The 55384-nt window shown below is 67.9% G+C and carries 61 protein-coding genes and 1 pseudogene (2 of these 62 only partly in view); 31 read left to right on the top strand and 31 right to left on the bottom strand.

Translation table 11 applies throughout. The features are described from left to right. Nucleotides 1-337, top strand: partial view of a DUF2231 domain-containing protein gene (locus DI276_RS10720; protein ID WP_112263102.1) — the 3' portion only. The gene continues 50 nt to the left of window position 1, outside the view; only the last 337 of its 387 coding nucleotides appear in the window; its start codon lies off the left edge, out of view; its stop codon occupies nt 335-337. 100 nt (nt 338-437) lie between these two features. On the opposite strand, the gene DI276_RS10715 is transcribed toward DI276_RS10720, so the two are convergent. From DI276_RS10715 to DI276_RS10690, 6 genes are all read right to left on the bottom strand, one after another. Further along, on the bottom strand, nt 438-1436 hold the full coding sequence (locus DI276_RS10715; RefSeq protein WP_112263101.1) for a hypothetical protein: 999 nt from the start codon (nt 1434-1436) through the stop codon (nt 438-440). A gap of 85 nt (nt 1437-1521) precedes the next feature. Continuing rightward, entirely contained in the window at nt 1522-2310 is a 789-nt protein-coding gene (locus DI276_RS10710; RefSeq protein WP_112263358.1) for an alpha/beta fold hydrolase, read from the bottom strand. A gap of 58 nt (nt 2311-2368) precedes the next feature. After that, the gene (locus DI276_RS10705) at nt 2369-4615 is read right to left on the bottom strand and encodes a heavy metal translocating P-type ATPase (protein ID WP_112263100.1); all 2247 of its coding nucleotides are present in this window, start codon (nt 4613-4615) and stop codon (nt 2369-2371) included. A gap of 28 nt (nt 4616-4643) precedes the next feature. Further along, complete coding sequence (locus tag DI276_RS10700; protein ID WP_112263099.1) at nt 4644-5597, bottom strand: hypothetical protein; 954 nt, start codon at nt 5595-5597, stop codon at nt 4644-4646. Between the two features lie 11 nt (nt 5598-5608). Continuing rightward, a complete protein-coding gene (locus DI276_RS10695) occupies nt 5609-5818 on the bottom strand; it encodes a heavy-metal-associated domain-containing protein (protein WP_112263098.1) in 210 nt (69 codons plus the stop codon). A 34-nt stretch (nt 5819-5852) separates the two neighbouring features. Further along, a complete protein-coding gene (locus DI276_RS10690) occupies nt 5853-6134 on the bottom strand; it encodes a metal-sensitive transcriptional regulator (protein WP_090063762.1) in 282 nt (93 codons plus the stop codon). A gap of 229 nt (nt 6135-6363) precedes the next feature. Between DI276_RS10690 and DI276_RS10685 the strand changes: the two genes are divergently transcribed. Next, a complete protein-coding gene (locus DI276_RS10685; protein WP_112263357.1) occupies nt 6364-7875 on the top strand; it encodes a multicopper oxidase family protein in 1512 nt (503 codons plus the stop codon). 3 nt (nt 7876-7878) lie between these two features. On the opposite strand, the gene DI276_RS10680 is transcribed toward DI276_RS10685, so the two are convergent. Next, nucleotides 7879-8817 carry a DUF3152 domain-containing protein gene (locus DI276_RS10680; protein ID WP_157984630.1) on the bottom strand — a complete coding sequence of 313 codons (939 nt, stop codon included), beginning with the start codon at nt 8815-8817 and terminating at the stop codon, nt 7879-7881. Between the two features lie 370 nt (nt 8818-9187). On the opposite strand from DI276_RS10680, the gene DI276_RS10675 reads away from it, so the two are divergent. From DI276_RS10675 to DI276_RS49850, 4 genes are read left to right on the top strand one after another with little or no spacing between them, the layout of a single operon-like run. Further along, a complete protein-coding gene (locus tag DI276_RS10675; RefSeq protein ID WP_157984629.1) occupies nt 9188-9649 on the top strand; it encodes a TVP38/TMEM64 family protein in 462 nt (153 codons plus the stop codon). Nucleotides 9650-9687: 38 nt separating this feature from the next. Then, the gene (locus DI276_RS10670; protein WP_112263356.1) at nt 9688-10143 is read left to right on the top strand and encodes a hypothetical protein; all 456 of its coding nucleotides are present in this window, start codon (nt 9688-9690) and stop codon (nt 10141-10143) included. 59 nt (nt 10144-10202) lie between these two features. Further along, on the top strand, nt 10203-11384 hold the full coding sequence (locus tag DI276_RS10665; RefSeq protein ID WP_112263095.1) for a transglycosylase SLT domain-containing protein: 1182 nt from the start codon (nt 10203-10205) through the stop codon (nt 11382-11384). 45 nt (nt 11385-11429) lie between these two features. Beyond that, complete coding sequence (locus tag DI276_RS49850) at nt 11430-11987, top strand: hypothetical protein (RefSeq protein ID WP_232836573.1); 558 nt, start codon at nt 11430-11432, stop codon at nt 11985-11987. 9 nt (nt 11988-11996) lie between these two features. On the opposite strand, the gene DI276_RS10655 is transcribed toward DI276_RS49850, so the two are convergent. The 7 genes from DI276_RS10655 to DI276_RS10625 form a co-directional block, all read right to left on the bottom strand. Beyond that, nucleotides 11997-12935, bottom strand: coding sequence for a M56 family metallopeptidase (locus DI276_RS10655; protein WP_112263093.1), 939 nt, complete (start codon nt 12933-12935; stop codon nt 11997-11999). Next, nucleotides 12932-13297 carry a BlaI/MecI/CopY family transcriptional regulator gene (locus DI276_RS10650; protein WP_112263092.1) on the bottom strand — a complete coding sequence of 122 codons (366 nt, stop codon included), beginning with the start codon at nt 13295-13297 and terminating at the stop codon, nt 12932-12934. Before DI276_RS10650 ends, DI276_RS10655 begins: the two co-directional genes overlap by 4 nt. Nucleotides 13298-13483: 186 nt before the next feature. Beyond that, a complete protein-coding gene (locus DI276_RS10645) occupies nt 13484-14086 on the bottom strand; it encodes a DUF305 domain-containing protein (RefSeq protein ID WP_112263091.1) in 603 nt (200 codons plus the stop codon). 55 nt (nt 14087-14141) lie between these two features. After that, complete coding sequence (locus DI276_RS10640) at nt 14142-14516, bottom strand: DUF6153 family protein (protein WP_112263090.1); 375 nt, start codon at nt 14514-14516, stop codon at nt 14142-14144. Between the two features lie 26 nt (nt 14517-14542). After that, the gene (locus DI276_RS10635; RefSeq protein ID WP_232836572.1) at nt 14543-15796 is read right to left on the bottom strand and encodes an MFS transporter; all 1254 of its coding nucleotides are present in this window, start codon (nt 15794-15796) and stop codon (nt 14543-14545) included. Continuing rightward, a complete protein-coding gene (locus DI276_RS10630) occupies nt 15793-16914 on the bottom strand; it encodes a PLP-dependent cysteine synthase family protein (protein ID WP_112263088.1) in 1122 nt (373 codons plus the stop codon). The genes DI276_RS10635 and DI276_RS10630 overlap by 4 nt, the downstream gene beginning before the upstream one ends. Nucleotides 16915-17018: 104 nt before the next feature. Further along, nucleotides 17019-17447, bottom strand: coding sequence for a hypothetical protein (locus tag DI276_RS10625; RefSeq protein WP_157984627.1), 429 nt, complete (start codon nt 17445-17447; stop codon nt 17019-17021). Nucleotides 17448-17745: 298 nt separating this feature from the next. Between DI276_RS10625 and DI276_RS10620 the strand changes: the two genes are divergently transcribed. From DI276_RS10620 to DI276_RS10595, 6 genes are all read left to right on the top strand, one after another. Continuing rightward, entirely contained in the window at nt 17746-18753 is a 1008-nt protein-coding gene (locus DI276_RS10620) for an NlpC/P60 family protein (protein ID WP_232836571.1), read from the top strand. A 157-nt stretch (nt 18754-18910) separates the two neighbouring features. Further along, on the top strand, nt 18911-19495 hold the full coding sequence (locus DI276_RS10615; protein ID WP_332874634.1) for a M23 family metallopeptidase: 585 nt from the start codon (nt 18911-18913) through the stop codon (nt 19493-19495). Continuing rightward, nucleotides 19492-20340, top strand: coding sequence for a F510_1955 family glycosylhydrolase (locus tag DI276_RS10610; RefSeq protein WP_408610520.1), 849 nt, complete (start codon nt 19492-19494; stop codon nt 20338-20340). The genes DI276_RS10615 and DI276_RS10610 overlap by 4 nt, the downstream gene beginning before the upstream one ends. A gap of 268 nt (nt 20341-20608) precedes the next feature. Beyond that, nucleotides 20609-21094 (top strand): DUF4396 domain-containing protein, encoded by a 486-nt coding sequence (locus DI276_RS10605; protein WP_112263083.1) that lies wholly within the window; start codon nt 20609-20611, stop codon nt 21092-21094. A gap of 127 nt (nt 21095-21221) precedes the next feature. Continuing rightward, the gene (locus tag DI276_RS10600; RefSeq protein ID WP_112263082.1) at nt 21222-22655 is read left to right on the top strand and encodes an MFS transporter; all 1434 of its coding nucleotides are present in this window, start codon (nt 21222-21224) and stop codon (nt 22653-22655) included. Nucleotides 22656-22722: 67 nt separating this feature from the next. Then, nucleotides 22723-23250, top strand: coding sequence for a carboxymuconolactone decarboxylase family protein (locus tag DI276_RS10595; RefSeq protein ID WP_112263081.1), 528 nt, complete (start codon nt 22723-22725; stop codon nt 23248-23250). 307 nt (nt 23251-23557) lie between these two features. Here the strand turns inward: DI276_RS10595 and DI276_RS53370 are convergent, their stop codons facing one another. Beyond that, nucleotides 23558-23944 (bottom strand): transcriptional repressor, encoded by a 387-nt coding sequence (locus tag DI276_RS53370; protein WP_157984625.1) that lies wholly within the window; start codon nt 23942-23944, stop codon nt 23558-23560. A 91-nt stretch (nt 23945-24035) separates the two neighbouring features. Further along, the gene (locus tag DI276_RS10585; RefSeq protein ID WP_112263079.1) at nt 24036-24176 is read right to left on the bottom strand and encodes a TIGR03769 domain-containing protein; all 141 of its coding nucleotides are present in this window, start codon (nt 24174-24176) and stop codon (nt 24036-24038) included. Between the two features lie 362 nt (nt 24177-24538). On the opposite strand from DI276_RS10585, the gene DI276_RS10580 reads away from it, so the two are divergent. Together DI276_RS10580 and DI276_RS10575 are read left to right on the top strand one after the other, a co-directional pair. Further along, nucleotides 24539-25180 carry a VOC family protein gene (locus tag DI276_RS10580; RefSeq protein ID WP_112263078.1) on the top strand — a complete coding sequence of 214 codons (642 nt, stop codon included), beginning with the start codon at nt 24539-24541 and terminating at the stop codon, nt 25178-25180. A gap of 134 nt (nt 25181-25314) precedes the next feature. Beyond that, a complete protein-coding gene (locus DI276_RS10575; RefSeq protein WP_112263077.1) occupies nt 25315-27996 on the top strand; it encodes a tyrosinase family protein in 2682 nt (893 codons plus the stop codon). Here the strand turns inward: DI276_RS10575 and DI276_RS10570 are convergent. Both DI276_RS10570 and DI276_RS10565 read right to left on the bottom strand, forming a co-directional pair. Further along, nucleotides 27977-28165, bottom strand: coding sequence for a hypothetical protein (locus DI276_RS10570; RefSeq protein WP_112263076.1), 189 nt, complete (start codon nt 28163-28165; stop codon nt 27977-27979). The two genes, DI276_RS10575 and DI276_RS10570, sit on opposite strands and share 20 nt — an antisense overlap. Before the next feature lie 81 nt (nt 28166-28246). After that, nucleotides 28247-28816: a cadmium resistance transporter gene (locus tag DI276_RS10565; RefSeq protein ID WP_198680551.1), complete on the bottom strand. Its 570-nt coding sequence runs from the start codon at nt 28814-28816 to the stop codon at nt 28247-28249. A 458-nt stretch (nt 28817-29274) separates the two neighbouring features. Between DI276_RS10565 and DI276_RS10560 the strand changes: the two genes are divergently transcribed. Then, nucleotides 29275-29742 carry a hypothetical protein gene (locus DI276_RS10560; RefSeq protein WP_112263075.1) on the top strand — a complete coding sequence of 156 codons (468 nt, stop codon included), beginning with the start codon at nt 29275-29277 and terminating at the stop codon, nt 29740-29742. Between the two features lies 1 nt (nt 29743). Here the strand turns inward: DI276_RS10560 and DI276_RS10555 are convergent, their stop codons facing one another. The 4 genes and pseudogenes from DI276_RS10555 to DI276_RS10545 all read right to left on the bottom strand — a co-directional run bounded on the left by DI276_RS10555 (nt 29744) and on the right by DI276_RS10545 (nt 32540). After that, on the bottom strand, nt 29744-30379 hold the full coding sequence (locus DI276_RS10555) for a class I SAM-dependent methyltransferase (RefSeq protein ID WP_112263355.1): 636 nt from the start codon (nt 30377-30379) through the stop codon (nt 29744-29746). A gap of 78 nt (nt 30380-30457) precedes the next feature. Continuing rightward, nucleotides 30458-30880, bottom strand: a pseudogene (locus DI276_RS51915) (cation diffusion facilitator family transporter); the annotation flags it as partial. 11 nt (nt 30881-30891) lie between these two features. Further along, on the bottom strand, nt 30892-31137 hold the full coding sequence (locus DI276_RS53365; protein ID WP_408610519.1) for a cation transporter: 246 nt from the start codon (nt 31135-31137) through the stop codon (nt 30892-30894). 74 nt (nt 31138-31211) lie between these two features. Then, the gene (locus tag DI276_RS10545; RefSeq protein WP_157984624.1) at nt 31212-32540 is read right to left on the bottom strand and encodes a hypothetical protein; all 1329 of its coding nucleotides are present in this window, start codon (nt 32538-32540) and stop codon (nt 31212-31214) included. Between the two features lie 459 nt (nt 32541-32999). On the opposite strand from DI276_RS10545, the gene DI276_RS10540 reads away from it, so the two are divergent. From DI276_RS10540 to DI276_RS10530, 3 genes are all read left to right on the top strand, one after another. Further along, complete coding sequence (locus DI276_RS10540) at nt 33000-33311, top strand: hypothetical protein (protein WP_112263073.1); 312 nt, start codon at nt 33000-33002, stop codon at nt 33309-33311. Nucleotides 33312-33343: 32 nt separating this feature from the next. Further along, a complete protein-coding gene (locus DI276_RS10535; protein WP_112263072.1) occupies nt 33344-34591 on the top strand; it encodes a nucleotide sugar dehydrogenase in 1248 nt (415 codons plus the stop codon). A gap of 74 nt (nt 34592-34665) precedes the next feature. Next, nucleotides 34666-35202 (top strand): EF-hand domain-containing protein, encoded by a 537-nt coding sequence (locus DI276_RS10530; RefSeq protein ID WP_112263071.1) that lies wholly within the window; start codon nt 34666-34668, stop codon nt 35200-35202. A 49-nt stretch (nt 35203-35251) separates the two neighbouring features. Here the strand turns inward: DI276_RS10530 and DI276_RS10525 are convergent, their stop codons facing one another. The 6 genes from DI276_RS10525 to DI276_RS10500 are packed head-to-tail and all read right to left on the bottom strand — an operon-like array spanning nt 35252 to nt 40644. Continuing rightward, complete coding sequence (locus DI276_RS10525) at nt 35252-35653, bottom strand: DUF6917 domain-containing protein (protein WP_112263070.1); 402 nt, start codon at nt 35651-35653, stop codon at nt 35252-35254. Beyond that, a complete protein-coding gene (locus DI276_RS10520) occupies nt 35586-36527 on the bottom strand; it encodes a Gfo/Idh/MocA family protein (RefSeq protein WP_112263069.1) in 942 nt (313 codons plus the stop codon). The genes DI276_RS10525 and DI276_RS10520 overlap by 68 nt, the downstream gene beginning before the upstream one ends. Next, the gene (locus DI276_RS10515; protein ID WP_112263068.1) at nt 36524-37573 is read right to left on the bottom strand and encodes an Ldh family oxidoreductase; all 1050 of its coding nucleotides are present in this window, start codon (nt 37571-37573) and stop codon (nt 36524-36526) included. Before DI276_RS10515 ends, DI276_RS10520 begins: the two co-directional genes overlap by 4 nt. Then, the gene (locus DI276_RS10510; protein ID WP_198680550.1) at nt 37570-38790 is read right to left on the bottom strand and encodes a M20/M25/M40 family metallo-hydrolase; all 1221 of its coding nucleotides are present in this window, start codon (nt 38788-38790) and stop codon (nt 37570-37572) included. Before DI276_RS10510 ends, DI276_RS10515 begins: the two co-directional genes overlap by 4 nt. After that, nucleotides 38787-39623, bottom strand: a complete 837-nt coding sequence (locus tag DI276_RS10505) for a sugar phosphate isomerase/epimerase family protein (RefSeq protein WP_112263067.1) — start codon at nt 39621-39623, stop codon at nt 38787-38789. The genes DI276_RS10510 and DI276_RS10505 overlap by 4 nt, the downstream gene beginning before the upstream one ends. Continuing rightward, on the bottom strand, nt 39613-40644 hold the full coding sequence (locus tag DI276_RS10500; protein ID WP_112263066.1) for a Gfo/Idh/MocA family oxidoreductase: 1032 nt from the start codon (nt 40642-40644) through the stop codon (nt 39613-39615). Before DI276_RS10500 ends, DI276_RS10505 begins: the two co-directional genes overlap by 11 nt. Before the next feature lie 244 nt (nt 40645-40888). On the opposite strand from DI276_RS10500, the gene DI276_RS10495 reads away from it, so the two are divergent. The 11 genes from DI276_RS10495 to DI276_RS53360 all read left to right on the top strand — a co-directional run bounded on the left by DI276_RS10495 (nt 40889) and on the right by DI276_RS53360 (nt 52062). Further along, complete coding sequence (locus tag DI276_RS10495) at nt 40889-41950, top strand: DegT/DnrJ/EryC1/StrS family aminotransferase (protein WP_232836567.1); 1062 nt, start codon at nt 40889-40891, stop codon at nt 41948-41950. Beyond that, on the top strand, nt 41947-43068 hold the full coding sequence (locus DI276_RS10490) for a DegT/DnrJ/EryC1/StrS family aminotransferase (protein ID WP_112263064.1): 1122 nt from the start codon (nt 41947-41949) through the stop codon (nt 43066-43068). Before DI276_RS10495 ends, DI276_RS10490 begins: the two co-directional genes overlap by 4 nt. Continuing rightward, a complete protein-coding gene (locus DI276_RS10485; protein ID WP_232836566.1) occupies nt 43065-43709 on the top strand; it encodes a class I SAM-dependent methyltransferase in 645 nt (214 codons plus the stop codon). Before DI276_RS10490 ends, DI276_RS10485 begins: the two co-directional genes overlap by 4 nt. Continuing rightward, on the top strand, nt 43706-44629 hold the full coding sequence (locus DI276_RS10480) for a UbiA family prenyltransferase (protein ID WP_112263063.1): 924 nt from the start codon (nt 43706-43708) through the stop codon (nt 44627-44629). Before DI276_RS10485 ends, DI276_RS10480 begins: the two co-directional genes overlap by 4 nt. Next, the gene (locus DI276_RS10475; protein WP_112263062.1) at nt 44626-45891 is read left to right on the top strand and encodes a protoporphyrinogen/coproporphyrinogen oxidase; all 1266 of its coding nucleotides are present in this window, start codon (nt 44626-44628) and stop codon (nt 45889-45891) included. Before DI276_RS10480 ends, DI276_RS10475 begins: the two co-directional genes overlap by 4 nt. A gap of 11 nt (nt 45892-45902) precedes the next feature. Continuing rightward, nucleotides 45903-47378: a class I adenylate-forming enzyme family protein gene (locus tag DI276_RS10470; RefSeq protein ID WP_198680581.1), complete on the top strand. Its 1476-nt coding sequence runs from the start codon at nt 45903-45905 to the stop codon at nt 47376-47378. Beyond that, entirely contained in the window at nt 47369-48151 is a 783-nt protein-coding gene (locus DI276_RS10465; protein ID WP_198680549.1) for a class I SAM-dependent methyltransferase, read from the top strand. Before DI276_RS10470 ends, DI276_RS10465 begins: the two co-directional genes overlap by 10 nt. Beyond that, the gene (locus DI276_RS10460) at nt 48151-49530 is read left to right on the top strand and encodes a CoA transferase (protein WP_112263352.1); all 1380 of its coding nucleotides are present in this window, start codon (nt 48151-48153) and stop codon (nt 49528-49530) included. Before DI276_RS10465 ends, DI276_RS10460 begins: the two co-directional genes overlap by 1 nt. A 73-nt stretch (nt 49531-49603) precedes the next feature. Beyond that, nucleotides 49604-51061 carry a class I adenylate-forming enzyme family protein gene (locus tag DI276_RS10455; RefSeq protein WP_112263059.1) on the top strand — a complete coding sequence of 486 codons (1458 nt, stop codon included), beginning with the start codon at nt 49604-49606 and terminating at the stop codon, nt 51059-51061. Then, nucleotides 51058-51462 carry a carboxymuconolactone decarboxylase family protein gene (locus DI276_RS10450; RefSeq protein ID WP_198680548.1) on the top strand — a complete coding sequence of 135 codons (405 nt, stop codon included), beginning with the start codon at nt 51058-51060 and terminating at the stop codon, nt 51460-51462. Before DI276_RS10455 ends, DI276_RS10450 begins: the two co-directional genes overlap by 4 nt. A gap of 108 nt (nt 51463-51570) precedes the next feature. After that, nucleotides 51571-52062 (top strand): hypothetical protein, encoded by a 492-nt coding sequence (locus tag DI276_RS53360; RefSeq protein ID WP_408610528.1) that lies wholly within the window; start codon nt 51571-51573, stop codon nt 52060-52062. Here the strand turns inward: DI276_RS53360 and DI276_RS10440 are convergent. Beyond that, nucleotides 51999-52244 carry an isoamylase gene (locus tag DI276_RS10440; RefSeq protein WP_332874633.1) on the bottom strand — a complete coding sequence of 82 codons (246 nt, stop codon included), beginning with the start codon at nt 52242-52244 and terminating at the stop codon, nt 51999-52001. The genes DI276_RS53360 and DI276_RS10440 overlap by 64 nt on opposite strands. Before the next feature lie 786 nt (nt 52245-53030). Between DI276_RS10440 and DI276_RS10430 the strand changes: the two genes are divergently transcribed. Further along, nucleotides 53031-53318 (top strand): hypothetical protein, encoded by a 288-nt coding sequence (locus DI276_RS10430; protein ID WP_112263056.1) that lies wholly within the window; start codon nt 53031-53033, stop codon nt 53316-53318. Nucleotides 53319-53589: 271 nt separating this feature from the next. Here DI276_RS10430 and DI276_RS10425 read toward each other — a convergent pair whose 3' ends face one another. Continuing rightward, nucleotides 53590-54051 carry a hypothetical protein gene (locus DI276_RS10425; RefSeq protein ID WP_157984623.1) on the bottom strand — a complete coding sequence of 154 codons (462 nt, stop codon included), beginning with the start codon at nt 54049-54051 and terminating at the stop codon, nt 53590-53592. A gap of 434 nt (nt 54052-54485) precedes the next feature. Continuing rightward, a complete protein-coding gene (locus DI276_RS49845; RefSeq protein WP_157984622.1) occupies nt 54486-54899 on the bottom strand; it encodes a hypothetical protein in 414 nt (137 codons plus the stop codon). Here DI276_RS49845 and DI276_RS10415 point away from each other — a divergent pair. Next, a protein-coding gene (locus tag DI276_RS10415; protein ID WP_112263053.1) for a glutamate decarboxylase crosses the window boundary here: on the top strand, nt 54893-55384 show its start. It continues 540 nt past the right edge of the window; 492 of the gene's 1032 nt are visible here — the first part of the coding sequence; its start codon is at nt 54893-54895; the stop codon falls past the right edge of the window. The two genes, DI276_RS49845 and DI276_RS10415, sit on opposite strands and share 7 nt — an antisense overlap.

Raw genomic sequence — 55384 nt, 5'->3', positions numbered from 1 at the left:
CTTCGCCTCCCGCTCGGCCGTCGACCCGGCGCCAGATGTTCGAGCGGCCACCTCGCTGATCGGGTGGGGGCTGTTGGCCGCGGGTGTCGCCGCAGTGGCCGGGTTCCTCGACTCACTGCCGATTCCCGCGCACACCAAGACCTTTCGCTTGGCTCTCGTCCATTTCGGACTGATGACCGCAGCCTTCATCACCTTCCTCTCCGGCTATGTGCTGAGGAAGGCCGAGCCTCTCGACCAGCCCGTCGGGATGCAGGCGCTCGTGGTGTCGTTGATCGGCGCGTTGTTCCTCGTGGCGGGCGTGGTCAGCGGAGCGCTGCTGGCACATCGGCGCGTCTGAGCCGGCGATCGACCAGTCGGGACGCACAACCGCACTGATACCGGACGCCGATTGCGCGATGGCTGTCAGGGGCTGATCAATCTCTTTCCACAGTGGACTTTCACGGCACTGCCAGGTAGCTCAGCAGCAGGCCGGCCGCCCCGGCCAGGAGGATCGACCCGGCCCACAGCTCGACCGGCCACTCGATCCGGTCGGTCAGCGCCAGGGTGAGGAAGTACAGGGCGTAGAGCACGGCCGGAACGGTTCCGCCCACGACCCGCAGCGCGGCAGGCCGGTCGGAGCTCGGCCGCACCCGGCGGACGACCAGATCGCCGAACAGTCCGGCGAGCAGGACCGCCGGGACGAGTTGCTCGGTGCCGTGGACAACGCTGCCGGGCACGATGCTGAGCGCGTAGAGCAGTGTCACGGCGCCGAACGGCGGGCGCCATCTGCGGACGAGCAGCAGGATGGTGCCGATGGTGACCGTCGTCGTCACGAGAACGCCGGAAACACCGATCATTTGTCCGGCCTCGGCGGGAACCTCGGCACCGGAGGACAGCTGGGTCGCGGTGCGGCCGGTCGGCCACAGGTTGCTGAACACGCTGCCGAACTCCGCGAAGAACCCGATCAGCGACGACGTCAGGATCAGCGAGACGAGTGCCGGCAGTGGTGCTACCTCGTCGCGGGAGGTGAGCCACGCTGACCGGAGCGGGCCGGAGAAGATCAAGACGCCGCTGAACAGCAACAGCAGGTGCGTCGGGCTGAGCGCCGCCTCCAGGTCCACTTCGATGCCGAAGATCATGTGCCAGGTCATGTCCGCCGCGGCGCCGACCAGGAACAGCGCCACCCCCAGCAACGACGGCCCGTAACCCGGCGGGATCTCCAACGGACGGGTGGAACGCCAGGACCGGACGACAGGGGAGAGCAGGATCGCGGCCAGCACCGCGAAACCGGTGTAGAGAACGGCATGCCACGGTGTGAACGGCGATTCCAGCACAGAGCTCACGTTGTGGTGAGCCCATCCGTCGAGCATGATCCCGCCGAAGAGCAGTGCCGAGCCGCCGGCCACCGCCCAGTCGAAGCGGTTTGAGACATCCACGTGTTGCCCGGTCGCGTACATGTGCCGCTCCTTCCCTCGCTTTGACCGCAAGGGATGGCTTCGGTTACGTGCCTATCTCTTATGTTCCATAGTATTTGAGGTGGCTCTAACGAGCCAGGAAGTCGGTGATGCGGTTCGTCCAGGTCTGCACGTCCGGGACCGTGTGCGACACGTGCAGGGTCGATTCGGGCAGCAGTTCGTGGAGCCGTTCGGCGGTCGAGACGGGGTGCAGCGGGTCGGTGTCCCACGTGAGGATCAGAGCCGGGTGAGGCAGGGCTGCAATCTCCTCTGGCGCGGGGAGGTCCGACTCGCCGATGCCGCGCAGGATCGGGGCGAGCAGCTCGTCCGGGATGTCGGGCGTGAGGTCGAAGGCCGGGTAGTCGGCGAAGATCGGCAGAGGTTCCCTGCGCGCCCACTCCTGCCGCCAGTGCGCGGCGCCACGCGACTCGATGACCTCGGCGTTGTCGGTGTACCACTGCCGTGCCTGGTTGGGTCCTTCTTCCCATGCCACCGGCGGGATGATCAGCACGAGGCGGCGGAAGCGCTCTGGGGCGATGATGGCGGCGCGCAACGCGACGGCGCAGCCCAGCGAGGAGCCCATGAAGTCGATCGGCTCGTCGAGGCGCAGCTCGTCCAGCAGGGCGAACAGGTCCAGGGTGAAGTTCTCGAAGCGGTGGTCGTCCGCGATCGGGCGACCGGTCGAGTGGCCGTGGCCGCGTTGGTCGTAGGTCAGCAGCTGACGGCCGGCCGCGAGGGTGTCGAAGTCGAGGAGATGAAGTCGCCGCACGGCCGCGCGGCTGAGGAAGACGCCGTGCGCATAGCCGAGCACTGGTCCGGATCCGACGAGCTCGTACGCGATCTTCGCGCCCGCCCTGGTGACATACCTGTCCTGCATCACTGCCCCCTCAGTGTGGAAGTGGTCCGGCTCGCGGATGCGCGAGCCGGACCACGGATCAGACGGTCTGCTTGTTCGCGCTGCGGAAGCCCCGCAGACGCAGGCTGTTGCTCACCACGAACACCGAGGAGAACGCCATCGCGGCCCCGGCGATCATCGGGTTGAGCAGGCCGAGCGCGGCCAGCGGCAGTGCGGCCACGTTGTAGGCGAAGGCCCAGAACAGGTTGCCCTTGATGGTGCCGAGCGTCCGGCGCGACAGGCGGATCGCGTCGACCGCCGCACGCAGGTCACCACGCACGAGCGTGAGGTCGCTGGCCTCGATGGCGACGTCCGTGCCGGTGCCCATCGCGAGCCCGAGGTCGGCCTGGGCCAGCGCCGCAGCGTCGTTCACGCCGTCGCCGACCATCGCGACCACGCGGCCCTCGGCCTGCAGGCGCTTGACCACATCGACCTTGTCCTTGGGCAGCACCTCGGCGATGACCTCGTCGATCCCGACCTCGGCGGCCACGGCTTTGGCAACCGCTTCGTTGTCACCGGTCAACAGCACCGGCCGCAGTCCGAGACCACGCAGGCCCGCGATCGCCTCGGCCGAGGTGGGCTTGACCGTGTCGGCCACGACCAGCACCCCGCGCGCTTCGCCGTCCCATGCCACCAGCACGGCGGTGCGGCCCTTGTCCTCCGCTTCCTTCTGCGCGGTGGTGAGCTCTTCGCTGAGCCGGACGCTCCACTCTTCGAGCAGTCGAGCGCGGCCGACCAGGACGGCGTGCTCGCCGACGACTCCCTGCACGCCGAGGCCTTCCAGGTTCTGGAAGCCCTCGACCTCAGGCAGTTCGCCGACGCGTTCGGTGGCGCCGGTGGCGATCGCCCTGGCGATCGGGTGCTCGGAGGCGTGTTCCAGCGCACCGGCCAGGCGCAGTACCTCTTCCTCGCTCACGCCGTCTGCGGCGTGGACCTCGACCAGGCTCATCTGGCCGGTCGTCACGGTTCCGGTCTTGTCCAGCACGACGGTGTCGACCCGCCGAGTGGACTCCAAGACTTCCGGACCCTTGATCAGGATGCCCAGTTGTGCTCCACGGCCAGTGCCGACCAGCAACGCGGTGGGAGTGGCCAGACCGAGTGCGCATGGGCAAGCAATGATCAGCACCGCCACGGCCGCGGTGAACGCCGCCGAGGCACCCGTACCCGCGCCCAGCCAGAACGCCAGCGTTCCGACGGCGAGTGCGATCACGATGGGCACGAAGACCGCGGAGACCCGGTCGGCCAGGCGCTGGATCTCCGCCTTGCCGCTCTGCGCGTCCTCGACGAGCTTCGCCATCTGCGCGAGCTGAGTGTCCGCGCCGATGCGCGTCGCACGCACGACCAGCCGCCCGCCCGCGTTGACCGTGGCGCCGACGACCGCGTCACCGGTGGTGACCTCGACGGGCACCGACTCGCCGGTGAGCATGCTCGCGTCGATCGCCGAGCTGCCCTCCTCGATCACGCCATCGGTGGCGATCTTCTCGCCCGGTCGCACGACGAACCGGTCGCCGACCTTCAGGTCGTCGATGCTGATGCGCTGCTCGCGACCGTCACGCAGCACCGCGACGTCCTTCGCGCCGAGTTCCAGCAGGGCGCGCAGTGCCGCACCGGCGCGACGCTTGGACCGGGCCTCGAAGTAGCGGCCCGCGAGGATGAACGTGGTCACGCCCGCGGCGACTTCGAGATAGATGTTGCCCGCGCCGGACATCCGCTCGATCGTCAGCGAGAAGCCGTGCGTCATGCCCGGCGTGCCCGCGGTGCCGAGGAACAGCGCGTACAGCGACCACAGGAACGCCGCGCCGACGCCGATGGAGATCAGCGTGTCCATCGTGGCTGCGCCGTGCCGCAGGTTGGTCCACGCCGCCTTGTGGAACGGCCACGCACCCCACGCCACGACGGGTGCGGCAAGCGTGAGCGATAGCCACTGCCAGTAGGTGAACTGCAGTGCCGGGATCATGGCGAGCGCGATCACCGGCACGGTGAGCACCACCGAGGTGATCAACCGCTGCCGCAACGACCGCGTCGGATCTACTTCGACCTGTTCCGTGCTCTTGTCGGCCTGCGGGGGAGCGGGAAGCTCGGCCGTGTAGCCGGTGTTCTCGACGACCTTGACCAGGTCTTCGGCGGTCAGCGACTCGGGGAAGCTGACCCTGGCCTTCTCCGTGGCGTAGTTGACGCTGGCCTGGACGCCTTCGAGCTTGTTCAGCTTGCGCTCGATCCGCGCGGCGCAGGAGGCGCAGGTCATGCCGCCGATCGACAGCTCGATCTCACTTGTCGGTGAACTCATGGAGCGCGCCTCCTCAAGGGTGCCGGGCTCAGCCACCGTGACCGCCGTGGTCGTCGGCAGGCGGGGTGGCCGGAGCGGACGTGGCCGTGGACGTGGAAGGTGTGGACGGGGCGGGGGCGGCTCCGGTGGTGCCGAGGCTGAACTCGGCGGTGCGGACCTTGCCCTCGTGCTGGAAGTCCAGGAACAGGCGGTAGCGACCGGAGGTCGGGACCTCGACCATGAACTTCACCTCAGGGCCGGCGCCCGGTGCGTCCATCGGGTGGACGTGCAGGTAGGCGAGGTCGGCCGAGCGCAGTGCCACCAGGTGGCCGTTCGCGCCCAGGTACGGCTGCAGGTCCGTGGCCGGCTTGCCGCCCTTCGTCACGGTCGTGGTTACCATGGACTCCGCGCCGGGCTTGAGTTCCCCGTCGAGGCGCACCGTGTAACCGTCCACTGTGAATTCACGTGTGTCGGAGTCGTACTGCTTCGGCTCGTAAGTACCGGCGACCTGGATGTCCGTGCCGAGCGTGGTCTTGGTGCCGTTCTCCGGCTTGAAATCGGCGAAGACCCGGTAGCTGCCGGCGGTGGGCAGGGTCAGCGGAACAGACCACGTTCCGTCCGCGGCCATCTCCGGGTGCACGTGCTGGAAGCCGGAACCGTCCCGGCGCACCAGAACGAGGTGCAATCGCTTCTCGTGCTCCACGTCGAACTTCGTGACCGTGCCGCCGTCGGCGGTGCCGATCGTGAACTGGAACGGCTGCTGCTCGCCGGCGGTCGCCGTGGTGCGCAACGGCTTGAGCACGTAGCCGTTCTCCGCTACGGAGAGACCGGGCGGCAGCTTGTCGCCGGTGTTGCTGGAGGTGGACTGCGCGGCGCCGTGGTCCATCGCGGCGGGCGCAGGCGCGTCGCCGAGCGGTCCGACAGCGGCGCCGGCGGCCCATGCGCCGCCGAAGACGATCGCCAGCACGCCCGCGTAGGCGGTCACCTTCGTGGCGGTGTTCATCTCGGGTCCTTTCAGCTCGCGACGAGCGTGTAGCCGGCCTCGGTGACCGCGGCGCGGACGTCGTCCTCCGCCACCGGCTGGTCGCTGGTGACGGTCACCTGGCCGCTGGACAGCTCGACGTCGACCTTCTGCACGCCGCCGATCTGGCTGATCTCCTCGGTCACCGAACTGACGCAGTGACCGCAGGTCATGCCAGTGACGGTGTAGGTGGACTCGGCCATGGGGAACTCCTCGTGTGCTGGTGGAACTTCGGAATCAGGAGCGGACGAGACGGGCGATGGCGTTGCTGGCCTCGGCGATCTTTTCGTCCGCCTTGGTGCCGCCCTCGGTGATGGCCTCGCTGACGCAGTGCTTCAGGTGCTCGTCGAGCAGTCCCAGTGAGACAGCCTGGAGTGCGCGTGTCGCCGCGGAGATCTGGGTGAGCACGTCGATGCAGTAGTCGTCGTTCTCGATCATCCGCTGCAGACCGCGCACCTGGCCCTCGATGCGCTTCAGGCGCCGCAGGTGGGCCTCTTTGTTGTCGGTGTAGCCGTGCATCTACCGCTCCTGTCGATCGGTCCGTCGCGCGGCCGGTCGCAACTGACCGGGGGAACGACGGGCGCTTGCCGTCTTTTATACCTAAGGGGGGTATGGGTGTGCAAGGGTTGGTGGTGATACGGGGTAGGGGTATCAACTGTGACCCGAGGCACGTGCCGGAGGCGTTGTGATCGAAGCCCGTCGCCGAAGTGGCTACTATGCATCTTAGTAGATGATTTTGGAGGACGTCATGACTGCTCAGCCCGCATCCTTCGGCCGCCGGGACCTCTTCCGGCTCGGCTTCGGTCTCGCGGTTGCCGCAGGCGCCGCGGGCTGCGCGAGCAGCGGCGGGTCCTCCGGCGGTGGAAACCTCATCGGTCCCAAATCTCCGAAAGTGGAAGCCGCCGAGCGGGCCCGCCAGATCGCGGGTGCGCGCAAGACGTCGATCAAGCTCGCCGCGGTCCAGTCCGAGGTCGACCTGGGCGGCATCACGGCGAGCACCTGGTCGTACGGAGACCTCCCCGGCAAGGAGATCAGGATCAGGCGCGGTGACCTGTTGAACGTCGAGCTGCGCAACCAGTTGCCGCAGCCGACGAGCATCCATTGGCACGGCCTTGCGCTGCGCAACGACATGGACGGCGTGCCGGGCCTCACTCAGAGCGAGATCGTGCCGGGTGGGTCCTTCACCTACGAGTTCACCGCACCAGACCCCGGAACCTATTGGTTCCACCCGCATTCGGGGGTCCAACTCGACCGCGGCCTGTACGCGCCGTTGATCGTGGAGGACCCGGAGGACGGGGGGAACTACGACACCGAACTGGTCGTCGTGCTCGACGACTGGCTCGACGGACTCGGCCGGACGCCGGATGCCGTGTTCGACGAGCTGCGGGCCAACGGCATGCCCGGCATGGACCACGGCTCGATGCCCGGCATGCCCTCCATGCCCAAGTCCGAGTTGCTCGGGGGCGACGCCGGCGACGTCATCTATCCGCACGTGCTCGCCAACGGCAAGGTGTGGAAGGCCCCGCAGACCTTCGCCACCAAGCCGGGGCAGCGCATCCGGTTGAGGCTGATCAACGCTGCGGCCGACACGGTGTTCCGGCTCGGCGTGCCAGGCGTGCCGATGACCGTGACCCACGCGGACGGCTTCCCCGTGGTGCCGGTAGAGCTGGACGTCGTGCTGCTGGGCATGGGGGAGCGGCTCGACTGCGTCGTGACCGTGCCTGATCGGACGGTGCCCGTGCTCGCTCTCGCCGAGGGCCGCGGTTTGTTCGCTCAAGTGATGCTGTCGACCGGAGTGGCGGCGTCAGTGGGCAGCGAAGCGCTCGCTGCGGAACTGGCGAAGCTGGTCGTGCCGGAGATGAACGCACTCCGGGCGGCGGACAGCGTCGCTCTGCCGCTGCGCGAGCCGGACGTGACCCACGACCTCGTCCTGGAAGGCCCCGGCGACAAGTACACCTGGACGATCAACGGCAAGGCGTACGACCCGACCGACGGGCTGCCGATCCGCTCCGGGCAGGTGGTGCGGTTGCGGATGAAGAACAAGTCGCAGATGTTCCATCCCATGCACGTGCACGGCCACACGTTCCAGATGCGGGCGAACGGTAAGATCGGCCCTCGCCGCGACACCGCGATCGTGTTGCCCAATCGGGAACTGATCGTGGACTTCGATGCCGACAACCCCGGCCAATGGCTCACTCACTGCCACAACGTGTACCACGGCGAGGCGGGCATGATGGCAGTGCTGTCCTATGTGGAGTGACAGTCACTGTCCGGTGGGATAAGGCCAGGCGTTGGGCTTGCACACCTTGCCGTCCTTGCTCACCCGGTCAGTGCCCAACGCGGCCAGGTAGTCGTTGGAGATACCCCACGACTGCTGCATCATCACGGGTGCCAGCGCGCCGTTCTCCTGGCAGGCCTTGTGGTCGTAACCCAGGCCGTGGCCGACCTCGTGGTTGACCACGTACTGCTTGTACTCCACCAGGGCACCCTGGAACGAGACCGCACCCCGTACCCAGCGTGCGACGTTGATCGTCACGTTGTCCCCGTTGACGCACGAGCCCTCGAACGGGATCGCGAACCCGCACACGTCCCGCGTGGTCATCTGCGAGGTGAGCCTGATCCGCAGGTCCGGCTTGCCTGAGTCGACGCGCTGGAAGCCGTGCTTTCCATCGCCGATCCAGCTGCGCGGGTCGGCGAGGATCGTGCTGACGTCGGCGGCGAAGGTCTCGGGGCCGCCGACGAGCTGAACGCCGTCCTCGATCTCGACGGTGTAGGTGACCCTGCTGGGGCCGCCCACCGCGGGGCTGGTTCCGGGAACGACCGTCCACCGCTTCGCGCCTTGGACGGTGAAGTCTCCACCGGGCGGGAGTTCGGCGGATGCCTTCACCGCGTCGAAGACCTTCGGATCGGGATTCGGCGCGGGAGGTGTCCGGTTGGTGAGCGCGTGCCCGGCTTGGTCGTGCGCGACGACACTGGGCTGATCGAGGTCCTGGGTAGGAGCTGCCGTCTCGGAAGGCGGAGGCGTCAACGTGTCACGTACAGCCACGGCACTGAGTCCGAACAGGACGAGCACAGCGACGGCCGCCGCGATCCACTCCCGGACCGGACGTCGACGAGGGCGCCGGGCTGAACGGCCGCGGACCGGATCCAGCCTGGCGACCAGCGGCCTGCCGGCCGGTCGTTCGCGCAGCTGTTGCTTCATCGCGCAACAGCATGTCACAGCACCTACGAAGGTCCGTAGTAGGGAGAGAGGACGGTCACCGGAGAAGATCGCCGTCGAACATCGGCAGTGGTCGGCTGTCGCCCTGCCTCCTACTACACGTATTCGTAGGTTATGAGGTCCTCCGCTTACCATCGAACGCCCGAACCAGACGGAAGTGTGGGTTGTTCATGCGTGAGGTGCGTGCGATCGCACTTGTGGTGCTGGTTGTCGCCCTGGTCGTCGTTTCGTTCATGGTGGATCTGCCCGGCGGGACGAGATCCGTTCCTGGATCCGCGGGGCAGGTGCGTGGGCGCCGTTCGCGTTCCTGTTGTTGTGTGCTGGGGGAACCGCTGCGTTCTTCCCGAAACCCGTGCTCGCCACCGCCTCCGGCCTGCTGTTCGGCGTGCTGCCCGGAGCCGCCCTCGCCGTCGCCGGGTTCATCGCGGGCGCGGTGATCTCCTTCGGGATCGGCAGGTTGCAGGGGCGGGAGGCGGTGGCGCGGTGGCTCGGCGGCGGCCGCATGCGCACCCTGGACGATGTGTTCGCCAAGAACGGTTTGGCCGCGACCCTCGTGCTGCGGCTGTTGCCGGTGATCCCGTTCGCCGCGTCGAACTACGGCGCCGGTGTGACGGCTGTGCGTCCGGTGCTGTTCGTGCTGGGCACCGCTCTCGGGCTCGTGCCCACCACGCTGGTCGCCGCGTTGCTGGGCGATGCCGTGCTGGACTTCGGGTCGCCGCGCTCGATCGCAGCTCTGGCCGCCTGGTTGGTGCTCGGAGTCGCGGGAGTGTTGTGGGGCCGCAATCTTCTCCGTCGTGCCGGCGCCACCTCATAGGTTACTATTCTGAATAGTAGATAGTGGCGGGGGTGTCGATGGATGACGCTCAGGTGCAGACCTGGTCGTGGAGTTGGACTCGCGCGGTCACCGGTGCGGTGTTGAGCGCTGCCGTGGTCGGGGTGCCGACCGACGTCATCGACAACTCGATGTTCACGCGGATGACCCCGGTCCGGTGGTGGGAGCCGCCCGTGCTCCTGTTCACGGCGGTCCTCACGGCTGTGTGGGCGGGAATCCGGTCCTGTGGTCAGCAGGACGGCAGCGGGTCCGTCCGCGTCTGCGGTGGCTCGCTGCTCAGCGCGCTCGCGGTGGGATGTCCCGTGTGCAACAAGATCGTCATGGCGTTGCTGGGCGTGTCCGGGGCGCTCGGCGTCTGGGCTCCTCTGCAACCCTTGCTCGCCTTGGCGTCGCTGGCCGTGCTCGCAACGGCCGTGGCCGTGCGGTGGCGACGACGCGAGTGCACTGCCGTTGCGTGTTCACCCATAGGGGCCTAGTGGACCGGATGTACTACTCGTGATAGTAAGTCACGAGTTGTTGCCCGGCAGGAGGCTTCATGAGGGTGCCGCACGTTGTGCTTGCGGTGTGCGTGGTCGCCTTGGCGGCCTTCCTGACGATCCAACTCGTGTTCGTGTTGCCTTTCATGGTCCGCAACACCAACCAGGGTGCGGTCGCTGGAGCGGCGACGGGGCAGGTCACCTTCGACATCACCAAGATCCCGCCGCTGGCTCGGGAAATGGCTCCGATCATCACGTCGTTCGTCGCCGCGGACTGTCCGGAGCTCAACCCGTTGCGGGTCATCGCCGAAGTGCAGGCCGAGTCGGGCTGGCGGCCGACCGCGTGGAGCAACGACAGCAACGGTGGTGCGGCGGGACTGCTCCAGATCAACCAGGCGAACTGGAAGAACCTCGGCGGACAGCCGTGGACGAGCGTTCCACCTCCGTCCGGAGCGGACATCTACGATCCGTCCATCCACATGAGACTCGGGCTGAAGTTCCTGTGCAGCAACCTGCGCGGAATGACCGCGCACATCAAGCAGACGGGTAAACCACTCGATCCTCACGACGCGATGAGCGTGTGCCACATCGCCGGCTGCGGCCGGGTGTTGCTGAGCCGCACTGGTATTCCTCAGTCAGGCGAAGCGGGATGCGGTGATGAGTGCGTGTCCCTCATCCGCCGCTACCTCGACAACATCCGCAAGTACGAACGCGAGTGGGCCGCTGCCGAGACCGCACCAGCCGGTGATGGGGGACCGGTGCCAGGGGGTGCGGATCTCACCGGGCTGCCCGCTCCGGTGCCCTACACCGGGCCGCCGACGGGATGCGTCGTCGACGACCCCACGACAGCGGGATGTCTCACCGCGGCAACCGCCCACGCGTTGCAACAGATCCGCAGCGCCTTCGGGCCGCAGATCGCCTCGGTCACCTGCTACGGCGCGCGACCGGAGACACCGTTCAGCGACCATCCCACCGGCAAGGCCTGCGACGTGTTCCCGGACCGGTTCGGTGTGTTTCCCGCCGGCGAGCGGCTGGCAGCGGGCTGGCGGATGGCTTCCTGGGCGCGGGCCTACGCCGGCCCGCTGAAGATCCGTTACATCATCTGGCAGGGGCGCTACTGGGATCCGACCACCGGCGACCAGGGTGGGTGGGGCGAGAAGTACACCGGCGCGGGTGTGTACGACGTCACCAATCCCACTGGCGGTCACTACGACCACCTGCACATCAGCTTCACCGCGTGATCGAGGAGCACCGCGATGGCAGCCGGCAGTCCAAGAGGCGTTCTGTTGGCCGTACTGGCTGCGGGTGGTCTGCTGCTGGTGTCCGTGCTGATCGACAGGGACACCAACGGAGAACAGCCACCGGTGGCCACGTCTGCTCCACCGTCGTCGCAAGCTCCGCCGACGACCGAGGAGCCTGTCGGGCCTGCTGCTCGATCCGCGATAGGCGAAACACCACCGGCGCCGCTCTCGGAGACACCGTCAGCAGCGGCGGGTACGAACTTCGCCGATCCCCGGTCTGTGGCGAAGACCTACCTCGAGGCCGCGCACTCGGCTGAGCCGGACGAGCTCGGTCGCGCCAACCGCCGGGTGCTGCCGTACCTCGCGCCCGAGAACCCTGACAACCCGCGTGGCTCGCTGGTCGTCGAGGCGACCGGCAAGGCGGTCGTGATCAGCGTGGAGGTGGCTGCCGGCAACGAGGAGCAGTCGGCGGCGACCACGAAGGCGACGTGGCGATCAGGCGACGGCCGGCTCCGCGAAACGTTCGTCACGCTGCGCCGTCAAGCTGACGGGCGCTGGCTCGTCATGGCCGAGATGGCGCGGCTGCAGCCTGCCGACCGGTGAACGATCTGATCAGGCCGGGCAGGCGACGGTCACCACGGCGAACATCGCGCCCACAGCGACCAGGACGGGAAGCATCATCGCGGTGACGCCCGCCAGCCCGCAGGAGAACAGCTGACGCCGTCGGCTTGCCGGAGCAGGTCCGTCGAGCAGCCGCTCGACGCGCACGTCCATGGAGGTACCGCTCATCGCCAGGGCCGTGCCCGGCGCACCGTGGCGGGACACCTTGAGCAGGGCGCTGCGCACCGCGTCCGCGCCGCATTCGCGGACAGCCGCGGCGTCCGCGACCAGTTCCACCAGCTCACGCAGTACCCCAGGGGCCAGCTTGAACAGCGGCAGGAACGGGAATGCGCCGGCCATCGCCTCGCCGATCGCGACGATCAGGTGATGACGACCGGTCAGGTGGGCGCGTTCGTGCGCGAGCACGGCATCGACCTGAGGAGCGGTGAGCTGCTTGGTCAGGCCGTCCGTCGCGACGATGACACCAGGGCGCCCGGTGAGGCTGAACGCCAGCGGTTCATCGTGCTCGAGCCACAACATCTCGCCGTCGCGACGTGCGGCGATGCGCAGGACCGCGAGGTGGTCGGCACGTCTGCGTGCACGTCGTCGCGCGCTGCCCAACGCACCGACGACCAGGCGCACGCTGAGGCCGAGCAGCAGCAAGGCGCCCACGACGCCGCTGACTGCCTCGACGCTGGGCGGAGTGCCGTGCCGGACCGAGGACCAGCAGTTGTCCAGCGCGGCGAGCAGGGTCTCCCCGAACCCGTGGTTCGGGAGAAGGAGGAGAACAACGCCGCCGAGCGTGGTGAGAGCTACTGCCGCCGCCGACGTCAGCCACGCGACCACCGCGACCAGTGGATCGCCGCCGTTGACGACGCGGCGTGCCAGGACCGTGGGTGCGAACCAGCTCATCAGCGCCGCGCCGATCAGCAGCGAGACCGCGACCGTCATGAGGCGGAGGACCTCTTCTTCTTCGGTAGTGCTCGGCGCAGGAGCTCGGACTCGCGCTCCGTCGCCGACTGCGCGAAGTGCATCAGCACGGCTTCAGGATCTCCTGAGGAGACGAGTACATCTCGGACGGTGCGGGCAGCCGCCTCTGCACGACTCAGCGCAGGCTCGTACCGGTACGCCTTGCCTTCGAGCTCGCGAGTGACCCAGCCCTTGCGGTGCAGGTTGTCGAGCACGGTCATCACGGTGGTGTACGCGAGCTTCTTTCCCGTTTCGAGCCGGTCGAGCACCTCGCGCACCTTGAGCGGGTGCCCCTGCCACAGGACATTCATCACCGCGGCTTCCAACTCGCCAAGTCCGTGCATCGTTCCTCCTGGCAGAGAGGATACGGCAGGAACGGCCGGTTCTGACTACGATTCGCTATAGTAGGAAGCGGCTGGGGTCCCCATTCCAGCCTCCATCCTCGCCGAGGAAATTCCCCCAGACTCGGTGAGAACAGCGTTCAGGCCGGGGTTAAATCGCTCTGCCCCGGCCTGAACGTGTTGTTGCTTCTACTTCAACAGCCCCTGCATCTCGGTGATCTCAGCCTGCTGCGCGGCGATGATGTCCTGCGCGAGCTTCTTGCTCTCGGCGTTGCTGCCCTTCTCGATGTGGGTCTTGGCCATGGTGATCGCACCCTCGTGGTGCTTGATCATCATTTCCATCCACATCTTGTCGAACGCGGCGCCGGTGGCCTGCCCGAGCTTAGTCATCTCCTCGGCGGTCATCATGCCGTTGCCGCTGCCCATTGAGCCGTGGTCCATTCCGGGCATCGACGACCCCGTCGGGGAGGCACCCCACTTGGAGAGCCACGCCGTCATCGTCTTGATCTCCGGGTCCTGCGCACCTTCGATGCGCTTCGCGAGATCGGTGACCTTCGGGTTCGTGCTCTTGCCCGGCACCATCTTCGCCATGTCCAGCGCCTGCTGGTGGTGGGCGATCATCTCCTGCGCGAACTGCACGTCGTGATCGTTGTGGTCCGCCGCCTGCTGGCCGGAAGCCGGGGTCGAGGCAGCGGTCGAGTTGTGCTGCATGCCCCCCATGTCGTTGCTGCTGCTGCACCCGGTGACCAGCGCGACAGCCGCAAAGCCGGCAACGATCAGAGACTTCCTCATTGGTGGTTCTTCCTTCTGTGCTGGGGAAAGTGACTGCCTCTGGGGACCAGGCTGATCACAACCTCAACACGCACAGGGAACTGAGCAAGTCGCGACCGCCTCTGGGCGGCGGTCGGTCGGGAGCTCGTGGCCACGCCGCCGACGCGAGGATGCGACCTGCGATCGGGTGCGCCGTGCGCATCAGCAGCACCACGAGCATGAGCAGTGATACGACGGCGCAGAGCACGGCAACGCACAAGTGCAACATCTCGTGCATCGGCTGCGGTGCTGGATCCTCGGACGGCGGCGCGTGGTGCGCGCTCGTGGAAATGGACCCGTGTGTGGGCGACATGTCGTTGCTCACGTTGACGTGGTGCATCCCGACAACACCGAGGAACAGCGCGCACAGCAGGACCCACTGGGTCGTCCTGCCGTGCGTGCTCGGAGCCATGTAACTACCCTACCTAGTAGGTTGCATCACTGCTTTGTACGGGTCAGCGCTCCAACCGGTTCAACTGCCGGCACGCGGTTGAGCGCGTACAGGCACCAGGCGCAGAACACCCCGATCGCAGTCAGGCCCAGCCATGGCAGCGCAGGCACCCCGGCCGTCCGTGCGAGGTCGAGCGCGGTGCCGGTGAACAGGTTTCCCGCGAGGATGCCGACACCCACCACCGTGTTGTAGAGCCCGTAGTGGGTTGCGACCAGCCGATCACCGGACAACGCGACGATCGTGTCCATCTCGAACGGGAACACGACCATCGTGCCGAACGCGATCAGTGTCGCGGACAACAGCACTGGTACGAACACCAGCGGTGCGCTCGACGGTGTGGGCAGTGCCAACGGCAAGAAAGCGATTGCCAGGACCAGCATCCCGATCACCAGTGACCTGTCGGTGCCGTACCGCTGCCGGAACCACCCGGTGACCCGCAACTGCCCGGCGATGGCCATCACACCGGACACCGCGAACAATGCGGCGACCAGCACGGTGCCGCCGACACCGTCGCCCGCAACGCCGCGTGCCTGCAGCGGGAGGGCGAGGTAGATCTGGAAGGACAACACGTACGAGCCGGTCATCGCGGCCGCGAACAGGACGAACCTGCGGTTGCCGAACACGTTGCGCCAGTCCTGCAGCACGGTCCTCCCGGTGGGAGTCGTGGCCTTGGGTGCCGGCAGCGATCGGATCTGCAGCACGGTGAGCACCGCGAACACCACGGCGGCGACCGCGCAGGTGATCGAGAAGTCCACCCCGGTCAGCACCAGCCCGATGAGCGGGCCGACGAGGATTCCGGTCTGGTAGAAGACGTTGAAAAGGGCGAACGCCTCGACCCGCCTGGGCCCGGCGTCCTGTGCGACGTACGCGCGCACCGCCGGGTTGAACAGGGCGCCGGCGAAGCCTGTCGCCGCGGAGGCGATGACGAGCGCGGGCAGCGTGTCCACGAACCCGAGCAGCCCGAAGCCGACTGTCCTCAGTGCACACCCGGCGACGATCAGCGGCTTGTAGCCCAGCCGGTCCGCGAGCGTCCCGCCGAGGAGGAACATGCCCTGCTGCGAGAAGTTGCGCACGCCCAGCACCAGCCCGATCGCCCATCCGGCGAGCGCGAGCTCGCCGGACAGGTGCACGGCGAGGTAGGGCATCAGCATGTAGAAGCCGACGTTGATGCTGAACTGGTTGAGCAACAGCAGTTGCACCGGTCGGTCGAACGACCGGAACTGCTGGAACGTGTTCGTCACGACTGATGCCTCATCGGGTCGGAAACGTTGAGGCAGCGGGTCCATTCGGTGACCTCGCGGTCGCTCGTGGTGGCGATCTCCGCCGGTTCGGGTTGCGGCGTGGTCACGAGCAGGTTGTTCGCCGCGCAGTAGGTGTCGTTGTAGATCGTGTCGAAGTACCGGTGCGGACCGTCCGGGAAGACGGCGGCGATGCGCACGTCGGGATCGTGGGTGCGGGCGAGCCAGCTGGAGACCACCGCCACCGCGCCGACGCTCCACCCGCCACTGGCGTGGTGGTGAGCGGCGAGCTTGCGGCATGCCCACACGGACTCGGCCGGGTTGACCCAGTGCACCTCGTCGAACGCGGGGTAGTCGACGTTGCCCGGGAAGATGCTGGAGCCGAGCCCCCGCATCAGGCGTGGTCGCGCGGGCTGGCCGAAGATCGTCGAACCGATGGTGTCGACGCCGACCAGTCGCAGGTCGGGGAAGTACTCCCGCAGTACTCGTGATACTCCCGCGGAGTGTCCGCCGGTGCCGACGGAGCAGACGAGCACGTCGACGCGGCCGAGCTGCGCGACGAGTTCCAGTGCGAGTGACTCGTAGCCCGTCACGTTGTCGGGGTTGTTGTACTGGTCCGGGCAGTACGAGCCGGGCGTCTCCGCGAGGATCTGCGCGACGCGGTCGCGCCTGGCCTGCTGCCAGCCGCCGGTCGGATGCGGAGCCGGGACGAGATCGACGTGGGCGCCGTGTGCCTGCAGCATCTGCTGCACGATCGGCTCCATGCCGGGATCGGTGACCAGGGTCACCGGGTGGCCGTAGACGATGCCCGCGAGCGCGAGTCCGAGGCCGAGGGTACCGCTGGTTGACTCCACGATGGTGCCACCGGGTGCCAGCTCGCCGCGTTCACGCGCCTTGGCGATCATGTGCAACGCCGGACGGTCCTTCATGCCGCCGGGGTTGAAGCCTTCGAGCTTGGCCCAGAACCCGTGCGGGGACAGGCCGGACAGGTCGTCGATCCACTGGACCGGGGTGTTGCCGACGACCGATGCCGGGGTGTGGCAGAGCGGTGCGGACGACGACGTGAGCATGCGTGCGGGAGGAACGGCCAGCGTGCTGGGCTGGCCCTGGGTGACGAGCATGGTGTCCTCAAGGTTGTGCGCGTGATCCGGGGGTGATCGTGGGCAGCACGAACTGGCGAAACCGGTGCTGTTACCGGGATTTCGCCTGATCTGCTGCGCGCTGATCAGTTCCGCGCGACGCCGAGGAGAACCAGTAGCCAGCGGCCCGGCCTGGGTGGACCGCTTGCACGTGCCCAGAAAGCCGCGCCGAGTCCACTGGAGACGGTCGTGTTGCCGAGGCCGGCCGAAACGCCGTGGCTGGACGTTTGCGCGTCCCACGCCGTGTCGTCCGGACGATGCAGGGCACGGTCGAGCGCGGCCTTGCGGTGGACGGGTTCGCGGTCGTGATGACAATGGTCGGACGGCGACGGTTCGGCGGTGTGCGCGAGGCCGTGTCCGTGCGCTGAGTCAGTCGCGTGTTCGTGGCTCACTCCGGCCGAAGCATGGCCTTCCGCGGAGCAGAGCGCGCTCAGGACGAAGAACGACAGCACGGCAAGCACGACGGCCAACGCCGTCGATCGGACGCCACGGAGTGTCGTCGCCTGGATCCGCACGGTTACGAACATATCGCGATCGCGATACAGGAGTGAATCGCACAATCGTGTCCATTGTGGACGAATGATCACCTGTGATGCCGCGTTTTCCCTGGACGATCCACATGATGCGGCGATGTGTCCTCACGTTCGCTGTCAAACGTGAATACCCAAGTCGTATGGGGAATTACGGGCCGGTCGTGTTCCGGGTCACACGCCGAACCTACTAGTCCAGCTAGTAGACAACGCCGTGATGTTGCCGTAATTTGCGCCAAGGCATCGGGGGAGGCCTGTTCCCGACTACGGAGGTATGCGCGACGTGACGTCGCAACGACTCAAGCACGGCACGCGAGGTGCACTGGCGGCTGCGGCGGTTCTGGCGGTGGTCGGCAGCAGCTCGGGTTCGGCTGGTGCCCAGCCCGCAGCCGATCCGGTCAAGCAGTACGAGGAGCTCAGCGGGCAGGCGGAGAAGCTCAACGACGACGTCCTCAAGGCCCAGGAGAACTCGGAGGCCAAGAAAGCTGAGCTGACCAAGGCCGGCGCGGACCTGAACCAGGCCAAGCAGGCCGAGGAGCAGCTGCGTGGCCAGGTCGATGTCATCACCGAGGCGACTTTCCAGGGCGCACGGTTCAACGGGCTTTCGGCGATGCTCGTCAGCGACTCCCAGCAGGACTTCCTCAACCGCATGTCCGCACTGGAAATGCTGGCGGCAGACAACGCGGAGGCGATGGGCAAGCTGTCGGTCGCGGTGGCGCAGGCGAACGACGTTCAGCAGCGTGCCGAGAAGGCAGCCGGAGAGGCGGCAGCCGTCGCCGATGACCTCAAGAAGCGGAAGTCCGAACTGGACGGCCGGATCGTTGAGCTCCGCAAGGCGGTGAACAACCTCAGTTCGGCGCAGAAGACCGGACTCGGGTTCGGTCAGGTGAAGGACACCGGTACGTATCTGGGCCCCCCTGGTGCGGCCAACACGGCCCTTCAGGCGGCCCTGTCCAAGCGGGGCTCGCAGTACCAGTGGGGTGGTAACGGCCCGAACGCCTTCGACTGCTCCGGCCTGACGAAGTGGGCCTACGCTGCGGCTGGGGTGACACTGCCTCGAGTGGCGGTGGACCAGTACCGGGTCGGCAGGCCGGTGGCCCAGAACGAGCTCCAGCCGGGTGACCTGGTGTTCTACGACGACGGCACGGGCAATCCCGCCGCGATCCACCACGTCGCCATGTACGTGGGCGAAGGCAAGATGGTGGACGCGCCGACCGAGGGGCAGCTCGTGGACGTGCGTTCGCTCCGCGGTGACGGCCACTACATCGGCGCCCGGCGGGTCGTCGGCTGACCCGATGTCACGACACGCACAAACCGTCACGCCACACCGCTCCACACGCCTGTCGACGCACGTGTTCATCGCCGGCGTGGCCGCTGGTGCCGCGGCAGCGGCCTTTCAGCTCGACGTTGCGCCACAGAATGCGCCTGTCCAGGCGCAGGGCCAATTCTTGCTGTCGGCCAACCTGTCCGGTGTGGACGGTGTCGGTGGTGACACCGCCGGGCCGAACCTGTTGCGAGTCCGCCAGCAGCCTGACCACGACGAGGTGGAGCGGCTCAACACGAGTCTGCGTCTTACCGAACAGCGTGAGGCCGAAGCGGCCGCGCGGCGCAAGGCCGAGTACGAGGCGGAGCAAGCGCGCAGGATCAAGGTCTTCGCGCCGACACAGGGCACGATCACGTCCAACTACGGTCCCCGGTGGGGAACAACGCACTACGGTCTCGACATCGCCAACCGCATCGGCACGCCGATCAGGTCGGTCATGGACGGCGTCGTCACGGACGCGGGGCCGGCCAGCGGCTTCGGCCTGTGGGTCAGGATCGAGCACACGGACGGCACTACGGCCGTGTACGGCCACATCAACAGCTACGCCGTCCGCGAAGGTCAACGGGTGAGCGCCGGTCAGGTGATCGCCCAGGTCGGGAACCGCGGCATCTCCACCGGTCCGCACCTGCACTTCGAGATCTGGGACCAGGTCGGAAGAAAGCTCGATCCGTTGGCGTGGTTGCAACAACATGGAGTGCAGATCGCATGAGCCGCATGTGGAAGTTGGCAGTCCCGGTCCTGTTGTTCACCACTGCGTGTGCAAGCAACACCACCACACCAGCAACTCAGGACCTGCCTGCTCCGCCGGCAACTCTCGCGCACGTACACGGTCTCGGCATCGATCCCGCCGATGGAATGCTCTACGCGGCAAGTCACTTCGGTGTCTTCGCAGTGCCCACGGACAAAGCTCCCGAGCGCGTGGGTGATCGCGCGCAGGACACCATGGGCTTCGTCGTGGTGGGTGCCAACCACTTTCTCGGCAGCGGTCATCCCGATCGGCTTGAACCGGACGCCGCGCCGCACCTCGGGCTGATCGAGAGCAAGGACGCCGGCCGGACGTGGCAGACGCTCTCGTTGAAGGGTGCGGCCGACTTCCACTCGTTGGAGGTCAAGCACAACCGCGTGTACGGCTACAACAGTCAGAACGGCCAGATCATGGTCAGCGAGAACCAGCGCGACTGGGACACCCGCGGCCGTGTCGCGATGGTCGACTTCACGATCAGTCCGACTGATCCGAACGTCGTCCTCGCCGCGACGAAACAGGGAGTGCAGCGCAGCGCGGACGGCGGCGGGACGTTCGCGCCGACTGTCGGCAGCCCACACCTGACGCTCCTCGACTGGTCTGAGGGCGACGTGGTCATCGGTGTCGCGTCGGATGGAATTGTGCATGTGAGCGGTGATTCCGCCGCGACGTGGACGGCGAGAGGCCGGATCGCCGGTACGCCTGCGGCGCTCACCACCAAGGGGTCCGAGGTGTACATCGCAACGGAGTCCGCCATTCATGCTTCGACCGACAGCGGCAGCACGTTCACGATTCGTCAAGCACTGAAGTGAGCGTTGGCTGAGCGCCGGTATCAGTGCGCTGAGAGGTCGCAACTGCAGCAGGTCACTGGCCTGATCGGCCCGCTCATCTCCTGCCCAGGGGAGTCAGAGCGTCGTTGACCTCTGTTGCGCGTCGGATCGCTCCCGTCCCCACAAGGCGCTCCGCTCCGGGCACGGTGTAGGAGCGGGCCCTTGACACCCCCGGGGGGTATGGGCGTATCTTCGCCACAGCATACCCCAGCAGGGTATACAACCCGACAGGTGAGGCAAGGGAACGGTCATGAATCACGCTGGCGCACAATCGAATCTGACGAAGCTCGCCGTCTCTGCGACCCTGCACTGCCTCACCGGCTGTGCGATCGGCGAGGTGCTCGGCATGGTGATCGGCACGGCACTGGGGTGGTCGAACCTGTCGACCATCGCGCTGGCCGTTGCGCTTGCCTTCGTGTTCGGCTACGCGCTCACCATCCGACCCGTGCTCAAGTCCGGCTTGCCTCTCCGCGCCGCCATCGGCGTGGCGTTCGCCGCGGACACCGTGTCGATCGCCGTGATGGAGATCGTCGACAACGGGGTCATGCTGGCCGTGCCGGGCGCAATGGAAGCGGGTCTCGCCAGCTGGCTGTTCTGGGTCAGTCTCGCCTTCGCGCTGGCTGTGGCGTTCGTGGTGACGGTCCCGGTCAACCGCTGGCTGATCTCGCGCGGTAAGGGGCACGCGGTGGTGCACCAGTACCACGGTGGCGACCACGAGGGTCATCACCAGCACTGAGTGCCGTGGCCGCGAGCTGCTCGCGGCCACGGTCCGTCAAGATCTTCCGTTTCGCAGGGGTACGCGTTACGCGACCAGGACAGAGGTCTGTCTGCTCGATACCCCCTACCGGTGTGGAGTATATGAAATGTCCAGTGTGGATACGTCTGCCCGACGCAGGTGGTGGGCGCTCGCCCTCATCGCCGCCGCGCAGTTCATGGTCATCATGGATACCTCGATCATCGGCGTGGCATTGCCGCGCATCCAGGCGGATCTCGGCTTCTCGCAGGAGAACCTGTCCTGGGTCTTCAACGCCTACGTCGTGGCGTTCGGTGGCCTTCTGCTGCTCGGTGGCAGGCTGTCCGACCTGCTCGGCGCCCGCCGCATGTTCGCCGCCGGATGGCTGGTGCTGCTGGTGGGGTCCGTGGCCGCAGGCGCCGCGGGCGAGATCTGGGTGGAACTGGCCGGACGCGCCGTGCAGGGCGCAGGAGCCGCGCTCATCGCGCCTTCCGCGCTGACCTTGCTGATGGTGCTCTTCGGCAGTGAGCCGAAGCAGCTCGGCAAGGCACTCGCGATCTACGGAGCCGCTGCTCCGGCCGGTGGCACGGCCGGTGTGTTCCTCGGCGGCGTGATCACCGAGTACCTGAGCTGGCCGTGGGTCTTCTACGTCAACGTGCCGATCGCGGTGATCGCACTGATCGCCATCCCGGCCCTGATGCCGGCGGGTGCAGCTCAACGGGGTTCCACCGACCTGCTCGGCGCGATCACCGTGACAGCCGGCCTCGCGGTGGCCGTCTACGCGATCGTGCGGGCTCCCGAAGCGGGATGGGCCTCCACCGAGACGCTCGTCGGCTTGATCGTCGCCGTGGTGCTGCTGGGCGCGTTCCTGCTCATCCAGGCCAAGCGGAAGGCTCCGCTCGTGCGGCTCGGCATATTCCGCACGCCCCAGCTCGGTGCGGCGAACATCGCGCAGCTCCTGCTCGGTGGCGCGTGGATCCCGATGTGGTTCTTCCTCAACCTCTACCTGCAGCAGGTGCTGGGCCTCGGTGCCTTCGCCAGCGGCTCGGCACTGCTCCCGATGACCACCGCGATCATGCTGCTGATGGTCGTTGTCGCCCCTCGCCTCGCCGCGCGGTTCGGCACCAAGGCCATGGTGGTCTCCGGGCTCGTCGTACTCGCCGCCGGTCTCGGCTGGCTGGCGCTGGTGCGTCCGGACGGCAGCTACTGGGTGGACGTGCTGCCCGCGTCGCTGGTGGCCGCGACCGGCATGGCGCTGGCGTTCATCCCGTCGCTGGGCACGGCCATCTCGAGCGCTCGCCGGGAGGAGGGCGGCCTTGCGTCGGGCATCGTCAACACCAGCTACCAGGTCGGGTCCGCACTCGGACTGGCGGCGATGACCGCTCTGGCGGCCTCGTACGGCGCCGGTCAGCTGGGTGACGTCAACGCGCTGACCACCGGCGTGTCCTCCGCGTTCATCGGTGCCGCCGGCATCGCGATCGTGGGCGCGCTCATCGCGGCTGGAACGTTGCGAGGCAGCCGTGCAGCCGCCCCGGACGCCGAGCGCGAGCCGGCCAACGCCTGATCCCTCAGCCCGGTTGCCGCCCGCCCCACCAAGGCGGGCGGCAACCCATCCGCTTCAGGAGTTCCCCATGCGACGAATCCCCGCGCTCGACCCAGCGGACGCCCCGGACAAGTCTCGCGAGCTGCTCACCGAGATCATCACTCGACGTGGTTCGGTCGGCGACATGGTGAGCACCATGGCCCACTCACCCGCACTGCTGCAGGGCTACCTGGACTTCTCGCGAGCTCTCAAGCGCGTCAAGCTGCCCCGCGCCCTCAGTGAGAAGATCTCCCTCGCCGCGCAGGAGTGGATCGGCTGCGACACCTGCCTGGCAGCGCACACCGACGCTGCTCGTGCGAACGGGGTCAGCGACAGCGACATTGTCCTCGCCCGCCAGGGCACCGCTGTCGATCCACGCGAGGCGGCACTGATCGCCTTCGCGGTGCGCGTTCTCGCCGAGCCGTCCGGAATCTCAGACGACGATGTCGCGGGGCTGCGGGCACACGGTTGGAGCGACCGAGTCATCGCCGATGTGGTCGGGGTGGTGGCTCTCAACCTGCTCACCGGCGCGTTCAACCTCGTCGCAGGCATCGAACCGTTGATCACCAGGCCATGATTCTCTTCCCTCGCAACCACGCCAGAGGGTCGGCCTTGCGGCCACTGCTGTCCCAGATCTCGAAGTGAAGGGACCCGCAGTCACCCGCTGTCCCCGCGCGTACCGAACAACTGTTGATGTGCCCGGAGATCGCCGTTGTCCGGCCGGGGTCCACGACCTTCACCCACAACCCGAAACCGCCGGCCGTCCCCCTTCCGCGTGGATTACGTCCACGGCGGCCACCGTCACGCGGTCCACGAGGACCACTACGACGAGCTCTGATCGGCCGTTGAACGCGCACCGTTGCAGCGTGGCATCGACCTGATCGTCAGCCGCAGCGCGAGCGGGCTGCGTGCACTCGGCGCAGATTCCGGTGATGGTCACGCGGACGAGCACGTCGGTGAAGCCCCAGCGCCACCTCGGGCACCCACGCTGGCAGTGGCGACGAGTGAGCCGGAATCTCGATCGTTGCATGGCACGCCGAGCAGACGGGGTGGTGGTGCGGTCGGCTGGAGCAGCGGCGGTACGACCGCTGGATGTGCTCGCCGACCATCACGTCGACGAGATCCCGCTTCACGAGGTCCCGGAGCACGCCGTACACAGTGGACATCCCTATCGGGCTTCCGAGGCGGTGGACCCGCCTATGCAGTTCGTGTGCCGTGATGAACGCGCCTTCGTGTCCGAGGACGCCAATATGAACCGCGTGTTGCTGCACTGCTGGTCCTGGTCCATCTGAGGAACTCCGTGGCTGGCGAACGGGGAAGCCGTGGCGCCACCGGGGGAGCAGGTGGCGCCACGATGTGTGGTCAGGGTTGGACGGCGACGGTGTAGGACTTCTGTCCCGTGGAGACGGCGGCGCCGGACCTCGTGGTCGCGGTGACCTCGAAGGCCGGCATGTAGGTGCCGGCCGCCTCGAACGCCCAGTTCGCGCGGGAGTGGCTGTTCACGGTGACGGCGCGGCGATCCGCACCTGGGACGGTGTGGTGCTCCGTCGGTTAGGACTGGGGTCCCAAGTGGGTCAGCACGAGAGTTGCATATGACAATCACGTTCAATAGAGCCCGAATGGCCGCCGAAGTGCTGCCCTGTTCGGTTGTTGGAAATGATTGTCGTCACGGTTAGGTTCGCTATGCCCAGCTGGTTGGCGGGTTGTCTGGAGGAATGCCACGCAGGTCCGTGCGCTCCCGCGCGCGATCGGGGCGGTGCTCGCCGTACTGCTGGCCGGCTGCGGCACCGCCGTCGACGGCGACTCGGACGGCGTGACGGTGGTGAAGGCGGAATGAGAACTGATCTCTCGCGGAAGGGCAATCGATGGAGATCGATCACGTGGTGCTGGCCGCCCGGACGAAGGCCGAGGCCGAGGAGGTGCTCAGCCGCACCGGACTGGGTATCGCTCGCGGCCGAATCATTCCGGGCTTCGGGCTGTCCAACCTCGTCGTACCGCTGAGGCAGGGCCTGCTGGAGATTCACTACCCGAACGGTGAGCCTCCCGCGCCGGGATCCCCGCCGCTGCTCGACTTCGACAAGGAGGCTCTCGCCGCGCACCCATCGGCGCCCTTGGTCCCGATGGCGTGGCTGGTGTTGATGGAGGACGAGCGGCGCCTGCGCGAGCTCACCGCCGCGAACGACATGTCCGTGCTCGAGGTGCCGGCGGAGGGCCCCGGTTTCCCGCCGTACACACTCGCGGGATTCGGTGCGAACTTCGATCGGCGATGGTTGCCGTGCCTCATCCACTGGCCTGAAGGCCCGCCCGCACTCAGTGCCGCACACCGGCACGAACCCGTTGGTATCACTCGCATTGATGTGGCAGGTCCGGCTGACGACATTCGACGCTGGTGCGGAGGAGCGCCCCGTGGTCTGAACGCCGTGCCCGGTACCGCGGGCCCGCTGCGGGTCGAGATCGGCTTTGTCGATGGAACGGCCCTCACCCTGGGGCTCGCGACCGGCCACTAGGCAGCAATCACCGAGGTCCTTCCGCGCTTTCAGCGGTAGGGCCTCACCCATTCGGGGTGCAAATACCGCGGCGTGTGGTGTATTTCCGCGTGTCACCCGCCCTCTTCGAGTTATCCGCACGAAGGGGGCCCACGATGGCTGGACCGGTCAGACGCAACATCGCCCACCTCACACCCGCCGAGCGACAGGCGTTCATCGACGCCCTGTTGCAGGCCGACCTGCACACCTTTCCCGGCGGTGTGTCCTACTGGGACAAGCAGGACGAGATCCACCAGTCGACCCACAACCACGGCGGCAACTCCTTCCTGCCGTGGCACCGCGAACTCTGCAACCGCTTCGAAGCCCTGCTCCAGCAGTCGAACCCGGACGTGGCTCTGCACTACTGGGACTGGACCGAGGACCCGCGCGCCGCGTCCGACGGCCAGGGCGGCACCGTCGACCTCTCCTCGAACACCCTGTTCGGCACGATGAACGGAATGGTCGACGGACCGCTTGCCGCACTGCACAACGGCGGCGTGCTCGCAGGCAGCCGCGAACAGACCGGCAGCCCCGCCGATCCGCCGCAGTCAGTCGAACGGGACGCCGGTGGGGCGACGGGCATCGCCTCCGACGCCTCGATCATCGGCAGCGCCGACGGGTTTGCCCAAGCGCAGCAGTGGAACGCGTTCCGGACCGAGCTGGAGGCCTGGCACGGAAGCGCGCACGGCTACATCGGTGGCGACATCGGTGGCCAGCACCAGGCGTTCGAGGACCCGTTCGTGTTCCTGTTGCACAGCAACGTCGACCGGCTTTTCGCCATGTGGCAGGCGCAGGCGGGCCAGGACTGGCGGCTCGACCCCGACCAGGTCTACGGCGACCAGTCGAACACCACCGGACCCGAGAGCATCCTGGACCCCCTGCAGCCGTGGAACGGCACCGTCCAGTTCGGCTCACCGATCGACCCGTGGGTCGGCGCGTCACCCAGCATCGAGAGCAAGAACTGCCGCCACCCGTCCGTGGTGCGCCCGCCGTGCTACGACACCCTGCCGTTGACCGTGGAGCAGGTCTCGCCGGCCGTCGGTGACCCGATCCGGTTCCTGGACGTGATCGAGCACCTGCCGACGGCGCGCGCGTTGCGGCTGCGGGTGCGCGGCTGCACCGAGGTGACCGCCACCGCCTCGGTGACCGCTCCGTTCACCGTCTTGTCCGCGTCGGTCACTTCACCGCACCCGGACGGCTTCGAGGCCAATGACCTGCTGGTCTGGGTGCTCTACACGCCGGGCGCCGCGGGCTCGTCGGATTCCGGGACGTTGACGGTCACCGTCACCGAGACCGGTGATGTGTTCACGGTCCCGGTGACCGCCACGGTGGTGGGGAACCCGACTGTCGCGACCTCGCTGGTCCTGGACCGCTCCGGCAGCATGAGCGCCGCTTCCGGTCTGCTGGGCAAGACCCGCATGGACGTGCTGCACGACAGCGCGCCGCTGTTCGTCACGCTGCTCGACGACACCGACGCCATCGGCGTCGTTCGCTTCGACACCGACGCCGCCGAAGCCGCACCGGTCGCAGACGCCGGCCCCATGATCGGCGGAGGCGGCCGTCTCGCGGCCTCCACCGCGATCACCGGGACGCTCACCAACCCAGGCGGGCTCACCGCCATCGGTGACGGCCTGGAGAGCGCCGCCGCCCAGCTCGCACCGATCACCATGGACTACGACCACACCGCCACCGTGGTGTTCACCGACGGCCACGAAACAGCTGACAAGACCATCGCCGCCGCCGCGTCCTCCGTGCACAGCCGCGTCTTCGCCATCGGCCTCGGCACCGCCGACCAGCTGAACCCCGGCGCCCTGTCCGACATCGCCAACGGCACCGGTGGCTACCTCCTGCTCACCGGCAACCCCGGCGTGGACGACCAACTCCTGCTGCAGAAGTACTTCGCCCAGGTGCTGGCCGGAGCGACGAACGCCGCCATCGTGGTCGACCCGGACGGCTTCGTACCGGTCGGCGGCAAGGTCGTCGTCCCGTTCCTGCTCACCGCCGCCGACATCCGCGCCGACGTGCTGGTGCTCGGTGAGACGGCGCGGGCACTGCGCGTCGAGCTCATCGCACCGGACGGCTCCACCGCGAGCCCTGTGGAGGTCGTCGGCGAGGCCTACCGCGTACTGCGTGTGGCAGGCCAGGCGGGGGAGTGGCAGGCGGTGTTGTCCGTGGACGACCGCGCACTCGGCAACTGGATCACCGAACTGCGCAAGCGCCTCGCCGACCGCAAACGTGGCGGGCAGTTGTTCGAGCGGATCGTGACGGCGATCAAGGCGCACGGCGTGCCGTTCACGCTGACCGTCCAGGCCCGCAGCGCGCTGCGGCTCGGCGTGGCGCTGAGCCAGGGGTCGCGGCTGCCTGGCGCTCCAGCACAGCTGACGGCGACGTTGACGGACAGCGGGATTCCGTTGTCCTCCGCGACCGTGAGCGCAGTGGTGACCGGCCCCAGCGGAGGTCAGGCGGTCGTGCCACTGTCCGAACAGGAGCCCGGGGTGTTCGCTGTCTCGGTTCCCACCGCCGAGTCCGGGGTGTATCGCGTGCTGGTCCGTGCGAGCGGTGCGGATCTGCGGGGCACGGCGTTCACCCGCGAGGAGCTCCGGACTTTCGCCGTCTGGGCGCGAGGTGACGAAGCGCCTCCGCTGGTGATCGACCCCCGACCCCGACCTGACCGTGATCTGGACGGCTGCGCGTTCCTGCTTTGCCTGCTGGAGAACGACGGCGTGCGACGGCTCCTGGAACGGAACAAGATCGATCCTGACCGCGTCGCCGCCTGCGTCAAGTCCGCTTGTCGCTAGGTGACAGCGTTGCTGATCCTTCGAGCAACACCCCGAACAGGCCAGCGTGCTCGACGACACGGTCGAGCACGTCGGCATAGCTGATCTCGTAGTTGACGACGCCGAGCCAGTCGCCAGAAGTGATCAGCGCCGTCGGTGTCGCACGCCAGGCAACTGACGCGAGCCTCACCGTCGTGCACGACTGTACGGAACTCAGAGCGGCCGAGAGAGTGCCGATGGGATCGGTCGTCGAACTCTCCGGAGGCCCCCTTCACAGTCCGAAAGCGTTGCCCTCGATAAGGATCAGCAGGCCGATGCCGATCAGCACGACGGGGAGCAGGATGTGGCCCCAACGGGACAAGGCGCGGGCGATGATCGGGCGGGTGGCGAAGAACCTGCCGAGGGCGCACCACACGGCGACCAGCGCGAGGAACACGACGGCGAACACGATCAGCCCACCTGACCCGGCGGTGGTGAAGACCGACACGTAGACACCGATGTTGTCGCCGCCGTTGGCGAAGGTCACCGCGGCGACAGCGAATACGCTCGGGCCGTTGCCGGTGGCTACGACGGGTTCGTCGTCGGCTGTGTCGTGGCGCTCGCGCCAAGCGCTCCACGCCGCACGGACACCAAGTAGCAGCGGCAACAGACCGAGGTAGGGGATCGCCGCTGCGGGCAGCAACCCAGCGCCGAGCGAGCCGACGATCGAGACGACCAGGAGCGCACCGAAACCCAGGTACTGCCCGACCACAACCCGCACGGCGCCGCCCCGGTGTCCCGCGGTCTGCCCGAAGAACAACGCCAAGATCACGATGTCGTCGACGTTGGTGGCCGCGAACATCCCCACGGCCTAGCCGATCAGCCCTAGATCCACCCCGGTCCTTCCCTCGCTACCGCCGTCCGCGGCGACTCTACGGCCAGGCAGGAACGGGCGATCGCAGTGATCAGTCGTGTCTCTAGCCAGCCCATATGCGGATCACTTCGCTCATCTCGTCGGCCGTGTCGGACTGCACGAAGTGACCCGCTCCCCTGACGATGACCGTGATGTGGTCCGGAAACTTCGCCTCCAGGTGCCGAGGCGCTGAGCCGGTTCGACCGTCCCGTGCCGCTGCCGTGGGCGAGGCAGAACTTCTTCCTGGTCGCCCACGCTGACCGCCTCGCAGGCAAGCTGCCGAACGCCATGCTGCGGATCATCGAGGACTCGGACCATTCGTGACCGAGGACCAGCCCCGTCAACTCATTGTGCTAATGGAGGAGTTCTTGCGGCAACGGAACGCCGCGAGGTGCTTTGATGCTGCGATGACGGTCGCCGCGTTCGTGATCTCGTGCTTCGGCCTGCTCGTCGCGTGTCTCGCCGCTTGGTACGGCCGCGGTCAGAAACGCGCGGCGGAGCAGTCCGCAGCCGAGGCCAAACGCTCCGCCGATGCGGCTGTGGCACTAGCCGAGGTCGAGGCTGCTCGTCGCGCGGACGAGGTGGCGGAATCCGAGCGCCAGCGCGTGCGCTTCGTGCTGGAACACTATGACGGCGACACGTATGTGCTCCGGAACGTCGGGACGGACAGTGCCCACGGCGTGCACATCGACACGGGCGGAATGGGCGACCAGGACGAGGTTGTCGACTTCGACGAGTTCGAAGCCGACAGCGAGCACAGGCTCTTCCTGGCCAGCACGTTCGATGCCGATCAGGCCGACCACGTTGTGGTGACGTGGCACCACGCCGAGGACCGCTCTGACAAACCGCGCTCGGCGAAGCTGCTAGGCCCGTAGGTCACTGGTCGCTCGGCTTGCGGGCGACCAGTCGCTCCACCACGCCGAGCTTGAACCGTTGCCGCAGCTCGACTTCCAGGCCACGCTCCTGAACCAGGTGCAGCGGCCGCCGCAGAAAATGCTCTCCTGCCATCGAAATCGTGACTCGCTCCACAAGCCACTGCACACCGCGCACAAGGCGCGACGAACTGGCGACGTGATCGACGAGGATCAACCGCCCACCAGGACGCAGCACCCGCACCATCTCGTCGACGGCCGTCTCGTGATCGGGGATGGCGCACAACCCCAAGGTGCACACGACGGTGTCGAACGACGCGTCGTCGAATGGCAATGAGTGGGCAGTCCCTTGCTGGAGCGTCACTTCGCGGTCGATATCCTGTGCGCGAGATCGGGCCAGATCGAGCATCTGCTCGCTGATGTCCAGTCCGGTGATCACGACATCGTCGGTGTAGAACGGCAGGTTCAACCCGGTGCCGACCGCAACCTCGAGAACCACGCCAGTGGCGTGGGAACAGGCCCACCGGCGCGAGTCACCGAAGACCCGCCGATCCAGTACGCCGATCTCTTTGTCGTAGGTCGTGGATTTGCGGTCCCAGTACTGCTGCCAACGGGATGTCCGGTCATCGGTCTGCGCCATGGTTCGCCCCAGTTCGGTCGCTGCCACGTTCAGAGAAGCACAACCGCAGCGTCCGCCACATCAGGGACATCCCTTGGATCATGGATGAACAGGCTGCTCGTGGGCGGCGTGGCTCTTGGGCTCAAGCTGGAACGTGGAGTGCTCCACGTCGAAGTGTCCGGCCAGGCAGGTCTGGAGCTGGTCGAGCACTTGCGGTATGTGGCCGTCGTGGAAGCACTCGTCCTCGACCACGATGTGCGCCGACAGCACGGGCATGCCGGAGGTCACCGTCCACGCGTGCAGGTCGTGCACGTCCCGGACGTGCGGCACGCCCAGGATGTGTTTGCGAACCTCGTCGAGGTCGACGTTCTTGGGCGCGGCCTCCAGCAACACGTCCACCGCGGCCTTCAGCAGGTTGAACGCCCGCGGCAGGAACAGCAGTCCAATGAGGACGGCAACGATCGCATCGGCGCGGGTGAAGCCGGCGAAACGCGCGATCAACGCGGCAGCGATGACGCCAACGGAGGCAAGGGTTAGGCGCCGAGCCCGAGCAGCACGGCCGCGTTGACGGCCGCCGCCAGGATCTCAGCCCTGGCCAGGCCGAACGTGCTCCTCGCCGTGGGCGGCCTGGCGGCCAACGTGATGGTGACCAGTGCCAGCGCGACCCCGGCGGAGTCGGTTGAGCATGTGGCCGGCGTCCGCGACCAGCGCGATGCTGCCGGACAACCACGCGCCGATGACCTGCACGACCATGATGCTCGCGGTGCTCGCGAGAACACCGATCAACCGCCCGCGGTGCTGTCCCGCTGAGGTGAGGTGGCCGTGCCCGTGCCCAGTTCCCACTTCGGTTCGGCTACGACGGCCGCTGGCGAGAACGGTCGTCGTCCTCCGGGGCGGCGGCCCTGAGGTTGTCGCGCAACGCCACGTGCCGGAACTCGTACACCGCACCGGTCTGCCGCAGCACCGCCCGGTCGCAGGCGTCGTCGAGAAACGCGTGGAGGCGCCAGGGCAGCCGCCTGGTCAGCGGGAGCCAGAAGCGTCCGATCACGATCCATCGTCCCCATGCGGTTCCGCTGAGCGCGAAGACGATTGCGACGGCGCCGGCCATCTCTGCTGCGCGGCGAAGGTCGAACATGCTGTAGGTGGGCACGCTCACGGCAAGGCCGTACAACAGTGATCTGAAAATGGCGCATTTGCGATCGTCGGCGATCATCTGGGCTGGACTCGGTGCCGCCTTGGTGTTGACGGACCTGCTCAGCACCCGTGGGCGGAGAGCTGTCCCCATGTACGCCAGCGCTCCAGCGGGCCAGCACACAAGTCCGAGCGCGATGCCCCTCACCAATCCATGTTCGAGTGTGTTGGCCGCGATCAGCAACCCGAACCCGGCGCCGACGACGCCGCCGAACACCAGCGCCTCATCGAGACTGCCTTGTGTGCCCTTCGCGATCTCCTGCCGCATCGCGACTGCGAACTCCCGCATCTGGAAATGCACCTTTGCAGGGCGAGGAGCTCGCAGCACGTGCACGATGAAGATCGCCGCGCAGATGACGGTGAGGTAGGCCGCAGCGTCAGCGCGGAAGAGGGTTCCGAAGACTCCCGCGAAGATCGCCGTGTAGATGACCAGCATGGTGGCCGGGTGCACACTGCTGCTCAGCTTCCACCACGTGATCTCCGGAGTGAAGTCGCGAGCCAGGTGAGTCAGCCACTTCCTGGCCCCGCCGGGGGTGTACCGGGCGGCCGCGGACCGGCGCAGGGGAGGGTGGCTGTACGCCGCCGGAAGGAACGCCTCGAGCAGGTGCCTCTCGACCATGGCCTGTGATCGGAACATCTCACCGTCGAGCAGTTCTTTGGGGTTGGTGTCCGGGGTGTCGCTGTAGATGGTGCGGGCAAGACCGACCATCAGCGGCGTCGACAGCGCTCCGGTCAGGTTCGCTGCTGCATCGTCCTCCGGGTGATCACGCAGCTCTGCGAGTACCGCCTCCCAATCCAGCCTTCCCTCGGTGGACGGGCCCCGCTGCGCGGCCGTGCGGGGTAGGTACGCGGCAATGTCGTTCAGCCTCAGATCGGAGAGCTCGATTGCTGCCGCTCCGGTGAGCACGTCAGCAGACCGAACGGCGCCGGCGAACTCCTCGGCCCGGCTCGTCACGACCACCGCCATCTTGTTGCTGTTGAGAGCTTTCATCGCGGCGGCGAGCGCGGCGGTTGTGCAGGTAGGCGCGGGTAGAACTGGATCAAGTCGGCCCGAAACGCCGCGAGGTAGGCGTTGATGGCGAAGATCCGGCGGAAGTCGTGAGGTGTGGAGCGCAAGGGTTGGCCGGCACGGATCGGTCAACCCGGTACGCGACAGGGTGTCTTTGAGCAGGCGGTAAAGGACTTTGTGCGGCAGGCGTCGCCGTCCTCGTCAGGCCACCGCTCGTGGTGATGATCGCGTTGTGCGGTTTCGGCCGACGGTGACATGAGCGTCACTCGTTCATGGGAACCCCTGCGGGAAAGCACACGCAGAGGCGCGCCCGAACACCTCCATTCGGATGCCACGCCTGGCCGACCGCAACCTGGGCGCGTGATGTATCGGCACAAATCCGAAGTCGCGTTCTGTCGCTGTTAGCGTACGGAGAGCGACATCACGAACCTGGAGGACTCGATGAGACACCTTGTCACCGCAACGTTGGGCACGCTCGCCGCGACCGCTCTCCTGGCATCGATGAACTCGCCCGCACAGGCTGTGGCCGGCAGGGTGGCGGTGTTCTCGACCGAGGTCACGCCGATCGAGATCTACAGGAATCCCAACGGCTGCAACAAACTCCCGCTCGAGGCGCACGTGCTGGTCAACTTGACCAACGGAGACGTCGTCGTGCATGCCGACCCGTTCTGCCTGAGTCCTGGACTGGTCGTCAAGGAGGAGCACGGTTCACACGTCCCCCCTGGCAGCGGGGCGTTCTCCGTCAAGGACTGATCTCTGGTGTGACGAGTCGGGAAAGGACACGCGTGTCTGTCGATCTTGTCGTGGTCGGAGTCGGCTACGTTGGCCTGCCCCTCGCCGCCGAAGCCGTCGCCGCAGGGTTGTCGGTGGTCGGATACGACATCTCTGAGGAGGTTGTCGCCGCGGTGACCGGCGGCCGCTCGCATGTGCTCGATGTGTCAACGGCTCAGCTACGAGCCATGCGGGCCAAGGGTTTCACCGTCACCTCCGATCCGGCTGTGCTGAGCGAGGCCGAGACGATCGTGATCTGCGTGTCCACCGGACTCGACGCCGGGGGCGGACCGGATCTGTCCGCCGTGCGCTCCGCGGCCACAACTGTCGCCGAGCATCTGAAACCTGGCACGCTGGTGGTGCTGGAGTCGACCAGCTATCCGGGGACCACTGAAGAGGTCGTCCGGCCGATCCTGGAGCGGCATGGGCTGATCGCGGGTGAGGACTTCCCGCTCGCCTACTCGCCCGAGCGGATCGACCCCGGCAATCCACGGTTCGGCCTGCGCAACACACCGAAGGTCGTCAGCGGCCTCACTCCTCTGTGTGCCAAGCATTGCGCCACGTTCTACGGGAGGCTCGCCGACACGGTGGTGGTAGCGCGTGGCACCCGTGAGGCTGAGATGGCGAAGATGCTGGAGAACACTTATCGGTATGTGAACATCGCGCTGGTCAACGAGATCGCGATGTTCTGCGACAACATCGGCGTCGACGTGTGGGACGTGCTGCACTGTGCGGCGTCCAAGCCGTTCGGGTTCGCGCCGTTCGTGCCCGGCCCCGGTGTCGGCGGGCACTGCATCCCGGTCGATCCCAAGTACCTGCTGGACAAGGCCGAACGGGAAGGTACCCGGCTGGGTGTCGTGCACGCGGCGCGGCAGGTGGACGACCGGATGCCGTCCTACGTGATCGAACGCGTGACGCGGATGCTCGCTGACTACGGCAAACCCTTGCCGGGGGCGAAGATCCTGTTGCTCGGCGTCACTTACAAGGCGGACGTGCCGGACACCCGCGAGTCCGCTGCGGTGCGGATCGCGCTGGGCATGCGTGCGCTCGGTGCGATCGTGACCTATCACGATCCGGTGGCCGGTTGGGTGCCTGAGCTCGGGCCGGCCACGCCGGATCTCGGTACCGCTCTGCGGACCGCGGACGCCGTCGTGCTGCTTGTCGCTCACTGCGGCTACGACATCGGCCGGCTGGCGAGGAATGCCCGGCTGTTCTTCGACGTCACGGGACGCGTTCCTGGGGAGGAGGTTGTGCGCCTGTAAGAGCGCCTGCCGGGATGCGGCCCGGCAGGCGGACATCAGTTATTCCGAACTTCCGTGAGAAGGAGTGTTCACCAATGACCGCTGCAGTCAAGAACGACAGGCTCAAGAAGCGTTTCGCGAAATGGGATGTCAACAACAACGGCCGGATCGAGAAGTCCGACTACGAGGCCGAGGCTCGCCGGATCATCGACGCGTTCGGCGAGGACCCGGCGTCGCCGCAGGCCCGCGCGGTGGTCGACTCGTTCACGAGCATGTTCGAGTACTTGGCGACCAAGGCCGGCGTCGGACCGGACGGCTCGATGACCGAGCAGCAGTTCATCGAGGTCACCGAGGCGCAGATCTTCCAAGAGGGCGACTCTGGGTTCAACCGGGTCGTGCGCCCCACGATCGCGGCGATCGTCGGGCTGTGTGACACCGACGGCGACGGCGAGGTCAGCCCGCTGGAGTTCGGCAAGTGGCTGGACGCCATCGGTGTCGAGCCCTCTGCCATCGACAACGCGTTTCGCGCCATCGATGTCAACGGCAACGGCAAGCTGACCGTCGACGAACTCGTGCACGCCGTGCGCGACTACCACCTCGGCAAGCTGGACGTGCCGCTGCTCGGCAATTGAACCGCGTGACGAAACGGGCCCCTCGCGCCTGGGGCCCGTTTCGACGTGCTCAGGTCGACTGGGTGAAACGCACGTCCAGTTCGGGCGTCAGTCCGAGGTCGGGTCCAGTGCGCGGCCACGGCACGTGGATGAGGATGTTGTAGTGGTTGGGAAAGTGGCATCCGTCGAACCCGAGCACCGTGCCCACCCGAACCCCGTCGATCCACACCTCGTCACCGCGGTCGATCACACCCGCGCACCTGATCTCCGCGAACCCGAGGAATCCGACCCGGTCGATCCGTGCGCCGGGAGTGGTGTCGTCGTGGTCGGTGGTGACGAGCTCGTGCACCTCACCTTCGCGCACGCATCGGCTGGCGAACGGTTCCAGGCTCATCCCCCGATCGTCACGCCGGTGTACCAGCACCTTCACGACCGTGCCGGTGATCTCCCGTTTCGGCCCGTTCTCGCGCATGCGTCTCCCTCCGGTACACCTCGTCCACAATGGACAGCAGGGCCAGGCCCTCGTCAGACCACGCCGCTCCCAGCCGCACCGCCTCCGCGAACTCACGCAGCACGCCTTCGTATTCGTGCCGGAGCGACTCCTTGAACTCCCGGTAGCCCGCCAGCATGTCCGCGTAGAGCACCGATCCGCCGGCCAGGCGGATCTCAACGTCCTTGACCTCGCCGGGAAACGACCAGTCGAGCTCCACGTTCGCGCGGTCGAGCACCAGCACCGCCTGCCGGTCGACACCGGCGTCGTCCCGGCTGATCCGGACGTCGCGCAGTACAACCTGCCCGAGGAAGAGCCGGATGAGGTCGAGCGCGTTCGGACCGTTGTCCGCGACACAGCCACCGCCGCAGCGCGTCGCGTCGAGGTACCAGCGGTCGTGTCCGACGTGGTCCTCGATCTGTTCCAGGTACCGCACCGTCATCGACTCGATCGTCGCGGTGCCGATCTCGTCGCGCAGCGCGAGCACGTTGCTGTTGTAGCGGCGGTGGAACGCGGTGAACAACGCGACCTGCCGCCGCGCGGCCCGGCCGGCCAGGTCATGGCCGTCGGCCAGAGTGGTGGCCAGCGGTTTCTCCACGCACACCGGGAGCCCGGCGTCGAGAACGTCCCGGCACACGATGGCGTGCACGTTGTTCGGCGCGGTGACGACGACCGCGTCCAGCCCGCCCGCGGCGAGCAGTTCGCGGTGGTCGCGGTAGCCGGGCACGCTGTGACCCGCCAGCGCGGCGGGGTCGCGATCGCAGACGGCGGCGAGCGTGAAATCCGGAGAGCTTTCCAGCGCGGACAGGTAGAAACGGGAGATCACGCCGAGTCCGGCGATGCCGAGCCGCATCATGCGCCCACCTCTGCCGTCACCGACCGCAGTTCCTCGAACAACGCCCGTGGCACCGGCACACCGTGCTTCCGCAACCGTGCCGCCCGTTCCCCCTCGTGCCAGCCGGGATACGACACCGGGGCTGCCGGGTCGAGCGCGGGCCAGCCGCGCACCGCGGCGAACAGTGACGCCGCGTCGGCAGCGAAGCCCTCGCGCAGCAGGTCCGGCGCGATCGCGATCGCCAGGATGCCGATGTCGTCGTCCCGATCACTGGCGGCGGACAACGCGCCGAGCGCCGCGCCGGACACCAGCGCGGCGAGTACCTCGACCAGCAGGCCCAGCCCGAAACCCTTGTAGGCACCGGTTTCTGGATCGCCGCCCAGCCACAGCAGGTGGGCATCGCCCCGGTCGAACGCCACCGGGTCGGTCACCGGCGTGCCGTCGTCGGCGGCGAGCCAGCCCGGTGGGATCGTCTCGCCCGCACGAGCCGCGGCGCGCACGCGGCCGGTCGGCACGACGGTGGTGCTCATGTCCAGCACGAACGGGTGCGCGTCGCCCGCCGGACAGGCCAGCGCGAGCGGGTTCGTGCCGAGCATCGGGGCGGCGCCGCCGGGTGGGCGGGCGATGCGCTGGCCGCCGCAGTTCGACGCGATCAGGCCGATCATACCGTGAGGCACCGCCCGTGCGGCGTGATAGCCCGCGCAGCCGATGTGGGTGGCGCCGCGCAACGACACCATCGCGATCCCGTGCCGAGAAGCTCTGCCACAGGCCAGTTCCACGGCTTGGCTGGCCGACCACAGCCCCAGTGTGCGCCGGGCGTCGGCGAGGACGCATGCGCCGACGTCGGTCTGGATCACCATGTTCGCCAAGGGATCCGTGCGATCGTCGTCGAACAGCGGGAGGTACAGCCGGGTCAGGTTGACCAGGCCGTGCGACGTAACGCCGGTCAGCTCGCCGTGGCACAGCGCTTCGGCGGCGATCATCGCCCGGTCGGTGGGCATCCCCCTGTCGGCGAACACGCCGGCCACCGTGGACAGCAGGGTCTGATAGGGCACCAGAACCGTCATGCTGCTCCATTCCTGGTGAACTCGAGGACGATGTCGCGCACGATGTCGGCGAACCGGTCGAGTTCGGTGACATCGGCGAACTCACCACGAGCGTGAGCGTTGTTGGCGCCGAGCGAACCCGGCCCGAGTACGGCCGTCCGGGCGTTCGGCACGCCGGCGAGCCAGATCGCGTCGCAGGTGAAGGCCGGTTCGTCGGCGGGCCACCGCGGCACGATCGCGTCCAGCAGCGGGATGTCCTGAGCGGGCAGCGAGGGCAGCCCGCGCTTCACCCACCGCAGGCTGGTGATTGCCGTGGCATCGGTGGCGGTGCGGTGGAAGAAGGGCATGTCGCGGAAGCGATCGGAGAACTCGGCGAGGCCGGTTCGCAGACCCGTCTCCAGCGCCGCGCTCATGGTCCGCGCCGACTCCGCGCAGTGGTAGGCCATGTTGAGCAGCAGCTCGCCGCTGCCGTAGACCCGGTTGTGCAGCCGGCCGGTGTGCAGGCCCGCCACGCAGACCTGGCCGCGCGAGGCGAGACCGACCGCGAGGTGCTGGGCGAGAAACCCGAGCAGCACCGTGGCGTTGTGGCCTCGGTGCGGCTCGTCGTCGATCGCGTCGTCGCCGTCGACCCGCACGCTCGCTGTCATCGCCGCCGTGCAGCGCGGGAGGTTCCGCAGCCCGGTCGGCTCGCAGAAGATGTTGAGCCGACCGTGGAATCCGGCCTCGACGAGCGGCCGGGTGCCGAACGTGCCCATGGCGCCACCCTCCTCGCCGGACACGGCCTGGATCAACACCCCGGCCTCGTGGCCGACCGCCGGGTCGGCGGCGACCGCCGCCCTGATCCCGGCCAGCATCGCCACCGCCGGCCCCTTGGCGTCGATCGCACCGCGCCCGTGGAACCTGGTGCCGTCGAAGCCTTCCGGTTCGAACGGCGCCACAGTGTCGAGGTGCACGTTGAACATCACGGCGGGCTCGGCAGGCCCGAGCCGGAGCACCAGACTCGGCTGGCACGCGAGGAACTCCGGTCCAACGTCATGAAGAATCGACGGCACATCCGGACGACGGAGCACCGAAGGCGCGGGCGCGGCGAGGTGGGCGACGCGGAAGCCGATCCCGGCCGCCGCCGAGGCGAACACGTCCATCGCCTCCCAGAGATGGACCTCGGCCGTCGTCTCCAGCGGACCGGCGGTCGGCAGGCTGAGCAGACGGAGCAGCAGGTCCCGGTCCTGCCCGATCAACGGACGAGCCTCGCCATCGCCCGGCCCGCCGCGAGGAACGACGTCACCGCGTCGGCGGCGAGCTCACCCGGCTCGTGCGGTCGCAGGGCGAGGTGCGGTTCCAGTGACCAGGCGCCGCGGTAGTCGTTCGCCCGCAACAGCTTCACACAGTCCGCGATCCGCGCGGTGCCCTCGCCGGGAATCGTGAACCCGTGCACGTCCGCGTCCTTGACGTGCACGTGTTCGACGTGGCCGACGATGTCGCCGAGCAGGTCGAAGCCGTCGTAGCCGTGCGCGACGCCGTTCCCGGTGTCGAACAGCAGCTTCAGCGCCGGGCTCGCGACCTCGTCGAGCAGCTCGAGCATTCGCGCGGCGTCGGCGCCCGCCCAGCCCGAGCAGTTCTCGTGCAGCAGTGTCACGCCACCGGCTTCGGCCCTGCGGGTGAGTGCCGTCATCCGGGTGACCACCCTCGTGCGCCAGTCGGGATCGTTCAGGCCGTCGTTGGGATACGACATGATCCGGAGATACCGGGTGCCGATCGACCGGGCCCGCCGGGCGAGCACGTCGAGTTCGGCGATGTCGTGCTCGAAGTCCGCGGTGATCGGACGGGCCCAGTTGCCGATCCGCGAGGCCAGGCAGACCACCTGCAGCCCGTTGTCCGCCAACGCTGTCGCCGCCGCGGCGAACTGGTCGTCGGTGAGGTCGGCGACGGCCTGCCGACCGATCGTGCGCAGCTCGATCGCGGGCCAGCCCAGCTCGAGGAGCACCTCGATCTGGGTGGCGAGATCGTGTGCCGCCTCGTCGGTGATCCCCGCCAGCACGGGCTTCGGTGCAGGCCCTGGGTCAGCCGGCATGACGTGCCACCACGACGCGGTCGTTCTCCACGCGCGCCGCGGGCACCACCGGTTCCGCGCAGATGTTCTTGGCCACTGACAACAGCTGCACGACCTCGACGGCGAAGTTGAACCCATGCGTCTGCTCGCCGCCCGCCTGGAACTTGCGGTACACCTGGATCATCCACTCGGTCAGCGAGTCGTCGCGGAACACCAGGTGCTCGCTGCGGCCGTTCGCCCGCAGGGTCAGCTGCGAGTGGTCGTCGTCATCGCTCACCGCGAAGTGCCCGACCGCGCTGCCGTTCGCGAAGTCGATGGTGATCCGCCGTTCCCGCACCGGGCAGGTGAGATCGGAGCTGAGCTCGGTGTGAACCCCCGAGTTGTGCCGAAGACCGACGTTCGCACCACCCATCCGAGCGCTGAACTGTCCGTCGACCTCGAGGTCGGCTCCCGTCGCATGGGTGACCCGTGCGGCACCGGCCAGCCGCAACGCGAGCGCGACGCCGTGTGGCAGCTCGACGTCGAACGCCGTCGGATGGCCCGGCGCCGCGAACGAGCGGCGGAACCGCGGTTTGTTCTGCACGATGGTGATCGATTTCGCCGCGCCGAACCGGCCGGAGCGGATCAGTTCGATCAGCCGCATGGTGAGCGTGCTGGTGAGCCACGGCTCGACGACCTCGATGTGCAGCCGGTGCTTGCGCCGCGCTCGGATGATCCGCGCGAGGTCGTCGGCGTCGGATGCGAGCGGCTTCTCCACGATCATGTTGCGGAAACCGAGCTCGGCCAGCTCGGCGATCACCGCGTGCCGCTCGGTCGGCGGTGTGCAGATGTGCACCACAGTGCCGGCGCGATCGAGTCGGCGGACAGCTGCACCGATGCTCGTTGTGGCGACGAGGCCGGGCCGGCGCGGCGTCCAGCGCGGGTCGTACGCCACGATGTCCTGACTGCCGAAGAGCTGTGGGTCGCACGCCCGGGCTTTCGCGAGCACCGGAAGATGCAGGCCCGCTCCGGCACGGCCGAGTCCAATCACGAGTGACTGCACGGTTCATCCCATCTTCGAGCAGGAATTCGGGCCGATTTCGACGCTAGCCGGAGCAGGGCGGGTGTCAATGCCAGCCAGTCATCATTGACCAGGAAGAGTGAACCGGATCACCGGTCCGATAATTTGTCCTACTCTCGGAAACGGTCTATCGCCGCCGGAGGTGGGTACGCTGTCGGTCCCTTTTCACATGCAATCGGCCACATTCGCAGAAGTGTGGCCCACGGCTCGTCAACACATTGTCGACGTGATCGAGAATGGCAAATACTCACACGGTCACAAGGTCGCCCAGCTGGAGTCCGCGCTGGCCGCCTACACCGGCGCCCGTTTTGTCATCGCGGTGAACAGCGGCACGGACGCGCTGGTACTGCTGCTGCGGGCGGCCGGTTTGCGGCCAGGCGACGAGGTGGTCGTTCCCGCCTTCTCGTTCGTCGCGTCCGCGTCGTCGGTTGTGCTCGCAGGGGGCCGCCCGGTCTTCGCCGACATCGAGCCCGACGGGTACGGCATCGCCCCAGCCTCGGTGGCCGAAGTCGTCCGCGAACGCACTCGGTTCGTCATGCCGGTGCATCTGTTCTCCCAGCTCGTGGACATCGACAGGCTGCTCGACGTCGCCTGGCGGCTTGGCCTCACGGTGGTCGAGGACAGTGCCGAGGCGATCGGGATGCGGCACCGCGGCACGCATGCCGGTCTGCTAGGGGTGGGCGGCGTGCTGTCGTTCTTCCCGACGAAGACACTGGGCGCGATCGGCGACGCCGGCGCGGTGCTCACCAACGATGTGCGCATCGCTGACATGGTCGGCGCACTGCGCCACCACGGCCGGTTCGGCCGCACGATCGACAATTTCCCCGGTATCTCGAACGAGACCGGGCTGCCGGGAATGAACAGCAAAATGGATGACATCCAGGCCGCGGTGCTATTGGCGAAACTCACCCGGCTGGACGCGGACATCGCCCGCCGCGCGCAGCTTGCCGCGCACTACACGGAGTTGCTCACGGGACTGCCCGGCGTGCGCAAGCTGCCCACAGCCCGGCCGAGTGGCGTGTTCTACGTCTACGTGATCGAAGCCGAGGCTCGCGACGAGCTGGCCGCACACCTGTCGGCGCAGGGCGTGCAGACCGAGATCTATTACCCGGTGCCTCTGCACCTGCAGCCTTGTTTCCGCGACCTGGGACATCGTCCTGGTGATTTCCCGAATGCCGAGGCGGCGTGCCGGCGCGCCATCGCTCTGCCTCTCTACCCGGATATGTCCAATGTGGACGTTGAAATGGTCTGCGGGAAAATTCGCGAATTCTACCGGGGACGGTCATGACCCTGCCGTTCTTCCCGCCTGATCTGTTCGATGACGAGCAGGACGTGTTGCTCGGCGTCGTCGAGAGCATCGGTCTGGCGCCGGAGCAGAAGTTCATCCTCGGTGGACACACCGCGCGGTTCGAGGAGGTCATCCGCGGCTCGGTGGGTGCCGCCGACGCGATCGCCTGCGGCAGCGGCACCGCGGCGCTGTCGCTGGTGCTGCGCGCCATGGACGTGGGTCCTGGCGACGAGGTGATCGTGCCCGCGTTCGGCTGCGCGCCGCTCGCCGCCGCTCCGGCGATGCTCGGAGCCGTCCCGGTCTTCGCCGACGTCGATCCGTGGACGATGGTCGCCGATCCCGCCGAGATCGCTCGGCTGATCTCCCCGCGCACCAAGGTGATCATGCCCGCGCACATGTTCTCGGTGATGGCCGACATGCCCGCGATCCGCCGGCTCGCCGACAGCGCTGGCGTCCGGTTGCTCGAGGACTCCGCGGTCGCGCAGGGAGGCATGCTCGAGGGCACGCCGGCCGGTATGTGGGGCGATGCGGGCATCTACTCGTTCGTGCAGGTCAAGACGTTCGGAATGCCGGGGGAGGGCGGCATGGTAGTCACCGCCGACCCTGAACTCGGCGCGGCGGTGCGGATGCTGCGCAATCACGGCCAGGACGGGAGGACGCGGTTCGTGCACCACCGCATCGGCTGCAACAGCCGGTTCGACGAGATCATGGCGGCGTTCCAGCTGCACCGGTTCGCCACCTTCCCCCAACGGCTCGAACGCCGGGCGCGCATCGGCGAGTACTACACCGACCGCTTCGCCGAACTGGCCGGCTGCGGGGTGCTCGCGCCGCCGCGTGCCCGCGACGGACGATGCTTCTACGTCTACTCGTTGCTCGCCGAGCGCCGGGATGCGTTGCGCGATCACCTTGCCGCACAAGGCATCGGATCGCACGTCTACTATCCCGCGGCACTTCCGCGTCAACGTGCGTTCGCTCCGTACGTCCGCGGCGGCGTCTGGCCCGCCGCCGAACTGGCCGCGCGGCGCACTCTCGCCATCCCCATCTACCCGCATCTGACCGATGTGCAGGTGGAACGCATCGCGGACGCGGTGTGCCGATTCGCCAAGGAGTCACCATGAAGGTCCAGGCAACCCGGATTCCCGCACCGGACGAGATCGCGGAGGAGTGGCGCAGAAGGGCCGAGCGCTCCGGACTGGCTCGCGTCATGCGTGCCTCGCAGCCGGCTGAGCTAGCCGAGGACACGACCATCCGGACTCGTCAGCTCGTCACGCACCACCTGCGTTCCCTAGGCCCGATCGAGTCCGCGCTGGAGATCGGCTGTGGCATGGGCAGGATCACGCCGGCCATCGCCGCGCGGGCCGACGCCGTCACCGCGATCGACATGACTCCGCGCATGCTCGAGCTGGCCCGCGCGGCGTGCGCCCACCTGCCGGGCGTCGAGTTCCTGCAGGCCGACGTCCAGCGGCTTCCGTGGCGGGACAAGAGGTTCGACGTCGCGGTCTGTGTGTGGGTGCTGATGCACGTGCTGGACGACGACGAGATAGCCAAGGCGTGCCGCGCGATCGCGGGCGCGGCGCGGCACCTGGTGCTGGTGGAGTACGAGCACGCGGACATCCCGGTCGGCCGGTACTCGCGACTGCGCGACCTCGACGACTATCTCGCGCTGGTGCCGGGTTCCCGGCTGGTCGAACGGCACGAGCTGGCCTATGGCGGCGACCGCTCGTTCACCGCGCTGATCGCGTTGGAGGACCCCCGATGACCGCGATCACGCGAGCCCGTGGCGCCGCCTACTTCCGGCTCGCGAAGCTCGACATCCTCGACTACTACCTCGGCGTGGTCGTGGTGTGGACGTCGCTCGTCCCCGCGCTGCGGTTCGACGCGGGCGTGCTCACGACCACCGCGGTGTTCCTGCTGGGCGAGGTGTTCGTGATCGCCGCTATGGTGGCGCTCGACGACCTCACGGGCTACCGCGACGGCAGCGACGTCACCAACTACTCACCCGACGACCCGGCCCGCAGGCGATGTCGCAAGCCGCTGGTGGCGGGCACGCTGACCGAGGACCAGGTGCTGCGGTTCGCCCAGGTGACAGGCGTGATCGGCGCCCTGCTCTGGCTCGCCGCCATCGCGATCGCACCGCACGTTCCACTGTGGACCGTTGTGCTGATCGCGGTCACGTACTTCTTCTCGCTTCAGTACTCGTGGGGCGTCAAGCTGAGCTATCACGGTTTCCAGGAGTTCTTCATCGCCGGGCTCGGTTGGGCGCTGGTGCTCGCGCCGTACGGCCTCGCGACCGGCCGGATCGACGGCTTCGTGCTGGCTCAGGCGCTGCTGTTCGGGCTGGGGCCGTTGCTGTTCGGCGTGTACTCCAACACCAACGACGTGGTGGGTGACCGGTCGGTCGGCAGGCCCACCGTGGCGGCACTGACCTCACCGCGCGGCAACATGTTCTTCGTCATCGCGGTGTCGGTGGCCGAGCTCGCGGTGATCCTGGCGGTGCCCGTGCTGGACGGTCCGTGGTGGTTCCCGCTCGCGATGCTGCCGACGATCGTGCTGCGGGCCGGGCAGGTGTGGATCGGGTTCGCCCAGCACGACATCCTGCGGGCCAGAATGCTCGGCATCCGCATCCACCGGATCACCGTGGCGGCGCTGGTCGTCGTGAACCTGGTGGTGATCAGGTGACCGACCTCGATGTCGCCGTCATCGGCGCCGGCGTCGCCGGACTGACCACCGCGTTCCGGCTGCGCACAGCGGGCAGGGAGGCGCGGGTGTTCGAGGCGGCCGACGTGGTGGGCGGCCGGATGACGACGGTGCGTGAGGACGGCTTCCTCATCGACAGCGGTGCCGAGCAGATCCCGGCGGCCGGCTACCCGGAGACGTGGAGGCTGCTGGGAGAGCTCGGCATCGACCGCGGCGCTGTGCCAAGGATCGGCCGGGGCATCGCGATGTGGCGTGGCCGGGCGCGGTCCGGGGTCGCGAGCGCACGCGGCCTGGTCACGGGCGCGGGCCTGCCCGTGCGGGCCCGCCTGGAGCTGTTGCGGTTGCTGCGCGGGCGGTTCGACCTGGAACGTCCGGAGGACTCGTCGCACGCCACGGTCGCAGAGGCGTGCCGGGGTGACCTGCTGGACTATCTGTGTCAGCCGCTGGTGTCGGGTTTCTTCGGCTGGGATCCCGGACGTTCCGCCGTCGCGCCGTTCCTCGCGCTGCTCACCTCGATCGGTCCGGCATCGACCTGGCGGACCTACCGCGACGGCATGGACACCCTCGCGCGCGCGGTCGCGTCGCGGGTGGACGTCACCACCTCGGCCGCGGTCGATCGGGTGGTCGACGACGGTCGCTCGGCCCGGATCTTCGTCGGTGGCAACGAGATCAGCGCCCGTTCGGTCGTGCTGGCCGTGCCTGCTCCGGTGGCTCGCCTCGTGCACCCGGAGCACGGATCGGAGTTCATCGACGCGTGTTCGTTCTCGTCCGTGGTGAAGGTGCATCTGCTGCTCGACCGGCCGCTGGGCCGTCGTGACTACGCGGTGGTCGTTCCGACCGCCGAGAACGGCACGGTCTCCACGATCATCTTCGACCACCTCAAGCACTCCGGCCGCGCGCCGGAGAACCGGGGCCTGGTCACGGTCATGGCTCATCCGTCAGTCACCGGGGACCTGATGCGGGCACCCGACGAGGCAGTGGTGGCGCGACTGACCGACACCGCGGAACGTCTGGTGCCCGGACTCCGCGCGGCGACCGGCCGGGCGATCGTGCGGCGGTTCCGGTGCGCGCTGCCAGAGGCGACGCCACGGGCGCTCGCGTTGCGGTCCTCGTTCGAGGCGGGGCTGGGTGGGGTCGTCGACTACGCGGGTGACTGGGTGTACCTGAGCCCGTGCAGCGAGGCGGCCGTGCGGTCCGGCGTGCGCGCGGCGCATCGCCTGGCCCGGAAGAAGGAGCGGGTGTGAAGCCACACGACATGGGGACGTTGTTCGAGCAGTGCGCCGGCGCGGCGACGACCGTGTTCCTGGACCGGCCGTTCGACATCGCGCCCGCCCGGGGCGACACGTTCACCATCGCGCAGCTCGCCGATCTGGTGCTCGACGCCGCGGGATGGATGTCCGAAGCGGGGGTGCGGCCCGGTGACCGGGTCGCCGTCGTCAAGCGCAACCACTGGGACTACGACCTGCTGGCGTGCGCGGCGGTGCGGCTCGGCGCGGTGCCCGCGTTGCTGTCCGGCCATCTGCCCGGCGACACGCTGGAAACCCTGGTGAAGCGCCTCGATCCGACGCTCGTGGTGACCGACAGGGCGGTGAGTGCCCGGCGGGTGCTGCGGATCGACGACTTCACCGCGGCCAGGCCGCCCGCGCCCCACCGCAGGCACGACGACGCTCCGTTGATCATCAACCACACCTCCGGCACCACCGGGGTGCCCAAGCTGGTCGTGCACACCACCCGGACGATCATCGACAGGCTCGCGCGACCGGAGTCGGTGCGCTGGCCGGTCATCGGCACCCGGCGTGATGACGTGATGGGCAACGCCAGTTCGTATGCGCACGGCCGGACGTTCTGCTGGACTGCATCAGCGCTGTGTCTCGCGCCGCGCGAGATCGTGCTGCTGAGCGACGCGTCCTCGGCGGCGCGCGTGTTCGGCGCGCACCCGCCGACGGTGCTGGAGGCACTGCCGGCGGCCTACACGCGCTGGCGGCCGCTCGCCGCCGGGCCGGACAACCCGTTCCACGCCGTCCGCCGGTTCGTCAGCACCTACGACGCGATGCACCCGCCGGTGATCAGAACGATGCTGCGCGCGTCGCACCACCGACGTCCACTGTGGATGCAGGGCTGGGGGCAGACCGAGACCGGGCCGCTCTCGTTCCGGTTCCTCACCCGGCGCACCGCGCACACGACCCGCGATCTCGGCAGACCGATTCCGGGAATGGCACGACTGCGCGTAGTCGATCCACACACGTTGGCCCCGGTGCCGCGCGGCACCGCGGGGCTCTTGTTCGCCCGCACCCGCGCCCGGTGCGCGGGCTACGTCGGCGAGCAGGATCGTTGGGACGCCAAGGCGGACGGGCCGTGGTGGAACACCGGCGACCTCGGCATCGTGAGCCGCACCGGCGCGGTGACGCTGCTGGACCGCGAGGTGGACACAGTGGCCGGACTCAGTTGCCTCGCCGTGGAGGACGCCGTCGAGGACCGGCTGCCCGGCGTGGCGGAGTGCGTCCTGCTCGCAGCCTCCGGGAGGCACCCGATTCCCGTGGTGGTGACCGATACCGAACTGGACCTGACCGAATGGCGGCTCGCGGTTGCCGGCCTGCCACCGATGACCGAGCCCGTGGTCATGCGCTGGGACGACGTACCGCGGACCGGAACCGGCAAGGTGCGACGACTCGAACTGCTGGCGCGGCTGGTGGGCGCCGCCGACACGAACGGATCGGGGAGGTGGACGTGACGACGACCTACGTCTTCGACAACCACAGCGTGCACGCGACCGAACAGCATCGGTGTCTCAGCGAGGCATACGACCCGATCACACTGGCACGGCTGGCTGAGACCGGTGTCGATCGGGGCTGGCGCTGTCTCGAGGTCGGCGCGGGCGGCAGCAGCATCGCACACTGGCTCGCTGCCCGCGCGGGCTCGGTGCTCGCCACCGACATCAAACCGGAGCACGTCACACCGGCGCACGGGATCACGGTCCTTCGGCACGACGTGGTGCACGACCCGTTGCCGGACAACGAGTTCGACCTCATCCATGCGCGGCTGGTGTTGCAGCACCTCCCGGAACGCGAGGCCGTGCTGCGCAAGCTGGTGCGCGCCTTGAAACCCGGAGGGTGGCTGCAGATCGACGAGTTCGACATCTCCTACGGCCCGGTGCTGCTCGCACCGGACGAACGGGCGGCCGAACTCTACGAGACCTTCCTGGCCGCCAAAGAGCGGACGTTCCGCACCGCGGGCGGAGACGGCACGTGGGGCAGGCGGGTCGCCGCGTCGATGGTGGCCGCGGGGCTCGTCGATGTGGACCCGGTGCCCGCGCTGTTCCCGTGGCGCGCGGGATCGCCGGGTGTGCGGCTGCTGGTGCATCACACACATCACCTGCGGGACAAGCTGATCGCGGCAGGCATGACCGACGAGCAGCTCGCCGGGGTGCGCGCGGTGATGGCGGACTCGCGGTTCCGCGCGTCGTCCTGCGTCGTCTATTCGGTGCACGGAAGAAGGCCCGCGTGATGCTTCCGCTCGAAGTGGTGTCCGTGGCAGGCCCGGTCGACGTGCCGCTGGCGGGAGAACAGGACGTGCAGGCCGCGTGCGGGATCATGCACGTGCACGGCCGCCGGTTCGGACGGCCGACGCCACTCGGCCTCGACTACGCCTCGATCGTCGCGGCGGAACTGGCGGAACTGGGCGCTCGCGCGCTGACCTTCGCCCAGGCGCGGGGAATGCCGTTGTACGCGGTGTCCACCTCGCTGGCCCAGGCCGCCCTGCTCGCCGTCGCGCAGTACCTCGCGGCGGCGACAGCGGACGACCCGGCTGAAACGCATTCCCCCGGCGGGCCGCCGTTTCGCTCGGCCGAAGGGGTCTCGTTCGAGCTCGAGGCCCTCGATCCATCGGTGTGGCAACGGTTCTGGGCCGCGTTCGGCGCGGACGACCGAGCCGTGTCACAAGGGTGGCGTTCGTTCCTGCACCGGTTCGCGACCGCGACCTGTCCGCTGCCCCTGTTGCCCGAAGTGCTCGCCGCACACCCGATGGCGTGGATCACCGACGTGGCCCGTTCGACCGGTATGACGCTGGTGCGCGTATCGGATCAGCCCGTCTGCCACGTGCCCGCGTTCGAGCTGAGCGGCGTGAGCGTCCATCACCGGCGTGGATGCCCGGCCGAGTTTCCGTTGTCCGGGCTGCTTCCGTTGTCGGGGCTGGTGGTGCTCGAGTCGTGCCGCCGGGTGCAGGGGCCGCTGGCCGGGCACCTGTTGCGACTGCTCGGCGCGACCGTGCTGCGGATCGAGCCGCCGGGCGGGGACCCGTCGCGTTGGGTGCCGCCGATGGCCGGTGACACCTCGGCCCGGTTCCGCGCGCTCAACTGGGGCAAGGACGTGGTCGAGATCGACCTGAGCACGGCCGGCGGGAGGCGGGAGGCGCTCGAGCTCGCGACGAGTGCGGACGTGTTCCTGCACAACTGGGCGCCGGGCAAGGCGGAGCAGTGGTCGTTGCGGCACGCCGATCTCGCACGCGTGAGACCAGGGATCGTGTACGCGCACGCGTCGGGCTGGGGCACCGAACTCGGTCCGAACCCGCCGCTGGGGACGGACTTCGTCGTGCAGGCCTACAGCGGGGTTCCGCCATCGCTGATGACGATCGTCGACGTGTTCGGCGCAGTCGTGTGCGCACACGGCATCGTGGCCGCGCTGACCCGCGGTGCCACGCGGGTCGACTCGTCGCTGTTGTCCGCGGCCTGCAGGCTGAACTCCTGGCAGAGGCGCCGATGCGCCGAGCCGTTGACCGTGCCGGTGTGCGACGACCTGACCGCACTCGCCGCGGACCTCCGCTTCGCCCGTGCTCTCATCCGGGAGGACTGCGTCCTGGTCTCCTCGCCATGGGAGTTCACGTCTTGACTTCTCTCCCCGCTGAAGCAGGGAGATTCACCCCTCGCGGCCTGAACGTCGAGCTGTCCACGAAGGAGTCCGGATGACGTGGGTGTCCGCTGCCGGGATGGTTCTGCGGGACCTGGTCCCCGCTGAGCTGCGCCGCGACTGGGTCGCCCGAGGGCACTGCCCGGACCGCGACCTGCACTCGCTGTTCCGCGACCGGGTCCGGGAACATCCGAACCGCACGGCGCTGATCGACGACGAGGGTGAGCTGTCCTACGCCGAGCTGGATCTGCTCGTGCAAGCGCTTGCGACCCGGCTGCCGTACGGCACCACGGACATCATCGGTGTCCAGGAACCCGATGGCCGTGCCGCCGTCGTCGCCGAGCTGGCGGTGCTCGCGGTGGGTGCGGTGGTGCTGCCGCTGCCCGTGGGCGCCGACACCTTGCTCTCCCGCGCCGGCGCGAGCGCGCTGATCGCCGGTGGGGTGGTGAGTGGAACAGAGCGCTCTGGCACTCCGAACCGCGCAAGACCCCACCCGGAGGCGCCGGCGAAGATCCTGCTGTCGTCCGGCTCGGAGGCGGAACCGAAGATGGTCGCCTACTCGCACAACGCGTTCGCCGGTGGGCGGGCCAACTACCTGCGGGCAGTGCACGGTTCCTCGCCTGTGCCTCGCGACCTCGTGCTCGTCTCGCTCACCTCGTCGTTCGGCTCGTTCGGCGTGCCGATCACGTTGTGCTGTCTGGGCGGCACGCTGATCCTCACCCGGAAGTTCGCTCCGGGCACCGCGTTGCGGCTGATCACCGACCACCGTCCGACACACGTGTTCGCGGTGCCGGCGATGTGGCGGCGGCTCGCGGATCACCCCGCCGGCCTCGATGTCTCTGGCCTCGTCGCGCTGGTGTCGAGCGGCGACGTGCTGCCCCCCGCGACACTCGCCGCGTCTCGCGCACGGTTCGGCGTCGACATGATCACCGTCTACGGCTCGTCAGACGGTGTGAACTGCCACACGACGACACCCGAGAACGGCGTGGGCGTGCCGGACCCCGCCGTGTGCGACATCCGGATCGTCGACGGCGAGATCTGCGCACGCGGCCCGATGACGCCACTGTGCTACGTCGGCGCACCCGAACTGGATGCCCGCCATCGGCTCGACGGCGGCTGGGTGCGCACCGGCGATCGCGGCCACTTCGACGGTGCGGGTCGGCTGCACGTCACCGGCAGGGGAAAACGTGTGGTGATTCGCGGCGGCTACACGATCAGCTCGGCCGAAGTGGAACTGGCGATCGGCGGACACCCGGCGGTCTGCGAGGTTGCGTGCGTGCCGGTGCCGGATACCGAGCTGGGCGAACGGCTCTGCGCGATCGTGACCGTCCGCAATGGACAGAACCTCGAGCTCCCCGGCCTCATCGCGTTCCTGTCCGCTCAGGGACTGGCCAGGACCAAACTGCCGGAGTTCCTGCTCACCCTGCCCGACCTGCCCGTGGGCCGCACCGGCAAGGTCTGCCACCGCACACTGGCGCGGGTCGCCGCCGATCGATGTGGAGCGAACGCATGACTCCCCACGGAACGCGCTACGCGGCGCTGGGCGTGCTGGCGAAGACCGTCGACGACAGCGCGGTTCTCCCCGCAGGGCTGCGGGAACTGGTGAAACTTCGGTGCTCGCAGCTCAACGGGTGCACTTTCTGCGTCCGGCTGCACTCGGCACTGGCGGGCGAGACCGGGGAACGGCTGGAGAACCTGGCATCGTGGCGCACCCATCCGGACTTCACCGGACGCGAGCGTGCGGCGTTCGCCGTCGCCGAGGTCGTGACGCTGGTGCGCGACGGCCAGGTGCCACAATCCGTGCTGGACGACGCGCGCCGCGAGTTTGGTGAGAAGGGTGTCGCCGACCTGCTGTGGACCGCGGTCGTGGCAAACGCCTTCAACCGGCTGGCGATCAGCACTCGTCTCGGATGACGGGGATCTGCCCGCGGCCGCGTCAGGCGAAAGCGTGTTCACTCCGACAGGGGCTGTCAATACACCTCTGGCCAGTACGCACGAGCTGCCGGCGATGCCGGAGTCCGGCTGTCCGTCGGCCGGAAGGGACAATGCTGGGACAACGCGCTCGCCGAGTCGTTCTTCGCCACCATCAAGACCGAACTCCTCGACCGGCAGTCCTGGCCCACAAAGCCAAGGCGCACAAGGCAATCTTCGAGTACATCGAGGGCTGGGCATGATATGCGGGTGATCCGTTGCCGGGCCGGTCCGGTCGGGCAGGTGAGGTCGCCGCAGGCACTCCAGCCTCGGCTACCTCAGCCCCGCCGCCTACGAAGCCACCCGATACCAGCCAGCCGATCAGGTAGCGTGATCACACCTCATCGACCTTGTCCGTCAAAACGGGGCAACCCCAAGATAGATCGCTCGCGACCAGCGCCGGGGCCATGTCGTGAACACCGCTGCGCTGTGTCGCGGCGTCCCGCCGACGCGGGATCGTTGTGGCTCTGGCGTTCGCGTCAGACGGTGATCAGACAGCCGTGGTCGTCGCGTGCGCCCGCGTCTTCGTCGTCGAACCAGTGACCGTTCGAGCCGAGGTAGCGGAAGCACAGGGTGGTGCCCCGCGGCATGACGACCGTCGCAGTGCGGCTGCCGTTGGAGCGGGCTCGGAGTTCGGTCGCTCCTGGCGTCCAGTTGTTGAAGTCGCCGACCACGCTGACGGGTCCTGGCGGCTCATGCCGGGGCAGCGTCCAGGTCACCCGCATTTGCTGGTCCTTAGCAGGCACGATCCGGATCATTGAGTCGTTGTTCCTTTCGCGCTTCTCGGTTGCCGTGTTGTAACAGCCTGCCGATGAGTACCGCACTGGACGAACCGACGCGCTTGTGCGGACGGCACAGTCGCCGAATCGGGTGGTCTTGCAGGTGACAGCTTCGAAGTGTCTGGCTGACTGCCGGGCCGACTCAACTCTCCGCCCGCGCGGCAGAGCGGTGCACCGGGAAGATCGGTGCCGCCATGACACGTCAGCGTTGAGTCGTCGCAGCCGCACCGTCTCCTGCCACGAGGACAACGGGCTGGTCCGGGACCTGCTCCACTCCACCGGCGTCGGCGCGGTGTGTGGCGACCGCCCAGAAGGCTGGTGGAGGACCATGACCACGCCGCCCGGCTTACCCTCAGTTTCATCTGCCAGAGCCGCAACATCCTTGAGGGCAGGCAGATCGTCTCTCTGCTTCAGCCCGGCCGCCGCACGGAGCGCGACGCTCGCGCAACGCATCCGGGCGCTTCTCGGCATCGAAGCTCATGTCTGACCTCACGTTCGAGTGTCCGAAAGGATGTGGAAGGAGTCGCACGCGGAATGAGGGACGGTGAGGTCAGGAGCCGGGTGTTCCCCAGACTGGACAAGATCGCGACGGCGATCGAACGATCAGATGTAACTCCTCCGGGTTCACTTCACCCTCCTACTGGACGTCCGTGCCTGTGCGCGGGCGCGTTCGCAGACGGCGCACAGGCACTCCAGCAACGTCTCTGGACGGACCTCGACCACAGCGCCGGCGTGCACGGCAACGAGGTGCTGCGCAAGCTGGCCGCACGCCGGGGCAGGCAGGTCACGCTGCTGGTGGTGTTCTCCAGCGGGCTGGGCAGCACGTCCGGGGACGCCTCGGAACTGCTGACCGGCCTCGGCAGCATCGCCCACGCGATCAGCCAGACCCCGCACGGCGATCCGGCGGCGGCAGCCGCGGTGGCGCAGGTGCTCAGAAAGGGCACCATGGCCTGGGTTGAGAAGCATGGCGACGCGTTTCGCGTTCGCTGTCGGCTTCACGACGGAACAATTTTTCTCTGAGAAGGGGTTTGAGGCCAAAGCGGCGACGGACAACCGTGCCGCCGGCGTGGAGTCGGACCAGCGGCAGCAGCGGTTCGTCGACCCGAGGCTCGCGAAGACCACGATCGACGAGTGGATCCAGGAGTGGTCGCAGGCGCACGCGTCACGGCGATGACGTGGTCGACCTACGACTCGCACATTCGCAATCACATCCTGCCGCAGTGATCCGGCGCGACTCTCGGCGATATTTCGCGGATCAAGGTGACGGCCAGCGCCCCCGCAGGGGGCCGCACTAGCTTGAGACGTGACAGATTCCAGCCTCAGAGCGGATCGAGCCGAGCCGTTGTGAAACGAGCCTGGTGCCGCTGCACAGGTTGGTCTCCACCCGCCGGTCACTGGAATCGCCGAACGCGAAGATCAGATATTCGGAACCCTTGGCCAGCTCGATGCCACACATGGCGCTGTGAACGGTGGTGATGACGTTCACGTGCCGCGGAACTTCCCCCTTGAGCACCTCGTGGACGCGCACCGCATAGCGATGCAGATCGTCGAACGGATCGGCCTTGTGGCCACGCTCGACCGTCTTCTGGAGAACCGTTCCGGTGAACACATGATCCGCGCGCTCGTAGTGTTCCGCTTCACTTTCGATCGCGCACGAACACGCACTGGCGGGGCTGACGAACACGCCGACAAGGAGAGTCGCGGTCAGAACACCGACCGACGCAACATTTCCGAGCAAACGCAGACGCACCATTTCGTCTCCCTTGCACAGCCTGAATCGGTCGGACTGCCCCAACCGGAGCGTAAGCACCCTGTGCATCACTCGGCCAGAGCTCCGCCGAAGTGCACCGAGTCGAGTGAATGGTGATCTTGTTCGCCCAGGTGGCGGTTGGCTGGACAAACCTGGTCTCGTCGTGGTGCAGGAAGAGGATGGACGCGGTGCTCGCGGCGGCTCGTTGTGGGCGGGCGCAGGGGCCGGTCACTCTCGGCACGCCATGCTGCAGCACAGTCACTGTGCCGAAACGCAGTAGCAAAGCAAGGCAACCCGTTCACGCTGAGTCATCAAAACAACGCCGTTCACTCGTTCGCGCCGAACCATCAGGTGAACGTCAATCGATTTTGAATCTGCACCTGACTAGTTTCGCTAGAAGTGTGATCACATTTTTATCACCAATCGGCGGACAAGTGTCACCTGAATAGTGGATAACCAATTATCCGGAGGTCTCGATAGACCTCATACCGTTCCTTGGATCCCCGAAGAATGAGGTCGCCATAAGTTTGCAGCGCGTGATCACCGACGAGCAGGATCTGCAGATCGCTCCTGTCTTCGCTCAGCGGATCGACGACGACGTCATCCCGAAGGGCAGGCTGCCTGAGAACCCGATGCCCGCGGGCGTCGCGGCGGGTATCGTGCACTCGCGGCTGTTGCTCGACGGTCGGGCAGCCCTCAACCTGGCCACGTTCTGCACGACGGTAGCCGAACCGGAGCTGGAGCGGATCTACGCGGACACCGCCGCGATCAACCTCATGAACCGCGAGGAGTACCCGGCCAGCTCCGACATCGAGCAGGAGTGCATCAACGCGCTGGCGAACCTGTGGCACGAGGACGACGGCCGGTTCATCGGCTGCTCCACCAGTGGCAGCTCGCCGGGCTGGCCATGCTGCGCCGCTGGCGGGAGCGGGGCGGCACCGGCAAGCCCAACATGGTGTTCGGCAGCCACGTCCACGTCTGCTGGCCGAAGTTCTGCAACTTCTGGGACGTGGAAGCACGCATGGTGCCGCTCGAAGAGGGCCGCACGATCCTCGACCCGGCGCTCACCGCCGAGGCGGTGGACGAGAACACGATCGGCGTCGTCGCGGTGCTCGGCAGCACCCAGGACGGGCGCTACGACCCGGTCGCGGAGATCGCGGCCGCACTCGACGGTGTGGCGGCGGACCGGGGCGTGGACGTCCCGTTGCACGTCGACGCGGCGAGCGGCGGATTCGTCGCGCCGTTCCTCGACGTCGACTTCGCCTGGGACTTCGCACTGCCCAGGGTGGTCTCGATCAACGCGTCCGGCCACAAGTTCGGTCTCGTCTACCCAGGG

Origin of the sequence: Lentzea terrae (assembly GCF_003265345.1) — a bacterium.
In the GTDB taxonomy this organism is placed as follows: domain Bacteria; phylum Actinomycetota; class Actinomycetes; order Mycobacteriales; family Pseudonocardiaceae; genus Lentzea; species Lentzea terrae.
The sequence above is the reverse complement of the archived record's forward strand: the minus strand, read 5'-3'. Positions and strand labels throughout refer to the sequence as shown.

Coding starts and splice junctions, on each gene's coding strand:
- DI276_RS10645 (WP_112263091.1), bottom strand. CDS start 14,086: ATGAGGAAGTCTCTGATCGTTGCCGGCTTTGCGGCTGTCGCGCTGGTC.
- DI276_RS10505 (WP_112263067.1), bottom strand. CDS start 39,623: ATGCCGGCTGACCCAGGGCCTGCACCGAAGCCCGTGCTGGCGGGGATC.
- DI276_RS10580 (WP_112263078.1), top strand. CDS start 24,539: ATGGAGATCGATCACGTGGTGCTGGCCGCCCGGACGAAGGCCGAGGCC.
- DI276_RS10485 (WP_232836566.1), top strand. CDS start 43,065: ATGAAGGTCCAGGCAACCCGGATTCCCGCACCGGACGAGATCGCGGAG.
- DI276_RS10640 (WP_112263090.1), bottom strand. CDS start 14,516: ATGGCTCCGAGCACGCACGGCAGGACGACCCAGTGGGTCCTGCTGTGC.
- DI276_RS10650 (WP_112263092.1), bottom strand. CDS start 13,297: ATGCACGGACTTGGCGAGTTGGAAGCCGCGGTGATGAATGTCCTGTGG.
- DI276_RS10595 (WP_112263081.1), top strand. CDS start 22,723: ATGCGACGAATCCCCGCGCTCGACCCAGCGGACGCCCCGGACAAGTCT.
- DI276_RS10565 (WP_198680551.1), bottom strand. CDS start 28,816: ATGTTCGCGGCCACCAACGTCGACGACATCGTGATCTTGGCGTTGTTC.
- DI276_RS10540 (WP_112263073.1), top strand. CDS start 33,000: ATGAGACACCTTGTCACCGCAACGTTGGGCACGCTCGCCGCGACCGCT.
- DI276_RS10525 (WP_112263070.1), bottom strand. CDS start 35,653: ATGCGCGAGAACGGGCCGAAACGGGAGATCACCGGCACGGTCGTGAAG.
- DI276_RS10605 (WP_112263083.1), top strand. CDS start 20,609: ATGAATCACGCTGGCGCACAATCGAATCTGACGAAGCTCGCCGTCTCT.
- DI276_RS10600 (WP_112263082.1), top strand. CDS start 21,222: ATGTCCAGTGTGGATACGTCTGCCCGACGCAGGTGGTGGGCGCTCGCC.
- DI276_RS10685 (WP_112263357.1), top strand. CDS start 6,364: ATGACTGCTCAGCCCGCATCCTTCGGCCGCCGGGACCTCTTCCGGCTC.
- DI276_RS10655 (WP_112263093.1), bottom strand. CDS start 12,935: ATGACGGTCGCGGTCTCGCTGCTGATCGGCGCGGCGCTGATGAGCTGG.
- DI276_RS10705 (WP_112263100.1), bottom strand. CDS start 4,615: ATGAGTTCACCGACAAGTGAGATCGAGCTGTCGATCGGCGGCATGACC.
- DI276_RS10425 (WP_157984623.1), bottom strand. CDS start 54,051: ATGGTGCGTCTGCGTTTGCTCGGAAATGTTGCGTCGGTCGGTGTTCTG.
- DI276_RS10575 (WP_112263077.1), top strand. CDS start 25,315: ATGGCTGGACCGGTCAGACGCAACATCGCCCACCTCACACCCGCCGAG.
- DI276_RS10480 (WP_112263063.1), top strand. CDS start 43,706: ATGACCGCGATCACGCGAGCCCGTGGCGCCGCCTACTTCCGGCTCGCG.
- DI276_RS10470 (WP_198680581.1), top strand. CDS start 45,903: ATGGGGACGTTGTTCGAGCAGTGCGCCGGCGCGGCGACGACCGTGTTC.
- DI276_RS10680 (WP_157984630.1), bottom strand. CDS start 8,817: ATGAAGCAACAGCTGCGCGAACGACCGGCCGGCAGGCCGCTGGTCGCC.
- DI276_RS10455 (WP_112263059.1), top strand. CDS start 49,604: ATGACGTGGGTGTCCGCTGCCGGGATGGTTCTGCGGGACCTGGTCCCC.
- DI276_RS10460 (WP_112263352.1), top strand. CDS start 48,151: ATGCTTCCGCTCGAAGTGGTGTCCGTGGCAGGCCCGGTCGACGTGCCG.
- DI276_RS10630 (WP_112263088.1), bottom strand. CDS start 16,914: ATGCTCGTCACCCAGGGCCAGCCCAGCACGCTGGCCGTTCCTCCCGCA.
- DI276_RS10560 (WP_112263075.1), top strand. CDS start 29,275: ATGACGGTCGCCGCGTTCGTGATCTCGTGCTTCGGCCTGCTCGTCGCG.
- DI276_RS10700 (WP_112263099.1), bottom strand. CDS start 5,597: ATGAACACCGCCACGAAGGTGACCGCCTACGCGGGCGTGCTGGCGATC.
- DI276_RS10520 (WP_112263069.1), bottom strand. CDS start 36,527: ATGATGCGGCTCGGCATCGCCGGACTCGGCGTGATCTCCCGTTTCTAC.
- DI276_RS10610 (WP_408610520.1), top strand. CDS start 19,492: ATGAGCCGCATGTGGAAGTTGGCAGTCCCGGTCCTGTTGTTCACCACT.
- DI276_RS10530 (WP_112263071.1), top strand. CDS start 34,666: ATGACCGCTGCAGTCAAGAACGACAGGCTCAAGAAGCGTTTCGCGAAA.
- DI276_RS10555 (WP_112263355.1), bottom strand. CDS start 30,379: ATGGCGCAGACCGATGACCGGACATCCCGTTGGCAGCAGTACTGGGAC.
- DI276_RS10690 (WP_090063762.1), bottom strand. CDS start 6,134: ATGCACGGCTACACCGACAACAAAGAGGCCCACCTGCGGCGCCTGAAG.
- DI276_RS10515 (WP_112263068.1), bottom strand. CDS start 37,573: ATGACGGTTCTGGTGCCCTATCAGACCCTGCTGTCCACGGTGGCCGGC.
- DI276_RS10545 (WP_157984624.1), bottom strand. CDS start 32,540: ATGAAAGCTCTCAACAGCAACAAGATGGCGGTGGTCGTGACGAGCCGG.
- DI276_RS10665 (WP_112263095.1), top strand. CDS start 10,203: ATGAGGGTGCCGCACGTTGTGCTTGCGGTGTGCGTGGTCGCCTTGGCG.
- DI276_RS10710 (WP_112263358.1), bottom strand. CDS start 2,310: ATGCAGGACAGGTATGTCACCAGGGCGGGCGCGAAGATCGCGTACGAG.
- DI276_RS10695 (WP_112263098.1), bottom strand. CDS start 5,818: ATGGCCGAGTCCACCTACACCGTCACTGGCATGACCTGCGGTCACTGC.
- DI276_RS10715 (WP_112263101.1), bottom strand. CDS start 1,436: ATGTACGCGACCGGGCAACACGTGGATGTCTCAAACCGCTTCGACTGG.
- DI276_RS10490 (WP_112263064.1), top strand. CDS start 41,947: ATGACCCTGCCGTTCTTCCCGCCTGATCTGTTCGATGACGAGCAGGAC.
- DI276_RS10440 (WP_332874633.1), bottom strand. CDS start 52,244: ATGCGGGTGACCTGGACGCTGCCCCGGCATGAGCCGCCAGGACCCGTC.
- DI276_RS10670 (WP_112263356.1), top strand. CDS start 9,688: ATGGATGACGCTCAGGTGCAGACCTGGTCGTGGAGTTGGACTCGCGCG.
- DI276_RS10450 (WP_198680548.1), top strand. CDS start 51,058: ATGACTCCCCACGGAACGCGCTACGCGGCGCTGGGCGTGCTGGCGAAG.